The organism is Streptomyces sp. NPDC052682, assembly GCF_040678435.1.
Classification (GTDB): Bacteria; Actinomycetota; Actinomycetes; order Streptomycetales; family Streptomycetaceae; genus Streptomyces.
The window spans coordinates 1-55,177 of sequence record NZ_JBFATS010000026.1 but is presented as its reverse complement, the minus strand read 5'-3'; the positions used below and the strand labels follow the sequence as shown (position 1 = coordinate 55,177).

Below are 55,177 nucleotides of genomic sequence, written 5' to 3'. Positions count from 1 at the left end.
CACGGACCTTGCCGAATGGGTGGCCATGAAGGCCCGGAGGGGTGATCATGAGGAGACCAGAGCGCACTTCCCATGAGGAGGCACGGGTGGCCGAGACTCTGAAGAAGGGCAGCCGGGTGACCGGCGCCGCGCGCGACAAGCTCGCGGCAGACCTGAAGAAGAAGTACGACGCCGGTGCGAGCATCCGGGCGTTGGCCGAGGAGACCGGCCGCTCGTATGGCTTTGTGCACCGCATGCTCAGCGAGTCGGGCGTCACGCTGCGAGGGCGTGGCGGGGCGACCCGGGGCAAGAAGGCCCAGTCGGCCTGATCCCGGGTGGCCCCTCGGCTTCGATGGTGGCCACCCGGTCGGCCGACTGACCGGCCGGGTGGTTACTGTGCAGTCACTTAGCTGTGCCGTGGTACGGGACGTTCCTGCGGGCCGCCCCGCGGCATGGAAGACGACCGCACCCATCGGAGGCGCCCCATGGCTTCGCCCGCCCAGGACCTCGGTCCGGTACTCGACAAGGACGGCGTACGGCTCACCGTCGACGACGCGATCGCCACGGTGACGCTGACCAACCCGGCCAAGCGCAACGCGCAGAGCCCGGCTCTGTGGCGGGCGCTGACCGAGGCCGGCCGGCTGCTGCCGGGCTCCGTCCGGGTCGTGGTGCTGCGGGCCGAGGGCAAGTCCTTCTCGGCCGGGCTCGACCGGCAGGCGTTCACGCCCGAGGGCTTCGACGGCGAACCGTCGTTCATCGACCTCGCACGCGGCAGCGACGCCGAGCTGGACGCGACCATCGCCGGGTACCAGGAGGCGTTCACCTGGTGGCGGCGCAGCGACCTCGTGTCGATCGCCGCTGTCCAGGGACACGCCATCGGGGCGGGATTCCAGCTCGCGCTCGCCTGTGACCTGCGCGTCGTCGCCGACGACCTGCAGTTCGCCATGCGCGAGACCAGCCTCGGGCTGGTGCCCGACCTGACCGGCACCCACCCCCTCGTGAGCCTGGTCGGGTACGCCCGTGCGCTGGAGATCTGCGTGACCGGGCGGTTCGTCACGGCCGAGGAGGCCGTCAGCACGGGCCTCGCGAACATCGCCGTGCCCCTGGACCAGCTCGAGAGCACCGTCGCCGACCTCACCTCGGCGATCCTCGCCGCACCCCGGGACGCCGTCATCGAGACCAAGGCCCTGCTGCGCGGCGCCCAGGACCGCACCTACGAGGACCAGCGAGCGGCCGAACGCGCCGCCCAGGCCCGCAGACTGCGCGACCTGGCGGGCCTCGGCGAGTGAGAGACACCCGGCCGGGCGACCGCATCCACGGGTGAACCGACCCGCCCCCGGCGGCCCGCCCGGGCGTCACCCGCCCCGCGCCGGGGCCGACCACGTCCGGCGAGAAAACCGACCGAACCCGTCCGCACCCGCCGGACACCCAGCCATCACCCGGCCGGGCCAAAAGGCGGGCCCTCACTCGTCTGCACCCGTCGAGGGCCGGTTCATGGTCCGGCCGGGTCAGGAGGGAAGACGCCTCGTCCGACTCGTGTCCGTGCGATGGCGGGCGTCACCCGTCTGCAGCCCGGTTATCGTCCGACCGGGTCGGGTGGGAAGGCCTCGTCGTCCGACCCGCGGCCGCGCAAAGGCGGGCCCTCACTCGTCTGCACCCGCCGGGGGCCGGTTCATGGTCCGGCCGGGGTAGGCGGGTAAGCCCGCCGTCCGACCCGTGGTCGTGCGACGGCGGGCCATCACCCGACTGCACCCGCCGCAAACCCCCGGCCCTCACCCGTCCGGCTCCGCCGGAGCGCCCCGCCACTCCGCCACCCCAACGGCCGCACCCGGCGGAGGAGACAGCCGCGTTCGGTCTCCGGTCGGTCGGCCACCGGCCGTCACGTCACCGGTGCCTGACCCGCCGTCAGGCGACCGTGCTGATCAGGATGGCTGCTGTCGGGTGGTCGGGCAGTGACTCCGTTGCCGCCGCCCGGGCCTCCCGGGCCACGTCAAGGGCCCGGTGGTCCGCGCCTACCGCGAGTTCCACCAGGACGTGACGGTGCGGCAGGGCGGCGGCCTGCGGCCCCTGCGCGCGGTCGTCGATCCGGACGGGGCGGCCCAGCGTGCCCGTCAGGTGCAGGACGCCGGGGACCGTCAGCACGGCAGTCGCCACACGGCCCTCCTCGGCCTCACCGGCCAGAGCGGCCCGCACCGGCTCCTGCAAGGCCGCCGGGGCCTGTTCCGGCTCGGCGTCCAGCAGGCCCGTCACCCGCAGGTCCACCTCCGCGACCGTCAGGCCGAGCCGCTCCGCTGCGGCGGTCGCCAGCGCCCGGCGCAGCAGGGCCGCCGCCGTCGGCAGCGGCTGTGCCGCCGTCGCGGCGAACTCCGCCGTCACCCGCAGCGGGCCGGGCGGCAACGCGCTCGGCGGCGCAGGCACGGCCGGTTCCTGCACGTCCTCCGGGTCGGCGAGCGCGATCCGGAGCGTGTCGAGGCGTACCCCCGGCACGTCCCGCGCCGCGCTCCGCAACACCGCCCCGGCCGCCCGCTCCGCGATCCACGCGCCGTCGCGCGGGCCGCCCAGCGGCAGCAGCCTGCCCAGTCCGAGGCGCTGCCGTACCGTCTGCGTCCACCGGTCAGCCGTCGTCATTCCTCCAGCCTGCCGCATCCCTGGCGCGCCGCCACGCAACCGTGCTTACGGTGGACACAGGACGACGACCGAAAAGGACGTACGGCGATGACTGAGACGACGGAGCAGAACCGGGGCCCGGAGGTCGAGACCTCACGCAGGAGCCAGCCGGCCAGGCGCGGCGGCGGAGACCCGGGCAGCCGGGGCCGGACGACCATCGCGGACGGCGTGGTGGAGAAGATCGCCGGCCTCGCCGCACGCGACGTGGAAGGCGTGCACGCCATGGGCAGCGGGCTGTCACGGACCTTCGGCGCCGTGCGCGACCGGGTGCCGGGCGGGGCCAAGTCGGTGACCCGGGGCGTGAAGGCCGAGGTCGGCGAGGTGCAGGCCGCGCTCGACCTGGAGATCGTGGTCGAGTACGGCGCGCCGATCGCCGACGTCGCCCGTGACGTACGGGAGAACGTGATCGCCGCCGTCGAGCGGATGACCGGCCTGGAAGTGGTCGAGGTCAACATCGCGGTGAGCGACGTGAAGCTGCCGGACGAGGAGGAAGAGGAGCCCGAGCGCCGGATCCAGTAGGTGTCCGGTACCCATGACGCGGCGGCCGGAGGCTGCCGAGGAGCTGAGGAGAGCGCACCATGAGCATGGCCGTGGCCGGCATGATCGCCGGCATGGCGCTGGGCTTCGCCGGGTACTTCGGCGGATTCGGAGCCTTCCTGCTGGTGGCGGCGCTGGGCGCCGTCGGCCTCGTCGTCGGCCGGTTCGCTGAGGGGGACATGGACCTCGCCGACTTCTTCCGTTCCCGTGACGAACGGCGGCGGTGACACCCGTGAGCACCGTGGCCGGTGAGCTCCGCAGACCCCTCGCCGCCGTCCCGCCGGGCGAGCGCGGCGCCACCCGGATCGCCGACCGGGTGATCGCCAAGATCGCCTCGCAGGCGGCCCGCGAGGCGGTCGGCGCACTGCCGCCGGACGCCGCGCCCCCGCACGCCACCGTCGTCGTCCACCACCACGCGGCCCGTGTCCACGTCCACCTCGAACTGGACTACCCCACCGACGTCGGCGGCCGCTGCGGGCAGGTGCGCCGCCGAGTCGCCGAACGGGTGGGCGCGTTGACGGGAATGGACGTACCGGAGGTCGCCGTCCAGGTCGAACGGCTGCACCTGGCGGCGGCGCACCGCGCGGCCCGGGGGAGGACGCGATGAGCGAACGTCAGGGCAGGGAAGCGGCGCAGGAGACCACCCAGCGCCTGCCCGTCCTGGAGAAGGCCGAGCCGCCGGCCCCACCGTCCGGGGGACCGGCTGCGGACCAGGAGGCCGGCCGCGCCCACCGCTTCTGGTCGGCGCGCCGCGTCCCCGCCGGCCTGGTCGCCCTGCTCCTCCTCGCCGCCGCCGGTCTCTTCCTGTACGACGTCGCCGCCGTGCGCGCCGACCGGCCCGGCATGCGCTGGCGCCGCACACTGGCCCGGCAACTGGCCGAACGCCCCCTCGACGACATCTGGGTGCTGATCGGCGCGGGCGTCGCCACCGCGCTCGGACTCTGGCTGCTCCTGCTCGCCCTCACCCCCGGCCTGCGCCGGCTCCTCCCCATGCGCCGCACCCACCCCGACGTACGCGCCGCACTGCACCGCGACGCGGCGGCCATGGCGCTGCGGGACCGGGCCGTGGAGGTGTCCGGTGTGCAGGCGGTGCGGGTGCGGGTGCGCCGCCGCAAGGCCGACGTCCGCGCCCTGTCGCACTTCCGCGAACTGGACGACGTACGGGCCGACCTGGACACCGTGCTCGCCGAGGCGGTGCGCGGACTGGGCCTGGCCCGCCCGCCCGCGCTGTCGGTGCACGTCCGCAGGCCCGGAAGGAAGGGGTGAGCCCGGTGCTCAGGGTCGTCAACCGCGTCCTGCTGGCCCTCGTGGGCCTTGTCCTGCTCGTGCTGGGCGGCTCGGTCCTGGCCGTCGGGCTCGGCGCGCCGGCCCCCTCCTGGTGGATCCACCACGACCGCCACGACGTTCTGCTCGACGACGCCGAACGCACCCGCTGGCGGGACGCCGGCTGGTGGTGGCCGGTGGTCATCGCCGCCCTGGCCGTCCTCGTCCTGCTCGCCCTGTGGTGGCTGATCGCGGTGCTGCGCCGGCACCGCCTCAGCGAGATCCTGGTCGACACCGGCGACGGCGAGGGCGCCACGCTGCGGGGCGGCGCCCTGGAGGACGCCCTCGCCGACGAGGCGGGGGAGGTGGACGGCGTCGACCGTGCCCGCGCCCACCTGACCGGCCGCCGCACCGCGCCCGAGGCGCACGTACGACTGTCGCTGGAGCCGGACGTGGACCCGGGCACGGCCCTGCACGACGTGACGAGCGGCGCGCTGAGCCACGCGCGGGACGCGGCGGGCCTCAGCTCACTCCCGGCGGAGGTCCGGCTGCGGGGCGTCCGGCACCGCCCGGAGAGGGTGAGCTGAACCGCCCTCAGCACTCACCGCTGAACGGCCCTCAGCACCCACCGGCCTTCACAGCCGGTCAGAACCCGTGCCGGGCTCCGCCGTCCACCGGAACCATCACCCCGGTCACATAGGAAGCCGCCGGAGAGAGCAGGAACGCGGCCACCCGCCCGAACTCCTCGGGCGTCCCGTACCGCCGCAGCGGGACACGGGACTCCGCGGCGGCCCGTGTCGCGGCGGGGTCGGCGGACAGCGCGTCCAGCTCCCGCACCCGGTCCGTGTCGATCCGCCCGGGCAGCAACCCGACCACCCGGATCCCCCGCGGACCCAGCTCGTCCGACAGGGACTTGGCGAACCCGGCCAGACCCGGCCGCAGCCCGTTGGAGATCGTCAGCCCCGGGATCGGCTCGTGCACCGACCCCGACAGCACGAACCCGATGACGCCGCCTGCCTCCAACTCGGCCGAGGCGGCACGGGCGAGCCGTACCGCGCCGAGGAACACCGACTCGAACGCCGCCCGCCACTGCTCGTCGGAGTTGTCGGCGACGAACCCCGGCGGCGGCCCGCCGACGCTGACCAGCACCCCGTCCAAGCGGCCGAAGCGTTCCCGCGCGGTGGCGACCAGCCGCGCCGGCGCCTGGGGGTCCGCGTTGTCGACCGCCACCCCGACCGCGTCCGGCCCCAGTTCGGCCGCGGCGGCGGTGACCCGTTCCTCGTCGCGCCCGGTGACGACCACCTTCGCGCCGTCGGCGACGAGTGCGCGCGCCGCGGCGTTGCCCAGTCCGCGGGTCGCCCCGGTGACCACGTACACCCGGTCCTTCAGTCCAAGATCCATGGCCCTATCCTGCCCCGTCCGCCCCGAACAGGGCGAGGGCGGTGTTCACCAGGCCGATGTGGCTGAACGCCTGGGGGAAGTTGCCGAGCTGGCGCCCGGCCACCGGGTCGTACTCCTCGGCCAGCAGCCCCACGTCGTTGGCGAGCCCGGCCAGCCGTTCGAACAGCTCGCGGGCCTCTCGCGTACGGCCCGTCATGTGCAGGGCGTCGGCGAGCCAGAACGAGCAGACGAGGAAGGTGCCCTCGCTGCCCGGCAGGCCGTCGACGGCCTCCTCGTCGGTGCTGTAGCGGCGCACGAGACCACCGAGGTCCAGTTCCTTGCGCACCGCGTCGATGGTGCCGAGCACCCGCGGGTCGTCCGGGGGCAGGAAACCGACCCGCGGGATGAGCAGCAGCGCGGCGTCGAGCTCGCGGGAGCCGTACGCCTGGGTGAAGGTGTTGCGCTCGGGGTCGTAGCCCTTCTCGCACACCTCGCGGTGCACCTCGTCGCGCAACGCGCGCCAGCCCGCCAGGTCGCCGTCCAGTGCGGGGTGGGCCTCCATGGTGCGCACGGCCCGGTCGGCGGCGACCCACACCATCACCTTGGAGTGCACGAACTGCCGCCGTCCGCCGCGCACCTCCCACAGGCCCTCGTCGGGCTGCCGCCAGGCCGTCTTGAGGAAGTCCATCAGGGCGCACTGCACGGCCCACACGTCCGGCTGCGCCGACAGGCCCGCACGGCGCGCCAGCGACAGGGAGTCCATGACCTCGCCGTACACGTCCAGCTGGAGCTGGTTCACGGCGTCGTTGCCGATGCGCACGGGCGTCGAGTCGTCGAAGCCGCCCAGCCACGGCAGCTCGAACTCGGGCAGCCGCCGCTCGCCCGCCAGGCCGTACATGATCTGCAGGTCCGCCGGGTCGCCGGCGACCGCGCGCAGCAGCCAGTTCCGCCAGGACTCGGCCTCCTCCACATAGCCGGCCGACAGCAGCGCGCCCAGGGTCATGGTGGAGTCGCGCAGCCAGCAGTAGCGGTAGTCCCAGTTGCGCACGCCGCCCGGTTCCTCGGGCAGCGAGGTGGTGGGGGCGGCCACGATGCCGCCGGTGGGGGAGTAGGTGAGCGCCTTGAGGGTGATCAGGGAGCGGACGACGGCGTCCCGGTACGGGCCGTCGTAGCGGCAGCGGGACACCCACGTCCGCCAGTCCTCGACGCTGTGGCGCAGCGACTCGAACGGGTCGACCAGCGGCGGGCGCGGCTCGTGGGAGGGATGCCAGGTCAGGACGAACGCGACCTTCTCCCCCTCCCGCACGGTGAACTCCGCGTGGGTGCCGAAGTCCTCGCCCCAGCTGCGCACCTCCGGCTCGCTGCGCAGCCACGCCGAGTCCGGTCCGGCCACGGCCACCCGGTGCCCGTCGGCCCGGCGCACCCACGGCACGACCGAGCCGTAGTCGAAGCGGAGCCTGAGCGCGCTGTGCACGGTCACCTCGCCGCGCAGCCCCTCCACGACGCGCACCACGTCGGGGGCGCGGTCGCGCTGGGGCATCAGGTCGGTGACGCGGACCGCTCCGCCGGGGGTCTCCCAGTAGGTGTCCAGCACGAGGGTGTCGCGGCGGTAGGCGCGCCAGGTGCAGCGGTCCGCGCCCGTGGGGGCGATGCGCCAGTGGCCGTTGTCCTCGTCGCCGAGCAGCTTGGCGAAGCACGCGGCCGAGTCGAAGCGGGGCAGGCACAGCCAGTCGATGGAGCCGTCCGTGCCCACCAAAGCCGCGGTCTGTTCGTCTCCGATGAGTGCGTAGTCCTCGATACGGGGGTGCACGAGGTGCGGGTTCCCTGCTGACCCGGGAAACAATCAGGGGCCCGGCCGGACAGGTGACGTGTCCGCGGCGGATGCGGCCCCCGGGCCCGAGAAGATCACGCCCGGGTCCGACGGGGTCTGGTTGAGCACCCACAGGCCGATGAGGGTGGCCAGGGCGAAGACCACGGCGACCAGCACGGCGAGCACCAGCCTGCGCCGGCGCTCCCGGCGCAGCCACGCGCCGCGTGCCGTGCGGTAGGCGTCGGGCGCGGGGGAGACCCCGCCGGCCAGCGCCGCCAGGGCCGCGCGCAGTTCCCGTTCGGTGCGGGTGTGGTCGTGGTCCGTACGGTCCGCGCTGGTGTCGTTCATCGCCGGGCCTCCATCACCTGGGTCAGGGCGGCGATGCCGCGTGCCGTGTGCGTCTTGACCGAGCCGCAGGAGATCCCCATCGCCGCCGCGATCTCGCTCTCCTTCAGTCCCAGCCAGTGCCGCAGCACCAGCGCCTCGCGCTGCCGGGCGGGCAGCTGCTGCAGGGCGTCGATCAGCACCCGCTGGTCGTCGCGGAGCAGCGCGGCGTTCTCGGCGGAGGCGACCGTCTCGTCCGGCGGCGCCGGCGGGTTCTCCTCGTGGCGGCGGGCCACCTGCAGGTGCCGTATCCGCATCCGGGTCAGGTTGCAGACGGTGGAGCGCAGGTACGCCTCCGCCGCGGCCACGTCCTTCAGCCGCCGCCACCGGCGGTAGATCTGGTAGTACGCCTCCGCCACCACGTTCTCCGGGTCGTCCGCGCCGAGCAGCACGGCCAGCCGCAGCATCGAGGAGTAGTGCAGCTCGAACAGACGGGCGACACCGGCCTCTCGTTCCAGGTCGGCCGGGACGGCGGGGGGTGCGGGGGCGTACGCCTGCGCCGGAGCGGCGGCCTGCGCGGGCACCGGCGGCACGGTGGCGGACGTGTGCGGTCTGGGTCTCACAGGCTTCACGAGGTGGCTCCCGTCTGCGGGCGTCGCCTGAGGGCCAGGCGGTTCGGCAGGTCGGTGGTGTCGGCGCCGCGCGGGACGCCGAGGCATTCGAGGACGGCGGTGCCGGCCACCGCGACCAGCAGGTTCAGCAGCAGGGCCACGAGCCCGGCGTAGATCTCCAGCGGCCCGGAGCCGGTGCCGAGCGGCACGACGGGGGAGAACCCCTCGCGCACCACCAGGTACGTCCCGGCCGTCATGCCCACGGCCCACCCGGCGAGCAGCGCCCGCGGGTGCAGCCGCCCGGTGAACAGCCCGAGCGCCACCGCCGGGAAGACCTGCAGGATCCAGACCCCGCCGAGCAGCTGGAGGTTGACGGCGTCCTGGTCGCGCAGCCCGAACACGAACGCCACGGCCCCCGCCTTCGCGGTCAGCGACACCGCCTTGGCGATGCGCACCTGCCGCTTGGGCGTGGCCGTGGGGTGCACGTACTCGACGTACACGTTGCGTACGAAGCTCGTGGCCGCGGCGATGGACATCACGGCCGCCGGGACGAGGGCGCCGACCGTGATCGCGGCGAACACCAGCCCGGCCAGCGGCGCCGGCATCAGCCGGTCGACCAGCATCGGCACGGCGGCCTCCGCGCCGCCCTCGGGGGCCCGGACGCCCGCGGCGAGCGCGGCGATGCCGAGGAACCCGAACAGTGCCAGCAGCGCGGTCCAGGCGGGCAGTGCCACGGACACCTTGCGCAGGGTGCGCGGCCCGTCGGCGGAGAACCCTGCGGTCAGCACGTGCGGGTACATCAGCAGCGCGAGCGCGGAGCCCAGGGCGAGCGTGGCGTACGCCGGCTGCTGCTCGGGCCTCAGCAGCAGCGCCGGGCCGCCCAGCCGCCGCGCCGCGCCGCCGAAGACCGGGCCCGGGCCGCCGAACCGTGCCAGCACCAGCCAGGTCACGGCGGTCAGCGACCCGAACACGGCCACCGCCTTCAGCGCGGAGATCACCGCGGGCGCCCGCAGCCCGTGCCGGTAGGTGGCCACCGCGAGCCCCGCGAACAGCGCCACCATCACCAGGTCCCCGGCCGCGCCCCGCGGGTAGACGCCGCCGGCCGTGAGCACCGCCCGTATCCCCAGCAGCTGGAGCGCCAGGTACGGCATCGTCGCGAGTATCCCGGTCAGCGCGACCACCAGCGCCAGTGGCGGCGACCCGTAGCGGCCGCGCACGAAGTCGGCGGCGGTGACGTACCCGTGCCGGCGGGCCACCGCCCACAGACGGCCGAGCAGCACGAAGGCGAGCGGCGCGACGACGACGGTGTACGGCACCGCGAAGAAGGCGGGCGCGCCGTTGCCGTACGCCAGTCCCGGCACGGCCGTGAAGGTGTACGCGGTGAAGATCGTGCCGCCGAGCAGCAGCCAGCTCCAGCCAGGACCGAGGCCGCGGTCGGCCAGCGCCCACCCCTCCAGGGACGGCAGCCGGTCGGTGGGCCGCAGCCGCCGCGCGGTGACGGCGAGCAGCGACGCCCCGCCGATCACGGCGAGGAACGTCGCGGTCATCGCGCCGTCAGCCATGGGTCACCGTCCTTGGTGTGCCTGTGCCCTCGGGAGAGAGTTGCGCGGGTGGCCCGTCCGGAGGACAGGGAACCGGCGGGAAATCCCGCGGACATCCGCTGTCAACCACCTGCGGCGGGTGGGCAACTCTTGCACAGACCGACAGCGAGCGGGAGAGGGGCGCAGGTCACCGGCCGCGCCCGGCCATGTCTTTGCCTCCGCGCTGTCATCCACCACCGCCCCGGTGAGGAGCCGCCATGCCTGTGTCAGCCCTGCCCGAAACCGATCGTCCGACGCCCGGAACATCACGCATGCCCGCCCGGTCGATCCTGCTGTGGACCGCCGTCTCCCTGCTCGGCGCCCTCGCCTGGGGCGTGCTCGCGCTGGCCCGCGGGGAGCGGATATCGGCGGTCTGGCTGGTCGTCGCCGCACTCGGTTCGTACGCCATCGCCTACCGCTTCTACTCCCGCTTCCTCGCCCGCCGGGTGCTGCGGCCCGACGACCGCCGGGCCACCCCGGCCGAGCGCCTCGAGGACGGGGTCGACTTCCATCCCACCGACCGCCGGGTGCTGCTCGGCCACCACTTCGCCGCGATCGCCGGTGCCGGGCCGCTGGTCGGGCCGGTGCTCGCGGCCCAGATGGGCTATCTGCCCGGCACCCTGTGGATCGTGGCCGGGGTGATCTTCGCGGGCGCGGTGCAGGACATGGTGGTGCTGTTCCTGTCGATGCGGCGGGACGGCCGCTCGCTCGGGCAGCTGGCCCGGGACGAGATCGGCCGGGTGGGCGGCGCGGCCGCCCTGGTCGCCGTGTTCGCCATCATGATCATCCTGCTGGCGGTGCTGGCCCTGGTGGTCGTCAACGCCCTCGCGCACTCCCCGTGGGGCACCTTTTCCGTGGCCATGACCATCCCGATCGCCGTGTTCATGGGCTTCTGGCTGCACGTGATCCGCCCCGGCCGGGTCGTGGAGACCAGCCTGATCGGCGTGACGCTGCTGCTTCTGGCCATCGCGGGCGGCAGCTGGATCCAGGACTCCTCCCTCGCCGGCGCCTTCACCCTGAGCCCGGCCACGCTCGTGCTCTGCCTGGTCGGCTACGGCTTCGTCGCCTCGGTCCTGCCGGTGTGGATGCTGCTCGCGCCGCGCGACTACCTGTCCACCTTCATGAAGATCGGCACCATCGCCCTGCTCGCGGTCGGGGTGCTGGTCGCCACCCCGGTGCTGCGCGCCGACGCGATCAGCGACTTCGCCTCCTCCGGCGCCGGACCGGTCTTCGCCGGGTCGCTGTTCCCGTTCCTCTTCATCACCATCGCCTGCGGCGCGCTGTCCGGCTTCCACGCCCTGGTCGCCTCCGGCACCACGCCCAAGCTCATCCAGAAGGAGTCGCAGGTCCGGATGATCGGCTACGGCGCCATGCTGATGGAGTCGTTCGTCGCGATCATGGCCCTCATCGCCGCGGCGACCCTGGAGCCGGGCCTGTACTACGCCATGAACGCCCCGGCGGGCCTGCTCGGCACCACCGCCGAGTCGGCCTCCCACGCGGTGGCGAACCTCGGCTTCACCATCACCCCCGAGCAGCTGACCCAGGCCGCACGAGCCGTCGAGGAACAGACCCTGATCGCCCGCACCGGCGGCGCGCCCACCCTGGCCGTCGGCATGTCGGAGATCTTCTCCGGGATCCTCGGCGGCACCGCGATGAAGGCCTTCTGGTACCACTTCGCGATCATGTTCGAGGCGCTGTTCATCCTGACGACGGTGGACGCGGGCACCCGGGTGGGCCGCTTCATGCTCCAGGACATGCTCGGCAACGTGTTCAAGCCGCTGGGCCGCGTCACCTGGAAGCCCGGCATCTGGCTGTGCAGCGCCCTGGTCGTCGGGGCCTGGGGCTACTTCCTCTATGTCGGCGCCACCGACCCGCTCGGCGGGATCAACCAGCTCTTCCCGCTCTTCGGCATCGCCAACCAGCTGCTCGCCGCCATCGCCCTCGCCGTCTGCACCACGGTTTTGATCAAGTCGGGCCGGCTGCGCTGGGCCTGGGTCACCGGTGTCCCGCTGGCCTGGGTGGTCGCGGTCACCTTCACCGCCGGCTGGCAGAAGATCTTCTCCGCCGACCCGAAGGTCGGCTTCTTCGCCCAGCGCGCGCGGTACGCCGACGCCCTCCAGGCAGGCCAGGTCCTGCCGCCCGCCAGGACCGTGGACGACATGCACACCGTCGTCACCAACTCCACCGTCGACGGCGTCCTCATCGCCCTGTTCCTGCTGCTGGTCGCCGTGGTCGTCGGCAACGCGGCGGTGGTGTGCGTACGGGCCGTACGGTCACCCGTGCCGCTCCCGACGTCCGAGGCGCCGTACGTGGAGTCCCGCATCGAGGCCGAGCCGCTGGTGGGGGCCCGGCCGTGAGGGTGGTGCGTGGGGTGCCGGCGGTGCGGTGGGTGCGGGCGGTGCGCTGGTACGTCCGGGAGCTGACGGACGTACTGCACCGGACCCACCGGGAGGACTGCCGGCAGGGGCGCTGCTGCTGACCCGGCCGCGCACAGGCCCGGCGGTGCTACACCGCCGCCGGTTCCGCCTCCGCCGGCTTGCCCCGGCTCGCCGCCCGCGCCCGCTCCCGGGCCTCCCGGCGGGCCAGGACCGCCCAGCCGACCGGGACGGCCGCGGAGAACAGCCACCACTGGATGGCGTACGCGAAGTTCAGCGCGGCGTCCTCCTTGCCGGGGTCGCCGAGCAGCTCGGGGCTGCCGCCCTTCGGTTCGGGCGCCGTCTGGGCGATGTAGCCGCCGAGCACCTCGGCGCCCAGGCGGCGGGCCTCCTGCGCGCTGTTGATCAGCATGATCTGCCGGTCCGGCAGCCCCTTGAGGTCCTTGATGCCGCTGGAGGCGGTCGTCTCGTCGGGCATCAGCCGGCCCTCGACGGTGAGCTCGCCGCGGGGCGGCGCGGGCACCTTGGGGAAGGTGGTCTGGCTCGGGGCGTCCGCGGGGATCCAGCCCCGGTTGACCAGCAGGACCTTGCCGTCGTCGAGGACGAACGGGGTCAGGACGTGGTAGCCGACCTCGTCGTCGGAGTTGGTGCGGCGGCGCACGACGACCTCGTCGCCGGTGTCGAAGTGCCCCTTCGCGGTCACGGTGCGGTACCGCTCGTGCGTGGTGACGGTGTGCCCCGGCGAGGTCAGCGACTCCACGGGCACCGGCTCGGCGGCCAGCGCGTCGGAGACCAGCTGGTTGCGGGCGGTGCGCTCCTCATAGCGGTGCATCTGCCAGATGCCCAGCCTGATCATCGTGGGGATGAGCAGGAGGGCGATCAGCGTGAGGATCACCCACTGGCGGGACAACAGGAAGCGGTACACCCCACGACCGTACAACTCGGCCGTGGGGTGCATTCGGGCGGGTATGGCTCATGCCGCGGCTCACACCCCGGCTCAGACCTTGTCGACGATTCCCACCCTGCCCTCCGCGCGGGCGCAGTGCGCGCCGCAGTACCAGTGGCCGTCGGCCTCCACGCCCTGCCCGATGATCTGCACCCGGCAGTGCTCGCAGATCGGGGCCATGCGGTGGATCGCACAGGCGAAGCAGTCGAAGACGTGCACCGCGCCCTGGGCATGCACCTCGAAGGTCATTCCGTACTGATTTCCGCATACCTCACATGTCGCCATGCGCCACAGGGTGAGCCGTCGTGGCCGCGCGGGCGAGCGGGGGCCGGGCGAGTCGTCCGTCAATCACCCGTCCGTACGGTCACCCCTCCGTGGCCGGTTCCACGTCCCCGAGCAGCTGCCCGAACGCCGCCTCGTCCACGATCGGCGTACCGTACTGCCGGGCCTTGACCACCTTGGAGGTGCCCGAGTCCGGGTCGTTGGTGACCAGCAGGCTGGTCAGCCGGGACAGGCTGGTGGCGACGTGCAGCCCGGCCTCGGTGGCGCGGTCCTCCAGCAGCTCCCGCTCGACCGAGGTGTCACCGGAGAAGGCGACCCGCATGCCCTGCTTGAGGCGTTGGCCCGGCTCGTACCGCCCCGGGTTGGGATACGGGCACGCCGGCCTCTTGCGGGACGGGCGCCAACTGCTCGGCCGGTGACCGCCGTACCCGGCCTGCTGCCCGATCCGGGCCGCCGGGCGGTCGTTCCACTCCGTCAGCGGCCGGCACTCGTGCAGCGGCAGCCGGACACCGCCCGCCGCCGCGGCCCGCAGGCTCGGCCGGAACGCCTCGGCGAGCACGCGCGCGTCGTCCAGCGCGTGGTGCGCCCGCCGCTGGACGACCCCGAAGTGGGCCGCGAGCGTCTCCAGTTTGTGGTTCGGCAGCGGCAGGCCCAGCTGCTTGGACAGCGCGATGGTGCACAGCCGCTGCCGCACGGGCGCCTCGCGCTCGGCGCGCGCGTACTCCCGGGCGATCATCTGCCAGTCGAAGACGGCGTTGTGCGCGACCAGCACCCGCCCGTCGAGCCGGGCCGCGAACTCGTCCGCCACGTCCCGGAACAGGGGGGCGTCCTGGAGCATCTCGCTCGTCAGACCGTGTATCCACACCGGCCCCGGGTCCCGCTCAGGATTGACCATCGTGTACCAGTGGTCCTCGACCTCACCGCGCGCGTCCAGCCGGTAGACGGCCGCGGAGATGATGCGGTCGTCCCGGGCCAGCCCCGTGGTCTCCACGTCGACGACCGCGTATCCCTGCGGATACGCGGCCGGCCACGAGGCGGGGGTGGACACTGCGGTCGTGAGGTCTTCGAGCATGGTCCATGAGGATACGGGCCGGGACTGACACGGCCTCATTCGACCGTCAGGCGGTCGGGGGCGAGGAACTCCAGACCGACGACGTCCCGGCAGCCGTAGAGGTCGATGGTGAGGCGGTCCTTCGCGGCCAGGGGTCTCAAGTCCAGGCCGTCGCACCGCGAGAAGCCGACGCGTCGCAGATCGGGCAGCTCGGTGAGCGCCGCGGTGTTCTCCACCCGGCCGGCGGCCCCCACGTACAGCTCGGTCAGCCCCTGGTGGGGCAGGAGGGCGCGGAGGTCGACGTGGCCGACGTCCAGCACCTGAAGGGTGCGCAGCGGGCAGAACACCCCCGCGGCGAGGAAGTCACACCACTGCTGGTCCTCGTTGACGGTGAGCCAGCGCAGCGACGTCAGGGCCTCCACCCCGCGCAGGTTCATCGTGGCGGCACCGCCGAAGAATCCGATGCCGGTCAGCCGGGGACCGAAGGCGAGTTCACCCACGGCGGTCTCCACGGGCGCGAAGTCAAGGGTGAGGTGCCGCAGATCCGGCAGATCGTCCAGGGGGGCGAGGGAGAGCCGCTGCGTCAGCCGGTACGTGTGCAGCCGTTGCAGAGGCAGGCCCGCGAGCGAGCCGAGGTCCGTCACGTTCCGGCACCGGTTGACGGTCAGGGTGCGCAGGTTCGGCAGACGACGCAGGGCCGACAGGTCCTCGAGCGAGTCGTTGTGGACGAGGCTGAGGAAGGTGAGGGCGGTGTGCGCCAGGACGGTCTCGGGAAGGCCGTGGTCGCCCTCCAGCTGGAGGTCCGTCAGATGCGGCAGCCGCGGCAGCAGGGCGAGCTGTGCGGCGTTGCTCATGATCAGCAGCTGGTCGGGTTCGACCGTGTCCCGCAGAACCGCTTCGAAGTACTCCTCCGTGTCGAACGAGGACCACACCGTGCCCAGTGCCCACCGCACCCGCGCCCGCCGGTCCGTACGGAACCGGGAGACGGCGGCCAGCGCCCTGTGCCCACCGACGAACCCGGCCGTGCGGACCACCGCCTCGGCCTCACGCACCGTCAGCTCTTGGGGCCCCGGCAGCAGCTCCAGCACCAGTTCGCCCGCCTTGGCCAGCGATTCGGCTTCCTCCAGGCTGCGCGGCGGGATCAGCTCCGCCGTGCGCTCCTCCACCTCCCGCCGCACGTCCGGATCCAGCTCGGGCGCGTGCTCCAGACTCGCCGCGGCCAGCAGCACCAGCCGTGCCCGGTAGCGCCGCACCCGGTCCGCCCGGCGCAGCAACTGCCGCAGCAGCCGTCCCCGTTCCGCCACACGCGCGTGCCCCACAGCCATGCGGACCACGTCGTCCCACTGGTCCTCGTGGGCGTTGCGCACCAGCATCCCGAAGTCGCGGGCCTCGACGGCCGCCTTGGCGCCCAGGTAGTCCTGGAAGGTGCGGTGGACGAAGGCGACATAGCCCGGGACGGGCTCGCGCAGCAGTCCGCTCCGGATCAGGAGGTGACTGAAGACTCGCTCGGCGTCCCCCTGGTCCCGCACCTGCGGCATCGCCGCCAGCCACTCGTCCAGCATGGCGACGACGTCCTGCCGGTCCGCCTCGGCCTGGCCGTTGCGGATCATCCAGTACGCGAGCCGCTGCAACAGAGCCGTCTGCTCCTCGCGGGACAGCACGACCCCTTCCACGCAGGAGATCTCCCGCTCGGTGTCCCGCCGCACCAGCAGCATGTCCAGTGCCGCGTCGTACAGCTCCTTGCGGGCCCGGGGGAGCTGCATGCGCCGGTCCCGGTTCAGGGCGCACAGCAGCGCGCACATCAGCGGGTTGGTCGCGAGCCGCCCCAGGTCCCGGCGCCAGGTCACCGCCTCGCTCAGGCCCGCCTCGTACCGGTCCAGCGCCTCCCGCTCCTGCCCCGCCGGACACTCCTGCCGGGCCGCGTCGTGCCAGTGCCGGATGAACGTCCGCACGTCGTCCCGTTCCATCGGCAGCAGGGCGTACGCGGTGAAACCCTGGTCCGTCAGCCAGTTCTCGGACACGGCCGAGGGGCGGGTCGTCACCACGTAACGGGCTCGTGGGAAGGCCGTGAGCAGGGATCTCAGCCACTTCTCCGTGCGGCCGCGCAGCCGCGGCGGCACCTCGTCGACCCCGTCCACCAGCACCAGGGCCCGCCCGTCGTCCAGGAGTCCCTCGACCCACCCCTGAGGCGGGCTCAGCGGTATCCCGCAGGCGGGCAGGAAGTCCTCCGGCATCGGCAGCCCGGCGGGCGTGTTGAAGGACCGCAGGCGCAGGACGAACGGCACGCAGCGGTTCCAGTCCGCCAGCTCCGGCCCGAAGCTCCGGCGTGCCGCGTTCAGCGCCAGCCACTGCACGAGCGTGGACTTGCCCGACCCCGCCGGACCGCGCAGGACGAGCCGGTCGTGGTGCGCCAGCGCCTGTTCCACCTTCAGGGAGGCCTCGGCCGCGCCCGGCAGACCGAGGCCCTCCCGCAGCGCGGAGTCGGGATCCGGCCCGCTCACCGTGAGGCTCAGGTAGGCGGTCTCCAGCTGCCACACGGCCCGGTTGCGCCCGCCGAGGGTCACCCCGAACAGCTCCAGGCGGCCGTGGGTACCGGCGAGGAACTCCGCGTACCGCTGTTCGAATCCGAGGTCCCTCGATGCCTCGACCGCCCGCTCGCGCAACAGCGTCCCGGTCCGCCGCGTCTGCTCCACCGCGGCCCGCGCCGCGAACGACGGCTGGGCGGTGAGCTGGTCGACGAGGTGCGCGCAGCACAGCTCCAGCAGGTCCGCGTACAGCGCGCCGGCCCGCTCGGCCAGGTCGGGGACAGGGCGTCGCAGCTGCGCCGCCAGGGCGGCCGGATCCAGGTCCGCCGCGAACAGCCGTTGCGCGTCCAGTGGGCCGGCTGCCGCGAACGTGTCCTGGACCGCCGCCACCGCCGCGAGCCGCTCGTTCTCCGGCACCGCCGCGTACGCGGACGCGATACGCCCCGACAGGACCCGGGCGAGTCTGTCCGGCCCGGCCGGCTTCGGCAGCGGCCGTAACGGCCCGGTCACCAGGCCCGCGCCCGGTCTCGGCGCGAGAACCGACTTCGCCAGCGTGGCGGCGACCGTCGACGCCAGTCGTGCGAGTACGAGTTCGAGTCCCTGCATCCCCCAGCCTCCCCGGTCCGCCCACGGCATCGTAGGGCGCCGGGCAGGCGGCCGGCCGCACCGTCCTCTAACCGCCCGGCTCACCACCGGATCGGCACCGGCACCGCCGTCAGCACCCCCGACACCGCCACCACCACGCCCAGGGCGACGACCTCCGCGCGGGCGGGAGAGCAGGCCGTCAGGGGGTCGGCCGCCCGGCGCAGCCGGATCCGTGCCCACAGGGCGAGGGCCGCCACGGCGGTCATCAGGAACAGCTTGGCCAGCAGGACGCGTCCGTACGCCGTCGTCGTCAGCTGCTCCAGGACCGTCTGAGGCGGCATGCGGCGCAGCGAGCTGCACACCCCGGTGGCGGTGACGGCGGCGAGCAGAGCCGTCGCCACGCGCGCGTAGCGGCCCAGCAGCGCCACGCCCGGCTCGGTGCCGCCCCACAGCCGCAGGGTGCGCAGCGCGTGCGGCAGGCCGCCCGCCCACAGTGCCGCGCAGCTCAGGTGCACCAGTGTCAGGGCCGAGCCGAGCAGCGGGCTTTGTTCGGTCGGGGGGTGCGCCCGCAGGGCCTCCGCGACGACCACCGCGGCCAGCGGCCACACCTGCCTGCCCGGCCGGCGTGAGACGGCGCACAGGCCCGCCGCCAGGAACGCGTTGACCTCCAGCAGCGCCAGCGTGCCGTCCCGGGACGCGTACAGCCCGCCGAGGTCGATCCGCTCCGGGTCCCGCGGCACCAGGTTGCCGGTGGCCACGACGCAGGCGAGGCCCAGCGCCGCGAGGAAACCGGCCCCGGCCGCGTACCCGGACCACGTGCGCGGCAGCCGCGCGGGAGCGCCGGGCACGGTCCGGGCCAGCCGGCCGACGAACAGTTCGCCGACCGGCACGCACAGGGCCGCGAAGAGCACCGTCCGCAGCAGGGCGACGCCGCCCACGCCGGGCGCCGCGGCCTCCCCGGTGCCGTGCAGGGCGGGGGACGGGCCGAGCAGCGGTATCAGCGCGCCCGACGCCACCAGCAGGACAACGGCCACCGCCCGGACGGCCGCCGAGCGGCGCCGCGGCCCGGGCTCGCCGGCCGCCCCAGGGTTGGATCTCGTCAGGGTCACCCCAGGATCTTCACCAGGCGACCCGGAGCCGGGCAGTCAAGGAAAAGAACCGGGGGCACGGCATCGCGCCGTGTGGTATGTCCCGTGGGTCAGGACTCCCACCGCGGCTCGTCCCCTCCCCAACGGCCCGGCGGCCGGGCCCAGTCGGCCGGTCCGCCCGCGAACACCACCGGCGGCAGGGCGTACCGCAGCCGCCCCAGGTCGCTGTCCCGCTCGGCGAGCCAGGTGTCCGGACCGTCGTACGCCGCCTCCGCCGGGGCGGCCGGCGGCTCCCCGGCCGGCGGCCCCCCGGCCGTCAGCCACGCGGCCGTGCGCGCCAGGGCCAGGCGGACGAACCGGCTGCCGCCCTCGGACAACTGCTCGGTCAGCGCCCGCAGCACGCCCGCCGCCAGCAGATACCCCGTGCCGTGGTCGAGGGCCTGGGCGGGCAGCGCGCCCGGCTGCTCCGCCGTGCCCTCCAGGACGGCGATCCCGGTCGCGGCCTGCACGAGACTGTCGAAGCCGCGCCGCCCGGCCCACGGCCCGTACGTGCCCCACGCCGACAGCTGCGCCACGACCAGCCCGGGCCGGCGCTCGGCCAGGGCCTCGGGCGACAGGCCGAACCGGTCCAGGGCGCCCGGCCGGTACCCGGTGACGACGACGTCGGCCGTCGCCAGCAGCTCCTCGAACACGGCCCGGTCGGCCGCCAGGTCGAGCCGCGCGGAGCGCTTCCCGAAGCCGGTGTCCGCGTGCTGGTCGGCCAGTTCGGGCAGCTGCGGCGCGTCCACGCGCAGCACGTCCGCGCCGAGCAGGGCCAGGGTGCGGGTGGCGACCGGTCCCGCGAGGACCCGGGTGAGGTCCAGGACCCGCAGCCCCGCGGCGGGCAGCAGCGGATCACCGCCGGCCGGGGGGAGCACGCGCGCGCGTGCCGAGTCCAGGCGTCCGCGCTCGACCAGCGGGCGCCCGGCCACGGCCACGGCCTGCTCGTGCGCCGCCCACTCCTGCGGTGTGCGCACCGCCACGGCCAGGCCGTCGGCCGCGTACACGGCCTCCTCGACCTCCAGGGCGGACCGTTCGGCCAGCGCGGCCGCCACCCGGTCCGGGTCCTCGGACAGGTGCAGAGCGGCGAGCAACCGGGCCCGGTGGTGCGGGTAGTTCGCGTGCGTCCGCACCCACCCGTCCGCCGTACGCCAGAACCGCGACAGCGGCGCGAAGGTGACCGGAACCCGGCCGCCGACGAGCAGGTGCCGTTCGCTGGTGAACGCCGTGGCCACGGCCCCGTCGTCCACCCGCACCCCGGGCACCTGGGCGAGCCCGGCCCGCCGCGCGCCGAGCTCGGCGGCGGCCAGCGCGCACGCGCCCACACAGGCGCGCGCCAACTCCCTCACCCCGAGCCGCGCTTCGAGCGCCCCGCGCCGCTCGAGGGTGGACACACGGGTCAGGAGACGGGGATCGCCGCCGAGAGCGGACCAGGCCGTGCCGATGTCAGTCATGACGGCACTATGCAGCACGCCCTTTTTGTCCGGCCGCCTCCACAGCCGTGGCCCTCGGCGGGGCCGGACTGCGCCTGCCTACCGCACCGCGCGCAGGGCGTTGACGATGCCGAACCCGTAGAAGCCGTTGACCCGCTTGCCGCCCTCGCACACCGCGTCCTGCGTCCCGTCGCCGTCCTGGTCGTACGACGCGGGGCAGCCGGGGTTGTCCGCCTGGGCCTTCAGCAGCGCCTGGAGCTGGGCGGGGGAGGCCCAGGGGTGCTTCGACTTCAGCAGCGCGGCGACACCCGAGGCGTGCGGCGCGGCCATCGAGGTGCCCTGGAGGAACCCGTACTCGCCGTTCGGCATAGTGGACAGGATCCGCCCGTTCTGTGACGGAGTGTCTGGTATCTGGTACTTGCGGTCGCCGCCCGGCGCCGCGACGTCGACGACGCCGTAGCCGTACGTGGAGTAGTACGACTTGACGTTCTGGACGCCGGTCGCGCTGACCGTGACGACGCCCGGCAGCTGGGTCGGCACATCGAAGCACTCGTGCGGGTCGATGGTGCGCGGAACCGGGGTGGAGTCGTCGGGGCTCGTGTCGTCGACGATCGCGTCCGCGTCCAGGTCATGGGCCGAGTTGCCCGCCGACGCGACGTTGAGGGTGCCCTTCTTCTGGGCGTAGAGCTGCGCCCGGTTCACCGCGTCGACGATGGCCCGCTGGTCGGGGTCGTCCATGCAGTTGTACAGCCACGGGTCGACGTAGTAGCTGTTGTTCGTGATCTCCACGCCGTGGTCGGCGGCGAACACGAAGGCGCACACGACGCTCTCCGGATAGAAGAGGCCGTTCTTCGGGTCGGTCACGTTGATGCTGGAGACCTTCACCCCGGGCGCGACACCGGCCACGCCGATGCCGTTGCGGGCGGCGGCGATCTCACCGGCCACGTGGGTGCCGTGGTAGTCCTCGGCGGTGTACGGCCGCCAGGCGCCCTCGGTGGTGTCGGCCTTGCCGCCGGCGCAGTTCGCGGACTGGGCGGCGGAGAAGTTCGGGGCGATGTCGGGGTGGGTGTCGTCCACGCCCGTGTCGATCACGGCGACGGTGACCTTCGCGCTGCCCGGGTTGATGCGCGCGGCCTGGTCGGCGCCGATCGCCCGCAGGTCCCACTGGTCCGCCTCGAGGGGCTCGCTCCCCGGCGTCTCGGCCGACGCCGCCGCGGCCTTCGCCGCCTGAGCGCCGGTCAGGTACTCGGCCGCGCCCTCCTCCGTCGTCCCCGCCGGGGTCAGCGGCGCGGTCCGCGTCGCGCCCGCCGACTGCACCCCGGGCACCGCGCGCATCGTCCGGGCGAAGTCCGGGTTGGCGGAGTGGGCGACGATCACACCGATCCGATCGTAGGTGACCACGACCGTGCCGCCGGCCGCCGCAACCGCCTCGCGCACCGCAGCGATCGTGCGCCGGTCCACCTTGGTGTTGACGACGTACGCCAGCTGCGGCGCGTCCGCCGCCGGTGCCGCCGGTGCCTGCGGTGCCCGGGGGGCCGCCGACGCCGCGGCCGGCAGGAAGCCGAGCGAGGCGGTCAGCGACAGCGCGACGGGGACGGCGAGCGTGAGCCGGCGTCTGGAACGCGAATGAGGCATGGGGTCTCCACATCATCCGGAAACGGAACCAGCCCGAACACAGGTGCTGCTCGGGCAGGTACATGACGGGTGGTGCCGGGCTGAAGCTATCTCCCGGAACCGCTGGCCAGCAATGACCTTCCCGCGCGAGTTGGAAAAGAAGCGACGGCAACAAGCGGCGGAAACAAGCGACGGAAAGAAGCGAGGTGTGTTGAACCGCTCCTCACGCACCGCCGTGACGTTGAGCAGGGAGCCCGAGCACACCCGGGCCCTCACGTGAGGTCAGAACCGTCATGTCCGTCGTCCGAGGAGACTCCGTGGCCACCGACGCACCGCCCCCCTCGAAACAGCACCACACACTCCCGTCCGCCGAGGAGTTCACCGAGGTGCAGCACAGCGCGGAGTTCGGTGAGCTGCGCCGCTCCCACCGCTCCTTCGCCTTCCCGCTGACCATCGCCTTCATCGCCTGGTACCTGCTGTACGTCCTGCTGTCCAACTACGCGGGCGGCTTCATGGGCACCAAGCTCTTCGGCAACATCAACATCGCCTTCGTCTTCGGTGTCGCCCAGTTCGTCACCACGTTCCTCATCGCCTGGTGGTACTCCCGGCACGCCGCCGCGAAGCTCGACCCGAAGGCGGAAGCCATCAAGACCCGGATGGAGGGCGGCGCATGAGCCTCGCCATGACCCTCGCGGCCAACGAGGCCAGCGAGCACCGGCCGCTGATCATCTCCCTGTTCGCGGTCTTCGTGGTCGCGACCCTCTTCATCACCGTCTGGGCCGGCCGCCAGACCAAGGACGCCGCCGACTTCTACGCGGGCGGACGCTCCTTCAGCGCCTTCCAGAACGGTCTCGCCGTCTCCGGCGACTACATGTCCGCCGCCTCGTTCCTCGGCATCGCCGGCGCGATCGCCCTCTTCGGCTACGACGGCTTCCTGTACTCCATCGGCTTCCTCGTCGCCTGGCTGGTGGCGCTGCTCCTGGTCGCCGAGCCGCTGCGCAACTCCGGCCGCTACACCATGGGCGACGTCCTCGCGTACCGCATGCGCCAGCGCCCGGTGCGCACCGCCGCCGGCACGTCCACGATCGTCGTGTCGATCTTCTACCTGCTCGCCCAGATGGCCGGCGCCGGCGTGCTCGTCTCGCTGCTGCTCGGCATCACCTCCGACGCGGGCAAGATCCTCATCGTCGCCCTCGTCGGCGTCCTGATGATCGTGTACGTCTCCATCGGCGGCATGAAGGGCACCACCTGGGTCCAGATGGTCAAGGCCGTGCTGCTCATCGGCGGCACCATCCTGATCACCTTCCTGGTGCTGCTGAAGTTCGACTTCAACATCTCCGACCTGCTCGGCAAGGCCGCCGAGAACAGCGGCAAGGGCGCCGCCTTCCTGGAGCCCGGCCTGCAGTACGGCGCCACCGGGACCTCCAAGCTGGACTTCATCTCGCTCGGCATCGCCCTGGTGCTCGGCACCGCCGGCCTGCCGCACATCCTGATCCGCTTCTACACCGTGCCCAACGCCAAGGCCGCCCGGAAGTCCGTGAACTGGGCGATCGGCATCATCGGCGCCTTCTACCTGATGACCATCGCGCTGGGCTTCGGCGCCGCCGCGCTCATCTCGCAGGACGAGATCATCGCGTCCAACCCGTCCGGCAACACCGCGGCACCGCTGCTCGCCCTGCACCTGGGCGGCGTCGACTCGGCCTGGGGCGCCATCCTGCTCGCCACCATCTCGGCGGTGGCCTTCGCGACGATCCTCGCCGTCGTCGCCGGCCTCACCCTCGCCTCGTCCTCCTCGTTCGCCCACGACATCTACGCCAACGTCATAAAGAAGGGCCAGGCCACCGAGAAGCAGGAGGTCAGGGCGGCCCGCCTGGCCACCATCGGCATCGGCGCCGTCTCCATCCTGCTGGGCGCCCTCGCCCGCGACCTGAACGTGGCCGGCCTGGTCGCCCTCGCTTTCGCGGTCGCGGCCTCCGCCAACCTGCCCACGATCCTCTACAGCCTGTTCTGGAAGCGGTTCACCACCCAGGGCGCCCTGTGGTCGATCTACGGCGGCCTGATCGTCGCCGTCGGGCTGGTGCTGTTCTCGCCCGTCGTCTCCGGTGACCCCAAGGCGATGTTCCCCGACGTGGACTTCGCCTGGTTCCCGCTGAAGAACCCGGGCATCATCTCCATCCCGTTCGGCTTCCTGATGGGCTGGCTCGGCACGGTCCTGTCCAAGGAGGAGCCCGACGCCCAGAAGTACGCGGAGCTGGAGGTCCGGTCCCTGACCGGCACCGGCGCCCACTGAGCGGCACCCGGGCGGCACCCGCGCACGGCCCCGTCGCAGCTCCCTGCGACGGGGCCGCGTCCCACGTCGTGGGATCGGGCCTTAGGCGTTGTCAGCCAGGTCGCGTAGTCTCGCAGGTGTCGGAGAGTTGTGCTCCGCGCCGATCCGCATCGAGGGAGGGGGCCCGCGTGCTCATCGACACCTACGGCCGAGTGGCCACCGACCTGAGGGTCTCACTGACCGATCGGTGCAATCTGCGCTGCACGTACTGCATGCCGGAAGAGGGCCTGCAGTGGCTGGCCAAGCCCGACCTGCTCACCGACGACGAGATCGTCCGCCTGGTCGGCATCGCGGTCACCTCCCTCGGCATCGAGGAGGTCCGTTTCACCGGCGGCGAGCCCCTGCTGCGCCCCGGCCTGGCCGGCATCGTCGAGCGCGTCGCGGCCCTCGAGCCGCGCCCCCAGATGTCCCTCACGACCAACGGCATCGGCCTCAAGCGCACCGCGGCCGCCCTGAAGGCGGCGGGCCTGGACCGGGTGAACGTGTCGCTGGACACGCTCCGCCCGGACGTCTTCAAGGCCCTCACCCGCCGCGACCGCCACCACGACGTCATCGAGGGCCTGCACGCCGCCCGCGAGGCCGGCCTGACCCCCGTCAAGGTCAACTCGGTCCTGATGCCGGGCCTCAACGACGACGAGGCCCCGGACCTGCTCGCCTGGGCCGTGGAGCACGACTACGAGCTGCGCTTCATCGAGCAGATGCCCCTGGACGCCCAGCACGGCTGGAAGCGCGAGGGCATGATCACGGCCGGGGACATCCTCGCCTCGCTGCGCACCCGCTTCGAGCTGACCCCGGAGGGCGACGAGAAGCGCGGCTCCGCCCCGGCCGAGCGCTGGCTGGTCGACGGCGGCCCGCACCGCGTGGGTGTCATCGCCTCCGTCACGCGCCCGTTCTGCGCCGCCTGCGACCGCACCCGCCTGACCGCCGACGGCCAGATACGCACCTGCCTGTTCGCCACCGAGGAGACCGATCTGCGCGCCGCCCTGCGCTCCGGCGCCCCCGACGAGGAGATCGCCCGCATCTGGCGCCTGGCGATGTGGGGCAAGAAGGCGGGCGCGGGCCTGGACGACCCGAGCTTCGTCCAGCCGGCCAGGCCGATGTCGGCGATCGGGGGCTAGCCACCCTCCGCGGCCTGCCAGTCGGCCAGCTCGACGACGTCCTTCAGGAAGCCCCGTACGCCGAGGAACTGAGACAGGTGCTCACGATGCTCCTCGCACGCGAGCCAGGTCTTGCGCCGCTCCGGCGTATGGATCTTCGGGTTGTTCCACGCCAGCACCCACACCGCGTCGGCGCGGCAGCCCTTGGCGGAGCAGATCGGGGTCTCGTCACTCACAGGTTTCGTCTCACAGATCCACACAAAAGGCGACGCCGAGCAGCCACGGGGGGAGCTGCCCGGCGTCGGTCCGTCGCTCCGACGGGGGATGCGGAGCGCGTACGAAGTATGTCACGGGTAACCCCCCGCAGGGCACCGGAACAGCATGATTGATCTGAGCTTTTCCTGAGCTTTGGCGGGGTCCTGTCCTCCGTTTGAGGCCCGCCCGCACGGTCACGACCGCTCCCGTGGCTCCGTTCGTGCGCCCGCCACCGGTTCGGACACCACATCTTCCGTCCCGGCTTGCGCCGCGCCGTCGTTCGTCCGCGGCGGCGCCAGCATCGGGCGCATCGGCGTCGTCACGAACGTCGACGGCAAAGACGGCGCGTTCTCGCGCCCGCCGTTGGCGACCACCACCGCGATGTAGGGCAGCACCGCGCCGAGCACCAGCGCCACCACGGCGACATGCCGTTCGACGTTCCACAACGTCGCGGCGAGGATCACGGAGATCGTGCGGATCGTCATCGAGATCACGTACCGGCGCTGCCGGCCGCGCACATCCTCCTGCAGGCCCGCCCGGGCGCCGGTGATCCGGAACACCTGGACGTCGCCACCGCCACGCAGCTTCCGCATCACATCCACCATCCGCCCGTATCGGCCTCTCCCCGCCCCGTACGCGGTCCGTGGCCGGTCGGGGAGAGCACGGCCCGGACAGCTCCACGGTACGCCGCGCCCGCGTCCGCCACGAGACCGGGGCCTTCCTGCCGCGGCGGCCGGCCCGCCGTCCCGCCACGGCCCGGTACGGCGCCCGGCGCACCCGGCATGCGCCGGACGGCGCAGCGTCGGACACTGGTCGTAACGCTCGCGTCGAGCCGTCGAGGAGGCAGCCATGGGCTGGTTGTGGGCGATCATCGTGGGACTCGTACTGGGCCTGATCGCCAAGGCGATCGTCCCGGGCAAGCAGCACATCCCGCTGTGGCTGACCACCATCCTCGGCATACTCGGCGCGATCGGCGGCAACGCCATCGCGCGGGCGGCGGGGGTGGACGCCACGGAGGGCATCGACTGGTGGCGCCATGTCTTCCAGGTGATCGCCGCGGTCATCCTGGTGGCCCTCGGCGACCGGGTCTACACGGCGGTCCGGGGCGGCAGGCGCAGGGCCTGACAGCCCCGCCACGCACCGGGGGCGGCCTCCGGCACCGGAGACCGCCCCCTGCGCCACGCCCGCTCAGGCGCCGGTGACCTCCACCGCGGCCAGGTTCTTCTTGCCGCGGCGCAGCACCAGCCAGCGCCCGTGCAGCAGGTCCTCCGCGGCGGGGACGGCGTCCTCACCGGCGACCTTCACGTTGTTCACGTAGGCGCCGCCCTCCTTGACCGTGCGCCGCGCGGCCGACTTCGAGGGCACCAGGCCGACCTCGGCGAACAGGTCCACGACCGGGCCGAGCTCGGCGACCTGGATGTGCGGCACCTCCGCGAGTGCCGCCGCCAGCGTCCGCTCGTCCAGCTCCGCCAGCTCGCCCTGCCCGAACAGGGCCTTGGACGCGGCGATCACGGCGGCCGTCTGCTCGGCCCCGTGCACCAGCGTCGTCAGCTCCTCGGCCAGCGCGCGCTGCGCGGCCCGGGCCTGCGGACGCTCCGCGGTCTGCTTCTCCAGCTCCTCCAGCTCCTCGCGGGACCTGAAGGACAGGATGCGCATGTACCGGGAGATGTCCCGGTCGTCCACGTTCAGCCAGAACTGGTAGAACGCGTACGGCGTGGTCATCTCCGGGTCGAGCCAGACCGCGCCGCTCTCGGTCTTGCCGAACTTGGTGCCGTCCGCCTTGGTCATCAGCGGCGTCGCCAGCGCGTGCACGGTGGCGTCCGGCTCCAGCCTGTGGATCAGGTCCAGCCCCGCGGTGAGGTTGCCCCACTGGTCGCTGCCGCCCTGCTGGAGCGTGCAGCCGTAGCGCCGGTAGAGCTGGAGGAAGTCCATGCCCTGGAGGATCTGGTAGCTGAACTCCGTGTAGCTGATGCCCTCGGAGGACTCCAGGCGCCGGGCCACGGAGTCCTTGGTGAGCATCTTGTTGACGCGGAAGTGCTTGCCGATGTCACGCAGGAACTCGATCGCGGACAGGCCGGCCGTCCAGTCGAGGTTGTTCACCATGACCGCCGCGTTCTCGCCCTCGAAGGACAGGAACGGCTCGATCTGGCGGCGCAGCTTGTCCACCCAGCCGGCGACCGTCTCCGGGTCGTTCAGGGTGCGCTCGGCGGTCGGGCGCGGGTCGCCGATCAGGCCCGTGGCCCCGCCGACCAGCGCCAGCGGCCGGTGCCCGGCCTGCTGGAGCCGGCGCACGGTGAGCACCTGCACCAGGTGCCCCACGTGCAGCGACGGCGCCGTCGGGTCGAAACCGCAATAGAACGTGACGGGACCGTCCGCGAGCGCCTTGCGCAAAGCGTCCTCGTCAGTGGACAGGGCGAACAGCCCGCGCCACTTCAGCTCGTCGACGATGTCCGTCACGGTTCTCGTGTCTCCTCAAGATGATCTTCGGCCGGTCGGGTGACAGCCGAACGCGAACGCCTACGAGGTTATACGCCCTGGCTGACCGAGCTCATGTTGAAATCGGGGACGCGCAGCGCGGGCATGGCCGCCCTGGTGAACCAGTCGCTCCACTCCCTGGGCAGCGTCTTCTCCGTACGGCCCGCCTCCGTGGCCCGGCCCAGCACGCTCACCGGCGACTCGTTGAACCGGAAGTTGTTCACCTCGCCGGTCACCTCGCCGTTCTCGACCAGGTAGACGCCGTCCCGGGTCAGGCCGGTCAGCAGCAGTGTCGCCGGGTCCACCTCGCGGATGTACCACAGGCAGGTCAGCAGCAGCCCCCGCTCGGTGGTCGCGACCATCTCCTCCAGGGAGCGGTCCTCGCCGCCGTCCAGGATCAGGTTGTCGACCGCCGGGGCGAGCGGCAGCCCGGTCAGGGCGGCACTGTGCCTGCTGGTGGTCAGGTTCCGCAGCTCTCCCTCGCGCACCCAGTCGGTGGCCGCGAGCGGCAGCCCGTTGTCGAACACCGACTGGTCGCCCCCGGAGGAGTGCGCGATCACGAACGGCGCCGACTCCAGACCGGGCTCGTTCGGGTCGCTGCGCAGCGTCAGCGGCAGGTCGGTGAGCTTGTCGCCGATCCGCGTGCCGCCGCCCGGCTTGGAGAACACCGTCCGCCCCTCGGCCGCGTCCCGGCCGGACGCCGACCACATCTGGTAGATCAGCAGGTCCGCCACGGCGGCCGGGGGCAGCAGCGTCTCGTACCGCCCGGCGGGCAGCTCCACGCGCCGCCCGGCCCACCCGAGGCGTACGGCCAGCTCGGCGTCGAGCGCGGCCGGGTCGACGTCCTTGAAGTCCCGGGTGGAGCGACCCGCCCACGCCGAGCGGGTGCGGTCGGGGGACTTGGCGTTGATCTCCAGCGTCCCGTTCGGCTGGTCGTGCCGCAGCCGCAGTCCCGTCGAGGTGCCGACGTACGTCGAGATCAGCTCGTGGTGGGCGAAGCCGTACAGCTCCCGGCCCCCGGCACGCGCGCGTGCGAAGGCCTCGCCGAGCGCCGGGGCGAAGTCGGCGAACACCGCCGAGGAGGTCTCCGCGGGTGCCTCGGTGAACTCCGGGGACTGCGTCACGCCCGTGACCAGCGGCTGGGCGTCCTCCGCCGGCCCGGCGCCGCGCGCGGCGGCCTCGGCGGCCCGCACCAGGGGCTCCAGCTCGTCCACGGTCACGGCGGACCGCGACACCACGCCCGAGGCCGTGCCCTCCTTGCCGTCCACCGTGGCGATGACGGTGAGCGTGCGCCCCCGGGTGACCCCGTTCGTGGTCAGGGCGTTGCCCGCCCAGCGCAGGTTGGCGCTGGACTGCTCGTCGGCGATCACCACGCAGCCGTCCGCGCGGGACATCTCCAGGGCGCGCTCGACGACCTCGTGCGGCTTGTGCGTAGGGGCGCTCATCGGCCGGCCTCCTGGGTGGTGTTCAGAATGTTGACGCCCTTGAACAGGGCGGACGGGCAGCCGTGCGAGACCGCGGCCACCTGCCCCGGCTGTGCCTTGCCGCAGTTGAAGGCGCCGCCCAGGACGTACGTCTGCGGGCCGCCGACGGCCGCCATGGAGCCCCAGAAGTCGGTGGTCGTCGCCTGGTAGGCCACGTCCCGCACCTGCCCGGCGAGCCGCCCGTTCTCGATCCGGAAGAACCGCTGCCCGGTGAACTGGAAGTTGTACCGCTGCATGTCGATCGACCAGGACCGGTCACCGACGACGTAGATGCCCCGGTCGACGCTGCCGATGAGGTCCTCCGTGGACATCCCGGCGGGATCCGGCCGCAGCGACACGTTGGCCATGCGCTGCACCGGCACATGCGCGGGGGAGTCGGCGAACGCGCACCCGTTGGACCGCCCGAACCCGGTCAGCTTCGCGATGCGGCGGTCCAGCTGGTAGCCGACCAGGACCCCGTCCTTCACCAGGTCCCAGGACTGCGCCTCGACGCCCTCGTCGTCGTACCCGACGGTCGCCAGCCCGTGCTCGGCGGTCCGGTCACCGGTCACGTTCATCAGCTCGGAGCCGTACTTCAGCTTGCCGAGCAGGTCGAAGGTGGCGAAGGAGGTCCCGGCGTACGCCGCCTCGTACCCGAGGGCGCGGTCCAGCTCCGTGGCGTGCCCGATGGACTCGTGGATCGTCAGCCACAGGTTGGACGGGTCGACGACCAGGTCGTACAGCCCCGGCTCCACACTCGGCGCGCGCATCTTCTCGGCGAGCAGCTCCGGGATCTGCTCCAGCTCACCCTCCCAGTCCCAGCCGGTGCCCCGCAGGTACTCCCAGCCACGCCCCACGGGCGGCGCGAGGGTGCGCATGGAGTCGAACTCGCCGCTGGACTCGTCGACCGCCACCGCGGTGAACACCGGGTGCAGCCGCACCCGCTGCTGCGTGGTCACGGTCCCGGCCGTGTCCGCGTAGAACTTGTTCTCGTGCACGGTGAGCAGGGAGGCGTCCACGTGGTCGACCCCGTTCGCCGCCAGCAGCCGCGCGCTCCACTCCGCCAGCAGCCCGGCCTTCTCCTCGTCCGGCACGCTGAACGGATCGATCGCGTACGACGAAATCCACGTCCGGTCGGCGTGCACCGGCTCGTCGGCCAGCTCGACCCGCTCGTCCGACCCGGCCGCCCTGATCACCTGCGCGGAGAGCCTGGCCATCGCCACGGCCTGGGACGCCACCTTGGCGGCGGCGTCGAGGGTCAGGTCGACGCCGGACGCGAATCCCCACGTACCGCCGTGCACGACGCGCACCGCGTACCCGAGGTCGGTGGTGTCCGACGAACCGGCGGGCTTGGCGTCCCTGAAGCGCCAGGAGGCGCTGCGCACCCGTTCGAGGCGGAAGTCGGCGTGCTCCGCCCCGAGCGCCCGCGCGCGTGCGAGGGCGGCGTCGGCCAGGGCGCGTAGGGGAAGCGCCGTGAACGCTTCGTCGATCGTATGAGGCACCGAGGTCTCTCCCTGTCGTGTGACCTGTGGTTGCTGCGCATCATGTCGCGTCGGCCGGTGCCCGGACCACACGTTTGCGGGCCGGTGCCGTGCCTTTCTGTAGGGACCCGACAGTGCGGCCGGTGAGCCACTGTGGGCGCCCGAATGTCCCCCGCCCGGCCCGGACCGATAGGTTTTCGGGGAAGCCGCCTGTCATCGCCGCCTGTCGTCCAGGTGCCCGGGCGGGTATCAGACCGCTATCGAAAGGGTGATCCGTTGAGCCGCTCGGTTCTCGTCACCGGAGGCAACCGGGGCATCGGCCTCGCCATCGCCCGCGCGTTCGCCGACGCCGGCGACAAGGTCGCGATCACGTACCGCTCGGGTGAGCCGCCGGCGGCCCTGACGGAATTGGGCTGCCTGGCCGTCAAGTGCGACATCACCGACGCCGAGCAGGTGGAGCAGGCCTACAAGGAGATCGAGGAAGCGCACGGTCCCGTCGAGGTCCTCGTCGCCAACGCCGGCATCACCAAGGACCAGCTCCTGATGCGCATGTCCGAGGAGGACTTCACCTCGGTCATCGACACCAACCTCACCGGCACCTTCCGCGTGGTCAAGCGCGCCAACCGCGGCATGCTGCGCGCCAAGAAGGGCCGCGTCGTGCTCATCTCCTCGGTCGTCGGGCTGTACGGCTCGCCCGGGCAGGCGAACTACGCCGCCTCCAAGGCCGCCCTGGTCGGCTTCGCGCGCTCCCTCGCCCGTGAGCTGGGCTCGCGCAACATCACCTTCAACGTCGTCGCGCCCGGCTTCGTCGACACCGACATGACCAAGGCGCTCACCGACGAGCAGCGCACGAACATCCTGTCGGGAGTGCCGCTCGGCCGGTACGCGCAGCCGGAGGAGATCGCCGCGACGGTGCGGTTCCTCGCCTCGGACGACGCCTCGTACATCACTGGAGCCGTCATCCCCGTTGACGGCGGACTGGGAATGGGTCACTGATCACCATGAGCGGAATTCTCGAGGGCAAGCGCGTCCTGATCACCGGGGTGCTGACGGAGGCCTCGATCGCCTTCCACGCCGCCAGGCTGGCCCAGGAGCAGGGCGCCGAGATCATCCTCACCGCGTTCCCGCGGCCCACCCTGACCGAGCGCATCGCCAGGAAGCTGCCCAAGCCGGCCAAGGTCATCGAGCTCGACGTCACCAACGACGAGCACCTGGGCCGCCTGGCCGACGTCGTCGGCGAGGAGCTCGGGGGCCTCGACGGCGTCGTGCACTCCATCGGCTTCGCCCCGCAGGACGCGCTCGGCGGCAACTTCCTCAACACGCCGTTCGAGTCGGTGGCCACGGCCATGCACGTCTCGGCGTTCTCCCTGAAGTCGCTCACCGTGGCCTGCCTGCCGCTGATGCAGAACGGCGGCTCCGTCGTCGGCCTCACCTTCGACGCCCAGTACGCCTGGCCGCAGTACGACTGGATGGGCCCGGCCAAGGCCGCCCTGGAGGCCGTCAACCGCTACATGGCGCGCGACCTCGGCAAGCAGGACATCCGCTGCAACCTGATCTCCGCCGGCCCCCTCGGCTCGATGGCCGCCAAGTCCATCCCGGGCTTCAGCGAGCTGGCCTCCGTGTGGGACCACCGCTCCCCGCTCGAGTGGGACCTGAACGACCCCGAGCCGGCCGGGCGCGGTGTCGTCGCGCTGCTGAGCGACTGGTTCCCGAAGACCACGGGCGAGATCATCCACGTCGACGGCGGTCTGCACGCCATCGGCGCGTGAGGACGTGAAGCCCCGCCGAGGGCCCGCACCCGTGCCGGGTGCGGGCCCTTGGCATATCACCCGTTCGGCTCATCCGGCCGGGCGGTCAGGGCCACCGAGCGCGCACTCTGGAGAGGCGTTCACCACGTGATTTCCTCCCCAGCACGGCCGAGGAGGTCCCCTTGTGCGCTTGTCCCGGAGCCTGGCCTCAGTGACCCTCGCCGCCCTCGCCGCCGCCGTGGCGCTGACCCTGTGGTACGTGGCGAGGCCCCACGCGCGCGTGCCCGCCGAGGACTCCAAGGCGGCGGAGCCGTTCGGCGCCGCGTGCCGGATCCGTGTCACCGGCTCGCACGCGACCGCGTACTGCCACAACCCCTATCCCGGCACCGACCGCGTGAGCCTGCACCTGGAGTGCGCCCGCTGGTGGGACCTCGACAGCGACGGCGCCCCGGTGGACGCCGGGCCCGCGCAGACCGTACGGCTGACCGGTCGCTGCTGGAAGGAGATCCACTCGGCGTGGGTCAGCCACCGGCGGGCGGACTGAGGCGGCCGGGGCGGCACAGGACCGGGTAGCTCGCGGCCTCGGCCGCCGCCCTGGCCGCGTCGCCCGCGCGGATCGCGTCGACGAGCCCGGTGTGGTCCATGTACGTCTCCGGCGTCAGCTGCGCGCCCACGTCCGCCCGCAGCCAGTCCCGCAGCACCTCGCCCAGGTCCGCGTACACCGCGATCATCGCGTCGTTGTGGGAGGCGGCCACCACGGCCAGGTGGAAGGTGGCGTCGGCCGTCACGAACGCCTCCGCGTCGCCCGATTCCCACGCCTCCTCCCGGCGCAGCAGCAGCGTGTCGAGCTGCTTGAGGTCCTTGTCCGTGCGCCGCTCGGCCGCCAGCCCCGCAGCCCCCGACTCCAGCGTGGCCCGCAGCTCGGCGATGTGCCGCGGATCGGCGTCGGCGAAGCGGCGGTGCATCACGCCCGCCAGCTCGCTGGTGGCCACGACGTACGTGCCGGAGCCCTGGCGGATGTCCAGCAGGCCGTTGTGCGCGAGCGCGCGGACCGCCTCGCGGACCGTGTTGCGGGCGACGCCCAGCTGCTCGACCAGCTCCGGCTCCGTCGGGATGCGGGAGCCCACCGGCCACTCGCCCGAGGTGATCTGGGCGCGCAGCGCGGCGATGACCTGCTCGGACAGCGCCGAGCGACGGGGATGACTCAGAGGCATGGCACGCCATCCTGGCATGGCACATTGTCCATGGCACATCCAATCATCCTATGATTCTATGATGGAGGGCATGGCTAGCGAGGAAACCCGGACCACGTCCACGACCGTTGGCGCCCCGGCCGCGCCCGACGCCCGGGTATCCGGGGAACCCGGCACGCGTGCGTGGACGGCACGCCTGCTCGTCGTCGCCCTCGTGCTGTCCGCCCTGAACCTCCGCCCCGCCATCACCAGCCTCGGCGCCCTCCTGGAGGAGGTCCGTGACGGGCTCGGCATGAGCGGCAGCGTGGCCGGACTGCTCACCTCCGTACCCCCGCTGTGCTTCGCCGTCTTCGGCGTCACCGCGCCGCGCCTGGCCCGCCGCTTCGGACCGGCCACCGTGGTGTGCGCCGGTATGGCGGCCATCGCCGCGGGCCTGCTCATACGCCCGTACACCGGGGGCACGGCCGGCTTCCTGGCCGCCAGCGCCCTCGCCCTCATGGGGATCGCGGTCAGCAACGTCCTCATGCCGGTCATCGTCAAACGCTGGTTCCCCCACCGGGTGGGGTCCATGACCGGCTTGTACTCCATGGCCCTCGCCCTGGGCACCTCCGCCGCGGCCGCCGTGACCGTGCCCATGACCGACGCGCTGGGCGGCCGCTGGGAGACGGGCCTGGCCATGTGGGCGGCGCTCGCCGGGGTGGCCGTGGTGCCGTGGATCCTGTTCGTACGGGACCGGGGGCCCGCCTCCGGCACGCCGTCCGAAGCGGCCCCCGGCACGTCGTCCGAGGCGGCGCCCGGGGGCGCGGACGCTCCCGCGCTGCGGATCACCCGGAGCCGTACCGCCTGGGCGCTGGCGGTCTTCTTCGGGCTGCAGGCCACCGCCGCCTACATCACCATGGGCTGGATGGCGCAGATCTTCCGCGACGCGGGCGTGCCCGCGGGCACCGCCGGTGTGCTGCTCGCCGTCACCATGGTGATGGGCGTGCCCCTGGCCTTCGTCATCCCGCGCCTGGCCACCCGGCTGCCCCACCAGGGCCCGATCGCGCTCGCCCTCGGCGTGTGCGGCCTGGCCGGATACGCCGGGCTCTACCTCGCCCCCGCCGCCGGCGCGTGGGCCTGGGCCCTGCTGCTCGGCGTCTCCAACTGCGCCTTCCCGCTGGCCCTGACCATGGTCGGGATGCGAGCCAGGACCGGCGCGGGCGTCTCCCAGCTGTCCGCCTTCGCGCAGAGCACCGGCTACCTGATCTCCATACCGGGGCCGCTCCTGGTGGGCGTGCTCTACCAGCACAGCGGGGGCTGGGGACTGCCGATCGCGCTCATGGTCGCCCTGATGATCCCGCAGATGCTGGTGGGCGTCCTGGCCGGGCGCGACCGCACGGTGGAGGACGAGGCGGCCCGCTGACCCCACCCCCGGGAACGCGGGTCTCCGGTGGGGTGGGAGACTTGCCGCATGCCCGTGCTCGACCCGAACCCCCAGCACAGCCAGAAGAAGATGCTGCTCGTCTTCGGCGCCTTCTTCGCGATCTTCATCATCATCGGCGTCATCGCCACCCTCGCCTCCCCCTGACCGGGCCCGCGCCCGGCCCTGGTGGGGTCAACCCCCGCATCCCCTAGGGGGTGAGGGTCAGGGTCAAGTGGGTGGGTCTCCGGATGGGTCGGGGTCCGTGCGTTCCGTAGCGTCGAGACGTGACCGCGAGCGGCGCGTCACACGGCACCGCGACGGACCACGATCACGGACCACTCGATGACGAGCGGAGGCACTCATGGCGGCCCCTACGCACCCACGGCCCCACCCGGCGACCCGGGACGGCGCCGGTCACTGCCTGCCCTGGTGGGCCCTCGCCCTGCCCGCGCTCGCCTTCGTCGCGCTGCTCGCCCTGATCCTCGACCCGTCCGACGCCCACGCCGCCGCCGGGGACCCCGTGATCACCCGGCTCCTGCAGCACCTGCAGCAGCTGACGGCCCGCTGAGCGCCGCCGCGCCGCCCGTCAACTCCCTGCGCCAGGTGGCCTGTTTCATGCGAAGCTGGGTTCCATGAGCGTCGCAGAACCCCGCAGGATCGTCCTCTTCCGGCATGCGAAAGCCGACTGGCCACAGGTGCCCGACCATGAGCGTCCGCTCGCTGAGCGGGGCCGCCAGGACGCCCCGGCGGCCGGGCTGAAGCTGGCCGCCACCGGTATCGCCTTCGACCTGGCCCTGTGTTCCACCGCCGTGCGGACCCGCGAGACCTGGAAGCTCGCCGTCCAGGAGTTCCCGCAGCGACCGAAAACCGTCTACGAGGAGCGGATCTACGAGGCTTCGCCCGGCGAGCTGATCGCCGTGCTCAACGAGACCCCCGACGACATCCAGAACGCCCTCCTGGTCGGCCACAACCCGGGCGTGCACGGCCTCGCCGAGATCCTGGCCGGCTCCGCCGAGGGCGACGCCCGGGAGCGGATGAGCCGCCGCGGCTTCCCCGCCGCCGCCTTCGCGGTCCTGTCGTTCAGCGGCCCCTGGAAGTCCCTGGAGCCGGGCGTGGCGACACTGGTCGACTACTGGGCGCCGACGGAGTGACGCACCGCGCGTGAGGCGGGTCCGGCGCCGGTGTGCGGGGCCGGACCTCGTCGCGGGGAAGCCGGGGCGGGGTTGCCGGCCGGGTTCTCCAGGAGGACGGGGTGAGGCTGCCGGCGCCCGGGGTTCAGCTGCCGTCCAGCGTGTCCGCCGCCTCGACCTCTTCCCGGGTGATGCCGAGCAGGTACAGCACGGTGTCGAGGAAGGGGAAGTTCACCGCCGTGTGGGCGGCCTCCCGTACCACCGGCTTGGCGTTGAAGGCGACGCCGAGCCCGGCCGCGTTGAGCATGTCCAGGTCGTTGGCGCCGTCGCCGATCGCGACGGTCTGCGACAGCGGCACACCCGCCTCCGCGGCGAACCGGCGCAGCAGCCGTGCCTTGCCCGCCCGGTCCACGATCTCGCCGGTGACCCGGCCGGTCAGCTTGCCGTCGACGATCTCCAGCGTGTTGGCCTGGGCGAAGTCCAGCCCCAGCCGTTCCTTCAGGTCGTCCGTGACCTGCGTGAACCCACCGGAGACCACCCCCACCTGGTAGCCGAGCCGCTTCAGTGTACGGATCAGCGTCCGGGCACCCGGCGTCAGCCGCACCTCGGTGCGCACCTTGTCGACGACCGAGGCGTCCAGCCCCTCAAGCAGCGCCACGCGCGCGTGCAGCGACTGCTCGAAGTCCAGCTCCCCGCGCATCGCCGCCGCCGTCACCTCGGCGACCTTGTCCTCGCAGCCGGCGTGCGCGGCGAAGAGCTCGATGACCTCGTCCTGGATGAGCGTGGAGTCCACGTCCATGACGACCAGGCGCTGCGCCCGCCGGTGCAGGCCCGCCGCCACGACCGCCACGTCGATGCCGAGTTTCGCCGCGTCGGTCACCAGGGCGGTGCGCAGCGGCTCGGTCGCCACGCCGGACACCGCGAACTCGACCGCGGTCACCGGGTACTTCGCGAGCCGGAAGATACGGTCGATGTTGCCGCCGGCCTTGGCGATCCGGGCGGCGACGGCCGCGGTCGCCTCGGCGGTGAGCGGGTGGCCCAGTACGGTCACCAGGGAGCGGCCGAGGCCGCGCGGGCGGTTGTCGCCGATGCCGGAGATGATCTCCGCCTGCATCTTCATGGACTCAGCCCAGCTGTGGACGGTCGCCCGCAGGTCCCCCTCGAGCCCCCGGGGCGGCTCGGTGACGAGCGCGCACAGCACCATGCGGCCTCGCGTGACGACCTGCTCGATGTCGACCACGTCGACGGAGTAGGCGGCGAGGGTGTCGAAGAGGCCGGCCGTGATGCCCGGCCTGTCCTTGCCGAAGATCTTGACAAGGAGGGTGGGGACGTCAGAGGTCTGCGAAGCGCTCATGGTGGTTCCACCGTATCCGGCAGGCGCCGTCCTGCGCCGCCGAGGTCCGTCTGGCGGACAGCGGACTCCGGGTGCCGCCGCGGCGGCGCACGGGTGGCGAAACGGCCGGCGGACCGCTCCTGTCCGTCGCCGTCAGCCCGGGTGCTTCACCCCGTACCGCCCGGCTTCGGCGAAGGCGGCGGGGGAGGAGGCGGTGGCGGCGGCCCGTCCCCGGGCCTGGTCGGCGGCCCGTCCTCAGGCCTAGGGCGCGGTCGCCGCCCGGCCCTCGGCCCCTGCGGAGCCGGCCCGATCGGCCGCACCACCGTGGGCGCCCCGTACATGTCCACGTCGTCACCCCCACCCCCCGACACCTCCCCGGGCGACCGCGCCTCCTCCGGCCGCCGGGGCCCTGCGGGGCGTGATACGTCCCCGGGCCGACGGGGCTCGCCGGGCGGCGGAGGTGCGTCGGGCCACCGTGGGGTGCCCGCAACCCCGGGCTCGCGAAGTGGTGGAGCTGTCTCGGGCCGCTGCGGCACCCGCAGGTAGGGGTTGGTGTCCGGGTCGGGCGGTCGGTACGGCGTCCCCGGCGTGTAGGGCCCGCCCTCCCGTGCCGAGACATCCCCGAGACCCCAGGCGGCCGCCCCCGCCCCCACGTCCCCCCACCCCGCCGTCACCGCCCGCCGCCCAGCCGCCCCACTCGCCCACGCCGCCGACGCCCCCACGGCCCCTGCTCCGGCCCCCCACACGGCGCCGAGCAGCAGGGCCGTGCCGAGGCGCCCGTGCAGCTCGACGCCCGCGTCGAACGCGTCGAAGCCGAGCACCGACAGCGAGGCGCCCACGGACACCTCCGTCAGCCAGGCCAGCAGCGGCAGGGCCAGCGCGCCGGCGGCCCCCAGCCGCAGCGCGCACCGCCCGGCGAAGCGAAGCGCACCTGCGCCTCGTACGGCTGACTCCGGACCCGGCCCGGGACCGCCCGGCGCCACCGCGGGAGCGGGCGTGCGCACCGCCGTCAGCACGCCCGCCAGCAGCATCAGCAACGCGGCCGCCACCCCCAGCAGCCACACCCGCGCGTCCAGCTCGGCCAGCCGCCCCAAGGTGACGGACCGCCCGGACCCCACGCGCAGCAGGTCGTCCAGCGGATCGGGCAGCAGCCGGGCCGGCTCCCCCGTCGCCTGCCCGTCCCACGGCACGAACAGGCCGATCGGCACCCCCGTCCACACCCCGTTGGGCGCGCCGAGCAGCGCCGCGCCCGCGATCCGCCCCGGGTGGTCGTCGCCGGCCGCCGCGTACGCCGCCGCCGCGAGCCCGGCCGCGACCGCCACCAGCAGCACGGTCACCACCGCGGAGACGGCGGGCCGTACGACCCGGTGCAGGACCTGCCACCCGCGTGGCAGGGGAGTACGGCGCGAGGCCAGCAGGGCGATCAGCAGGATTCCCGCCGACCAGCCGAGCCCGCCGAGCAGGGTCGGCGCCGTGTCGACCGTGAAGCCGACCGTCGCCCGCGCGTCCACGAGGTCACCGACCCGGTCCGGCAGCAGTCCTGAGATGTCGCCGAGCCCCGGCACCTGCAGGCCACCGTCCCCGCCTCCGCCCGGCAGGTCGTCCAGCCCGAGCGAACTCCCGTCGAGGGTGATGACGTCGTGCCCCGCCCAGGCCAGGCCGCCCAGCATCGCCACGAACAGCGCGACCACCGCCCCCGCACGCGCGAGGAGTTCGGCCGGTGCGATCACAACTCCCGCGCCGCGCAAGGACCTCAGGAAGAAGAACGCCAGCAGCAGTGCCCCCACCAGGCTGACACCGAGTGGCGTGATCTCGATGGCGGTGCCGGCCTGCGCACCGGTCAGCCCGAAGGCGGACACGTCTGCGGACGGCGTGACCGAACCACCCGCCCCCAGCGCCACCACAGCCGCGGTCATCGGCCCCAACGACCCCGCCGCGTCCGCCTGGAGCAGGTGCAGCCCCAGGGCCGCCGTCCCCGCCATCCCGATCAACGCCCAGCTCACGGCGGCGACCGCGCACAGCACCACGTCCCCCCACGGCACGCGCGCACGGCCCGCCCCGCTCTCGACGCTCCCGGACGCGTTCATGGCAGACCCCCCGATCCGCGGCGCGGCACCGTCGCCGCGCTTGTCCCCCTCGCGTGGAATACCACTTTCCGGCCCGGTTTCCACCCCGTCAACGGAAACGGGCGAAGCGCCCGTACGCGGTCTTCCCGAGGCCCGACTTTCGGTCAGAGGGCTGAGCCTGAAATAGTTCCCCCCGATGTTCGACATCCCTAGACTCCCCATGTCGGGGGTAACTCGGGGGACAACTCAGTGGGGCATGGAGTGCCTGAACTCGTACTGGAATCAAACGGACGGACCTGGACGCTCGATCCGTCCAGGTCGTACACGCTCGGACGCGACCCGCAGGGTGACGTCGTGTTCGACGACGCCAGGGTCTCCTGGCGGCACGCCACGGTCAGCTTCGACGGCCGCAGTTGGGTCATCGAGGACCACGGCAGCACCAACGGCACGTTCGTGCAGGGCCGGCGCATCCAGCAGTGGGAGATAGGCCCCGGTACCGCCGTGCACCTGGGCAACGCGACCGACGGGCCGCTGGTGAGCCTGTCCGGCTCCGCCGCCGCCGTCGCCGCGCCGCAGGCCCAGCCCCAGCAGCAGCCGTACGCCGCACAGGGCGCGAACCCCGGCTGGGCGCCGCAGGCACCCGCCCAGCCCGCGCCGCAGCAGCAGGCACCGCAGGCCGGCTGGCAGCAGCCCCAGCAGCCTGCCCCGCACATTCCGCAGCAGCAGGGCCCCGGTGGTGGCGCGGGGGCGCCGCCGGTCCACGGCGACCGCAGCCCGACCACGTTCCACCAGTTCTCCCTCGGCCGTGTGATGCGCATCGGCCGTGCCCTGGACAACGAGCTGGTCGTCTCCGACCTCCAGGTCTCCCGCCACCACGCCGAGTTCCACGCGACGCCCGACGGCCGCTTCGAGATCCGCGACCTCGGTTCGCACAACGGCACGTACGTCAACGGCCAGCCGATCGCCAAGGGCGGCTCGGCGGTGCTGGGCCCGACCGACATCGTGGGCGTCGGCCACTCGACGTTCCGGATCGTCGGCGACCGGCTGGAGGAGTTCGTCGACACCGGTGAGGTGTCCTTCTCCGCCCGCCACCTGACCGTCACGGTCGACGGCGGCAAGCAGATCCTCAAGGACGTCTCCTTCGGCGTCCCCGAGAAGTCGCTGATCGCGGTCATCGGCCCGTCCGGCTCCGGCAAGTCGACCCTGCTCAAGGCGCTCACCGGCTACCGCCCGGCCGACCAGGGCGAGGTCCTCTACGACAACCGGAACCTCTACAAGCAGTTCGCCGAGCTGCGCCAGCGCATCGGCCTGGTCCCGCAGGACGACATCCTGCACAAGGAACTGACCGTCAAGAAGGCCCTGAAGTACGCGGCCAAGCTGCGCTTCCCGGCCGACACCACGGCCGCCGAGCGCGACGCCCGCATCGACGAGGTGCTGCGCGAGCTCAAGCTCGACATCCACAAGGACAAGAAGGTCACCTCCCTCTCCGGCGGCCAGCGCAAGCGCGTCTCCGTGGCCCTGGAGCTGCTGACCAAGCCGTCGCTGATCTTCCTCGACGAACCGACCAGCGGCCTCGACCCGGGTATGGACCGCGACGTCATGCAGCTGCTGCGGGGCCTGGCCGACGACGGCCGTACGGTCCTGGTCGTCACCCACTCGGTGGCCGAGCTGGCGCTGTGCGACAAGCTGCTGGTGATGGCGCCGGGCGGCGCGGTCGCCTACTTCGGCCCGCCCGAGGAGGCGCTGAACTTCTTCGGCTACGACACCTGGGCCGACGTCTTCTCCGCCTTCGAGAACTACCGCGACTACGACTGGGCGGGCCGCTGGAAGGGCTCACAGCACTACCAGATGTACGCCGCGGACGTCGACGCGGTGGCGCCGCAGTCCGTACAGGTTCCGCCGATGCAGGCGATGAAGCCGCCGAAGCCGCAGGGCTGGATGTCGCAGTTCGTCACCCTGGTGCGCCGCTATGTCTCCGTCATCGCCTCCGACCGGGGCTTCCTCGCCCTGATGGTGATCCTGCCGGCCGTGCTCGGCGCGGTCAGCCTGCTCATCGACGCGGACCGGGGCCTGCTGCCCAACCCGCCCCATCCGCAGACCGGCCGGATCATCCCCAACGGCACGGCCACGACCGTGCTGCTGATCCTCGCCGTCGGCGCCTGCTTCGCGGGCGCGGCGAACTCCGTCCGTGAGCTGATCAAGGAACGGGTCATCTACGAGCGGGAGCGCGCCACCGGCCTGTCGCGCTCGGCGTACCTGATGTCCAAGGTGTTCGTGCTCGGCGTGATCACCGTGCTGCAGGGCCTGTTGGTCGGCGTCATCGGCTTCGCCAGCCGCGAGATCCCCGACGAGGGGCTGGTCCTGGGCGGCGCCACGCTCATCGAGCTCTCCCTGCCGATCATGGCCCTGGGCTTCACCTCGATGATGTTCGGCCTGATCATCTCGTCGCTGGTCAAGACCGCCGAGAAGACCATGCCGCTGCTGGTCATGTTCGCGATCATCCAGGTCGTGTTCACCGGCTGCCTGTTCACGCTGCACGGCTCGATCGGCGTCAACCAGTTCTCGTTCCTGATGCCGTCGCGCTGGGCGGTGGCCGCCGCGGGCGCCACGCTGGACTTCAACAAGATCAGCCCGCCGGAGACGGCCGGCGACACCGACCCGCTGTGGGACCACACCCTCGGGGCCTGGCTCATGGACATGGGCGCGCTGATCGCCCTCGGTGTGATCTGCGGCTTCTTCGTGGCCCGCTTCCTGCGCCGCCATGAGCCCGAGGTCATGCGCAAGTAGCCGTATCGGCCTCTCTTCCTGACGCCCCGAAGGGCGGCACCCCGTCAGGTGGGTGCCGCCCTTCGGCGTGTGCGATCGCGAGAAGAGGTCCGCGCCGACCTCAGTACGCGCTGTTGACGTTGTCCATGGAGCCGTACCGGTCGGCCGCGTAGTTGCAGGCGGCGGTGATGTTGGCGACCGGGTCGTAGATGTTCCAGGACGTGCCCGGGACGTGGTACGCCTTGAAGGTCGGCGGGATGACCTGGAGCAGGCCCTTGGACGGGATGCCGTTGATGGCGTTGATGTCCCAGTTGTTGATGGCGTTCGGGTTGCCGGACGACTCCCGCATGATGTTGCGGTAGATGCCGTTGTAGGAGCCCGGGATGCCGCGCTTCTTCATGATGTCGAGCGACTCGCGGATCCAGCCGTCGAGGTTGTTCGGGTACGACTTCTTGGCAGCGGCCTTCTTCACGGCGGCCTTCTTGGCGGCGGCCTGCTTCAGCTTGGCGCGCGCGGCGGCGCGGCTGGCGGCCTCCTTGGCCTTGCGCTGCTGCTCGGCCTTCTTCTTCGCGGCCTCGGCGGCGGCCTTCGCGGCGGCGGCCTTCTTGACGGCGGCGGCCTTCTTCGCCGCCTCGGCCTTCTGCTTGGCGGCCTGCTGGGCCTTGAGGGTGGCGGTGAGCTGGTCGGCGACGCTCGCCTCGACACCCTTGATCTGCTGGGAGTTGATCTTCTCGGAGCTGTACGCCACCGCGGCCTTCGGAGCGGCCTCGGCCGTGGTCGTCGACGCCTCGCCCGGCACCGCGGAGAAGCCGAGGGCGGCGGCACCGAGGGCGGCGACACCGGCCATGGCGATCTTGTGGTGACGGGTCAGGGCACGACTGCGGACACGACTGAGCAGGTTCTTGGGCATGGGAAATGGACCTCTTCGAGTAGCGCGGAGGTCGCTCTTCGTCCGGTGGGGACAGGGTGCTTCCGGCACAAACGCCGCGGGACATAACCCACGGCGCTGAGCGACGGAAGCAATTCTTAGCTGGCGCAAAAACGCCAGGCAAAGGTGTGACGTACGAAGCCGGGTAGTGGATCAGGAACTGACAAAACGGGGCAGACAGGACTGTCTGCCCCGCTCAAACCGGGCGTATCCGTCTCCTACGGGCGTTCGTACGTGACCTGCGTCCTATGCGAGGGCTCACATCAGGCCACCCTCGCTCTCACCGGTGGTTGCTGGCGCAATGCGCTCCGTAAGCGACTTCACCCCGGCAGGACGAGATGCACGTCTCCGAACTCGTGCCACAGGTACCGCGCGCGCAGCGCCTCCTCGTAGCCCCGCTCGACCGCCTCCCGCCCGGCGACCGCCTCCAGCATCAGCAGGTGCGAGGCCTCCGGCTCGTGCAGCCCGGTCAGCAGCCCGTCCACCACCCGCACCCCGCGCCGAGGCGTCACCACCAGGTCCGTCCACCCCGCACGCGCCCGTACGACCCCGTCCGGCCCGGCCGCCGACTCCACCGCCCGCACGGCCGTCGTCCCCACGGCGATCACCCGTCCGCCCGCCCGTCTCCCACCGCCACCCTTCCAAGGAAGCGCTTCGCGCCCTCCCTGATCCGCCGTCGCGGCGTTGATCAGCCGCGCCGACGCCTCCGGCACCGCGAACCGCTCCGGATACGGCGGCTCGTGTGCCTCCGCCGAGGACACCCCGGTGTGCAGTGTGACCGGCGCGAACTGCACCCCCCGGCTCACCAGCTCCGCCACGATCCGCGCCGTGAAGGGCCGCGCCGCACTCGGCATCTCCGCGCTGCCCGACCCGTCGGGCGCCGGCAGCGCGAACACCGTCTGGTAGGCCGACAGCGGCTGGTCCCGCTCGGTGTAGGCGTACCGAATGGGCCGCCCGTGCTCCCGCAGCAGCCCCGGCACGTCCGCGCTCCCCGGTACGCCTGCCCACCACAGGCGGCCGCCATGCGCGCTCAGCGGCTCCTCCAGCACCAGCCGCACGCCTCCGGGCAGCCGCACCTCCCTGCCCGCGCGCCCTCCCGCACGCGCGCGCGTGGTGCCCCGCCCGTCGGGTTCCCGCAGCTCGACCGCCCAGCGGCCGTCGTCCCCCCGGGTGGAGAAGTGCACCACCACGCGCGCGTGCCCGATCCGCCCGTCCACGGCGGCCGCCAGCGTCGGCGAGGTGTTGACCACGAGCAGATCCCCGGCCCGCAGCAGCCGCGGCAGCTCCGTGAACGCGTGATGCGTGACACGTGTGCCGTGTGACACCAACATCCGCACGGCGTCCCGGTCCAGCCCGGGTCCCCGCTGCTCGACCGGCACCCGAGCGGACAGCTCGCGCGGAATCCGTACGGCCAGGCTCATCGCCGCCCCTCCAGCAGCGCGGGAGCCCCATAGCGGCCGCTCGCCGGACGCTCGTCCAGCAGCCGCAGGAACGCCGGCACCACACTCACCGGGTCCGGCCGCGGCCCTTCATCGTCCGGTACGGCCGCCGCGTACAGGTCCGTCGCCATGTCCCCGGGGTCCACCGCCCAGACCCGCAGCCCCGGCTCCTCCACACCGAGCACCGCCACCAGCTGGTCCAGCGCCGCCTTGGACGCCCCGTAACCGCCCCAGGTCTCGTACGCCTCGGCCGCCGCGTCCGAGCTGACGGCGATCACCGTGCCCTGCCGCGCGGCCCGCAGCAGCGGCAGCGCCTCCTGCACCAGCCCCAGCGCCGCCACCAGGTTCACCTCCAGCGCCCGCCGCAGCCCCTCCAGGGGCAGCTGCTCCAGCCGCACCAGCGGCTCGGCGCCCAGCGCGCTGGCGTTGTGCACCAGCAGGTCCACACCGCCGAGCCGCCAGGCCGCCGCCACCAGCTCGGACCGGTGCCCGGGGTCCGTGACGTCCCCCGGCAGGGGCGTCACGCGCGTGCCGTACGCCGTGAGCTCCGCGGCCGCCTCCCGCAGGACGCCGGTCCCCCTGGCGTCGAGGACCAGGTCCCAGCCCCGCGCGGCCAGCGCCTCGGCCAGCGCCCGCCCCAGTCCCTTCGAGGCCCCCGTGATGATCGCAACCGGCATGGCATCCGTCCCCTCGTCCTCGCTGCCGCCTGATCGGCATGTCCTCAACCTAGGAACCGGGCTCCCGGCGCCGCCTCGGGCGCCGGGAGCACCGCACCGGGTCCCTTCGGCCTACGCCCTCGCACCGCGTTCCTTCGGCCTACGCCCCCGCGCCGGGGCCCGGGTCCTAGGCCGCTCGCCCTAGGCGCACCGGCCCAGCCACCGCCGTCACAGGCCCGATCCGCACGGTCACACCCCGCCGGTACGGTGAGGACATGAGCCACGGTCCCCGGTCCGGCCTCGCCGCGGTGAGCTCCGCGCTGCTGGCCATGAGCAGGCATCTGGAGGTGCGCGACGTCCTGAAGACGATCGTCGCCTCGGCCCGCGAGCTGCTCGACGCCCAGTACGCCGCCCTCGGCGTCCCCGACGATCACGGCGGCTTCGCCCAGTTCGTCGTCGACGGCGTCAGCGACGAGCAGTGGAAGGCCATCGGCCCCCTGCCGCGCCAGCACGGCATCCTGGCGGCGATGCTCCAGGAGGCCAAGGTCGAGCGCCTCGCCGACGTCCGCAAGGACCCCCGCTTCGAGGGCTGGCCCAGCGCGCACCCCGACCTGGCCGACTTCCTGGGCCTGCCGATCCGCGACGGCGACGAGGTCCTCGGCGCCCTGTTCCTGGCCAACAAGCGGCGCCCCGGGGAGGGATACTCCCCGTGCGCGCAACAGGACGGCACGTGCGGCTTCACCGCCGAGGACGAGGAACTGCTCGGCATCCTCGCCCAGCACGCGGCCATCGCCCTGACCAACGCCCGCCTCTACGAACGCAGCCGCGAGCTGACCATCGCGGAGGAACGCTCCCGCCTCGCCCACGAACTGCACGACGCCGTCAGCCAGAAGCTGTTCTCCCTGCGCCTGACGGCCCAGGCCGCCGCCCGCCTGGTGGACCGCGACCCCTCCCGCGCCAAGGGCGAACTGCAGCAGGTCGCCGCCCTGGCCGCCGAGGCCGCCGACGAACTGCGCGCCGCCGTCGTCGAGTTGCGCCCCGCCGCCCTGGACGAGGACGGCCTGGTCGCCACCCTGCGCACCCAGGTCCAGGTCCTCGACCGGGCCCACACCGCGCGCGTGACCTTCACCGGCCGGGGCGTACGCGCCCTGCCCGCCGCCCAGGAGGAGGCCGTGCTGCGGGTCGCCCAGGAAGCCCTGCACAACGCCCTGCGCCACTCCGGCGCCGGACACGTCGAGGTGACCCTGGAGCGCCGGGGCTCCGGAGCCGTGCTGCGCGTCACCGACGACGGCGTCGGCTTCGACCCCCGGGCGGTCCGCCGCGCGGGACGCCACCTGGGCCTGGTCTCCATGCGGGACCGGGCGAGCGGGGTCGGCGGGAGCCTGACCGTGGAATCGGCGCCCGGCAAGGGCACCACGATCGAGATGGAGGTCCCCGGTGGCTGACGCAATCAAGGTGCTGCTCGTCGACGACCACCAGGTCGTCCGCCGGGGCCTGCGCACGTTCCTCGAGGTGCAGGACGACATAGAGGTCGTCGGCGAGGCGGCCGACGGAGCCGAAGGGGTCGCCCGCGCCGAGGAGCTGAAGCCCGACGTCATCCTCATGGACGTCAAGATGCCGGGCATGGACGGCGTCGACGCCCTGCGCAGACTCCGCGAACTCGGCAACCCCGCGCGCGTGCTGGTCGTCACCAGCTTCACCGAACAGCGCACGGTGGTCCCGGCCCTGCGCGCGGGCGCCGCCGGGTACGTCTACAAGGACGTCGACCCCGACGCCCTGGCCGGAGCCATCCGCTCGGTCCACGCCGGCCACATCCTCCTCCAGCCGGAGGTGGCCGGCGCCCTGCTCTCCCAGGACGAGGCCAACTCCGGCCAGGGCCGGGCAGGTTCGCTGACGGAGCGGGAGCGCGAGGTGCTCGGCCTGATAGCGGACGGCCGCTCCAACCGCGAGATCGCCCGCGCCCTGGTGCTCTCCGAGAAGACGGTCAAGACCCACGTCTCGAACATCCTGATGAAACTCGACCTGGCGGACCGCACCCAGGCGGCCCTGTGGGCCGTACGGCACGGACTGACCAGCTGAAAACCCCTTCGTACGGCAATACGGAGGGTTCCGCTCCGGGCAGAGATTCATACCGTCGTGGGAATGTCCCTCATATGGCGCAACCTTCGTGGATCCCCGCCGTTCTCCAGTGCGTGCTGCGGCGCCTGCCGCAGCCATCGCAAGGAGGGCTCAGAAAGTGAAGAACCTGAAGAAGGCAGCGGCCGTGACGATGGTGGCCGGTGGCCTGCTGGCCGCCGGGGCCGGGATGGCCTCCGCCACCGACGGTGCCCACGCCGGCGGCTCGACCGCGGGCTCGCCGGGCGTCGCCTCCGGCAACCTCGTCCAGATTCCGGTGGACGTCCCGGTCAACGTGTCCGGCAACAGCGTCAACGTCATCGGCGTGCTGAACCCGGCCTTCGGCAACTACGCCGTCAACCACTGACACCCACCTCCGAACCCGAGCCGGAGGTGACCACCGGCCTCCCGGGCTTCCCGGGAGGCCGGTCAGGCCGATCGCGGGGCCGGGGGCGAAGTCCCCAGGTACCTCGGCGCCCGAGTACGTATCAGGCCGGGGTCAGCGAACTCCCCGCTCCCGCTCCTCCACCACGGAGTTGTACGCCGCGACCTGCGCCCGCCGAGCCGTCCGCTCCACCGGCCGCAGCGCCTCCCGCCGCGCCGCCATCTCGGACGCGCTCACCGCACCCCCCGGCCCGGGTCCTCGCCCGTCCCGCGTCGCCAGCGAGATCAGCGTTCCCACCCGCTGCGCCAGCTCCAGCACACGCACGGCCCGCGCCGGATACCCCGGCGCCAGGACGTCCCGCCGCTGCTCCGCCCGGGCCCGGTACGCGTCGATCGCCGCCTCCGCCACCGGCCCCGACCCGGCCACGTCCAGCCGCGTCAGCACCTCGGTCGCCTCCCGCAGCGCCTCCGCCAGCTCCCGCTCGGCCTCGCCCAGCGACGGCACATCGGCCGGCGGCGCCTCCCGCACCGGCAGGCAGTGCCACACCACCTCGACGTGCACATCGCCCTCGGGCCCGGCCTCGTACACCTCCGGCACCAGCCCGAACGCGGCGCCGTAGCAGATCACCGCCTCCTCGGCGTCCAGCGCCCGCGCGTTGAACTCCGGCGGCCCGCTCAACCCCAGCGGATGCCCCGGCGCGGGCAGCGCCACCCGCAGCCCCCTCGCCCCGAGCGTCCGCAGCCGCCCCAGCGCGAGCGTCAGACCGACCGGCCCCGACTCCCCGGGCAGCCCCTCCACCCGGTGCGCGGCGTCCTCCCCGACGATCGCGGTCACCGCGTCATCAGGTGAGACAAGTCCGGCCAAAAGGGCGTTCCCCCAAGCGGTGAGAAGCCCTGCGCGTGGTTCCGTGAGCATGCCCCCACCCTAAGGACCGGACCGAAGGAATGGAGAAGCCGACCGGTGGCGTAGATTTCCTTGGGGGCTGCGCACCACCGGCGCGGACCGAGCCACAGGCGTACGCGACAGCCGAGACCGGCCACACTGCAAGGGGAGACAACGCGCTCATGAGCGATGTTCTGGAACTTCAGGACGTATCCGTCATCCGTGAGGGACGAGCGCTGGTGGACCAGGTCTCCTGGTCGGTCAAGGAGGGCGAACGCTGGGTCATCCTCGGCCCCAACGGCGCCGGCAAGACCACCCTGCTGAACCTCGCGTCCACCTACCTCTTCCCCAGCAAGGGCACCGCCTCCATCCTCGGCGAGACCCTCGGCAAGCCCGGCAGCGACGTCTTCGAGCTGCGCCCGCGCATCGGCATGGCCGGCATCGCCATGGCCGACAAGCTCCCCAAGCGCCAGACCGTCCTGGAGACCGTGCTGACCGCCGCGTACGGCATGACCGCCACCTGGCACGAGGACTACGAGGAGATCGACGAGCAGCGCGCCCGCGCCTTCCTCGACCGCCTCGGGATGAGCGAGTACCTGGACCGCAGGTTCGGCACCCTGTCCGAGGGCGAGCGCAAGCGCACCCTGATCGCCCGCGCCCTGATGACCGACCCCGAGCTGCTGCTCCTCGACGAGCCCGCCGCCGGCCTGGACCTCGGCGGCCGCGAGGACCTCGTCCGCCGCCTCGGCCGCCTCGCGCGCGACCCCATCGCCCCCTCGATGATCATGGTCACCCATCACGTCGAGGAGATCCCGCCGGGCTTCACCCACGTGCTCATGATCCGCCAGGGCAAGGTCCTCACGGCAGGCCCGCTGGAGCTCGAGCTCACCTCCCGCAACCTCTCCCTCTGCTTCGGTCTCCCGCTCGTCGTCGAACAGATGGGCGACCGCTGGACGGCCCAGGGCCTCCCGCTGTCCTGACCTGGCCCGACACCCTCAACACCTCGGGGAAGAAGGCCATTTCAACCTGATCGGCGCCCTGTCCGCGACAGGGCCCGCACCCCTACCATGACCATGTGGACATCGATGCATGGGTGTGGTGGCTGATCGGCGCGGCAGCGCTGGGCATCGGGCTCGTGATCACGGCCATGCCCGAACTGGGCATGCTCGCGGTGGGCGCCGTCGCCGCCGCGGTGGTCTCCGGCATCTTCGGCGGCGGTGCCGTCCTGCAGGTGGTGACCTTCGTCGTCATCTCGACCGCCCTCATCGCCGTCGTACGGCCCATCGCCAACCGGCACCGCGCACAACGCCCCCAACTCGCCACCGGCGTGGAGGCGTTGAAGGGCAAGCAAGCCGTCGTCCTGGAGCGCGTCGACGGCTCCGGCGGCCGCATCAAACTCGCCGGAGAGGTCTGGTCGGCCCGCGCCCTCGACGCCGACCGCGCCTACGACGTGGGCCAGCAGGTGGACGTCGTGGACATCGAGGGAGCCACGGCGATCGTCATATGACCCCAGGCGACGCAACTGGGCGGAACACCTCACGACGTTCACGACCGTCTGTCACACTCGACCAGCAAGATCTTCAACAGCAAGATCTTCAACAGACATAAGATCTCCCGAAGGCGCCGAGGCGGAGAAGGGTACGGGGAGCCGACGATGGAACCGGTCATCATCGTCCTGATCATTCTGGTGGTGTTGGTCTTCATCGCCCTGATCAAGACGATCCAAGTCATCCCACAGGCCAGCGCGGCCATCGTCGAGCGCTTCGGCCGCTACACGCGGACGCTGAACGCGGGCCTCAACATCGTCGTCCCGTTCATCGACACCATCCGCAACCGCATCGACCTGCGCGAACAGGTCGTCCCGTTCCCGCCGCAGCCGGTGATCACCCAGGACAACCTGGTCGTCAACATCGACACCGTCATCTACTACCAGGTGACCGACGCCCGGGCCGCGACGTACGAGGTCGCCAGCTACATCCAGGCCATCGAGCAGCTCACCGTCACCACGCTCCGCAACATCATCGGCGGCATGGACCTCGAGCGGACCCTGACCTCCCGCGAGGAGATCAACGCGGCCCTGCGCGGCGTGCTCGACGAGGCCACCGGCAAGTGGGGCATCCGCGTCAACCGCGTCGAGCTCAAGGCCATCGAGCCGCCCACCTCCATCCAGGACTCGATGGAGAAGCAGATGCGCGCCGACCGCGACAAGCGCGCCGCGATCCTCCAGGCCGAAGGTGTCCGGCAGTCCGAGATCCTGCGCGCCGAGGGTGAGAAGCAGTCCCAGATCCTGCGCGCCGAAGGTGAGGCCAAGGCAGCGGCCCTGCGCGCCGAGGGCGAGGCCCAGGCCGTCCGCACGGTCTTCGAGGCCATCCACGCCGGCGACCCCGACCAGAAGCTCCTCAGCTACCAGTACCTCCAGATGCTCCCGAAGATCGCCGAGGGCGACGCCAACAAGCTCTGGATCGTCCCCAGCGAAATCGGCGACGCCCTCAAGGGCCTGTCCGGCGCGGTGGGCAACTTCGGCGCCATGGGCGGCGGTTCCGGCAACACCGGGACCTCGGGCTCGTCCGGCAACGGCGGCTCCGACCGCCGAGAGAAGCCCTCGATCGACTGACCCGACCCCGACAACACACGTTCCCCGCACCCACCCCCAAAGGGCGCGGGGAACGGCGCGACAAGCCACAGACAACCGCCCGCCACAAGACAACGTGGACCCGGCAGACGCCCCCTACGCAGCGCCCAGGGCCAACCACTCCGGCAGCGCCTCAAACTCCTCCTGGGCCAGCGCCAGCAACATCGCGTTGGCCGGCGTCGGCTCGAACGGCTCCCGCAGCAATGTCATCCCGGCCTCCTCCGGAGTCCGGTTCGCCTTGCGGTGATTGTCCTCCGCGCACGCGGCCACGGTGTTCAGCCACGTGTCCTGCCCGCCCTTCGACCGCGGCACCACGTGGTCCACGGTCGTGGCCCGCCGGCCGCAGTATGCGCACCGGTGCCGGTCCCGGACCAGCACACCCCGCCTCGACCACGGCGCTTGTCTTCGAAACGGCACCCGTACGTACTGGCAGAGCCTGATCACACGGGGCGCCGGTATGTCGACCGCGGCTCCTCGCATCCGCAGTTCGGGATGGGCCTGCTCGACGACGGCCTTGTCCTGCAGCACCAGAACGACGGCTCGGTTCAGCGTCACCGTCGACAGCGGCTCGAAGCTCGCGTTCAGCACCAGCGTGTCCCGCATTCCAGCCCACCTCCCGTGTGCCCTGGCCCACCCCTCGGCGGGCTGGGATCAACTCTGGCCGGGCACGCCGGGATGGACAACGCAATATCTGCTGCTCCACGAGGGGTGACCTCCGCGACCCCCGGCAACAAAAATGCCCGCCTCTGATCACTTCCAAGACCAGAGGCGGGCAAACGTTCCGTGAACGTCAGGCTTCGGCGGGCACCTCGTACTCACCGATCAGCTGGGCGCGCGCGAGCGTGTGGAACCGCAGGTTGAAGCCCACGACGGCGGGTGTCGCGTCCGCGTCCACACCGAGCTTCTCCTGGTCCACGGCGTACACCGTGAACACGTACCGGTGCGGCCCGTCCCCGGGCGGCGGCGCGGCACCGCCGAAGTCCCGGGTGCCGTAGTCGTTGCGCACCTGGACGGCACCTTCCGGCAGCCCCTCGAAGGCACCGCTGCCCGCACCCGCCGGCAGCTCCGTCACCGAGGCCGGGATGTCGAACACCACCCAGTGCCAGAACCCGCTGCCCGTCGGGGCGTCCGGGTCGTAGCAGGTCACCGCGAAGCTCTTGGTCTCGGCCGGGAAGCCCTCCCACCGCAGGTGCGGCGAGGTGTTGCCCTTCGCGTGGACCTGGGCGTCCTTGAGCGTCGCGCCCTCCTGGACGTCCTCGCTGGTCACCGTGAACGACGGCACGGGCGGATGGAAGTCGTGGGGGAGCGGCCGCCGCTTGAGCTCGGTCACCTCGGTACCTCCTGATCGGTTCCTTGCGTAGGACTCCGAGCCTAGAACCAGTTCCGCTTGCTGCCGACTTCGGCCAGCCACTGGTTGAGGTACGCCGCCCAGTCCGTCCCGTGATAGTCGTTCAGCCCCACCTGGAACGACCGGAAGGTGTCACTGCCCTCGCTGAACAGGCCCGGCTTCTTGTCCATCTCCAGCACCACGTCCATCGCGTGCTCGTCGGCCACGAAGCTCAGCTCGACCTGGTTCAGCCCGCGGTACTGCTGCGGCGGGAAGAACTCGATCTCCTGGTAGAACGGCAGCTTCTGCCGCGTACCCCGGATGAGACCGCGCTCCATGTCCGCGTTCTTGAACCGGAAACCCAGCTGGATGAACGCGTCCAGGATCGCCTTCTGCGCCGGCAGCGGATGCACGTTCACCGGGTCCAGGTCGGAGGAGTCCACGGCCCGCGCGATCGCCAGCTCGGTCGTCACCCCGATGTGCATCCCGCGCAGCGCCTGCCCGTCGATCATCGTGATCGGCGTCTCCCACGGGATGTCCAGCGTGAACGGCACCGCGTGCACCGCGTTCGGCTGCAGCTGGAAGGCACCACCGAGCTGCACCTTGGTGAACTCGATGTCCTGCTTGTACTCCTCGTCGCCGCTCTCGACCTCCACCTTGGCCTGCAGCCCGACCGACAGCCCCTGGATGTCCTGCTCCACGGAGCCGCCCTGGATCCGCACCTCGCCCTGGACGACACCCCCCGGCACGACGTTGCTCTCCGTCAGCACCGTCTCGACCGAAGCCCCGCCGGCCCCCAGACTCGCGAGCAGCTTCTTGAACGCCATGACTCTCCCTATGTGTGGACCCGTACGTCGGAACCCTTGATCCCTACAAACGCCATCCGGCCGTGGCCGGTTCCGCGCCCTCCCACCCTGGCAAGGCGAGCGCTGTGCGGCCACCCCGCCACACCATCGGTCTCCAGTACCCTCGGACGGCATGATCGCGACCCCCGACCGTACGCCCCTGCCCAGGGAGTTCTTCGACCGGCCCGTCCTGGAAGTCGCCCCCGACCTCCTGGGCCGCGTCCTCGTACGCACCACTCCGGACGGTCCGATCGCCCTGCGCCTGACGGAGGTCGAGGCCTACGACGGCCCGAACGACCCCGGCTCCCACGCCTATCGCGGCCGCACGGCGCGCAACGGCGTGATGTTCGGTCCGCCCGGACACGTCTACGTCTACTTCACCTACGGCATGTGGTTCTGCATGAACCTGGTGTGCGGCCCGGAGGGCAGGGCGAGCGCGGTGCTGCTGCGCGCCGGAGAGATCATCGAGGGCGCCGAACTGGCCCGCACCCGTCGGCTCTCGGCCCGGAACGACAAGGAACTGGCCAAAGGTCCGGCCCGTCTGGCAACGGCCCTCGGCGTGGACCGCTCCCTCGACGGAACGGACGCGTGCGCCTCCGGCGACACCCCCCTGCGGATGCTCACCGGCACCCCCGTGCCCCGTGACCAGGTACGCAACGGCCCCCGCACCGGAGTGGCCGGCGAGGGCGGCAACGGAGACGCCCACCCCTGGCGCTACTGGATCGCCAACGACCCGACGGTGAGCCCGTACCGGGCCCATGTCCCCAGGCGCCGCCGAAGTTGACGTGGTCGCGGGAGGTGCGTAATGTGGCCCGAGCCGCTGAACCGGGTACTGCGATCGTCAGCAGCCGGAGCGGCCAACCCACTACCTACGAGCACCCCTCAGCGGGGTCGATTCCGGCGTGCCCGCATGCCTGAATTCGAACCCGCGGAACCCGATTATGAATCGGGCGGGGGAATCGGTTAACGTAGTGAATGTCGAAAGGCCAGCGGCGAAAGCCAAAGCCAGCCGACAAATCCCGCCGACCGGGAATCGGGTCCGAAAGGATCTGATAGAGTCGGAAACACCGAAGGGAAGCGCCCGGAGGAAAGCCGCGAGAGAGTCTCTCGGGTGAGTACGAAGGAAGCGTCCGTTCCTTGA

Annotated in this window: 55 protein-coding genes; 27 read left to right on the top strand and 28 right to left on the bottom strand. The window is 72.4% G+C overall.

What is annotated here, in order from left to right:
- Window positions 1-86 precede the first annotated feature (86 nt).
- Together AB0K80_RS30915 and AB0K80_RS30910 are read left to right on the top strand one after the other, a co-directional pair.
- The gene (locus AB0K80_RS30915) at window positions 87-308 is read left to right on the top strand and encodes a helix-turn-helix domain-containing protein (protein WP_043499642.1); all 222 of its coding nucleotides are present in this window, start codon (window positions 87-89) and stop codon (window positions 306-308) included.
- A gap of 156 nt (window positions 309-464) precedes the next feature.
- Entirely contained in the window at window positions 465-1,268 is an 804-nt protein-coding gene (locus tag AB0K80_RS30910) for an enoyl-CoA hydratase/isomerase family protein (protein WP_365675368.1), read from the top strand.
- 616 nt (window positions 1,269-1,884) lie between these two features.
- Here AB0K80_RS30910 and AB0K80_RS30905 read toward each other — a convergent pair.
- Window positions 1,885-2,607: a nucleopolyhedrovirus P10 family protein gene (locus AB0K80_RS30905; RefSeq protein ID WP_365675366.1), complete on the bottom strand. Its 723-nt coding sequence runs from the start codon at window positions 2,605-2,607 to the stop codon at window positions 1,885-1,887.
- Window positions 2,608-2,694: 87 nt separating this feature from the next.
- Between AB0K80_RS30905 and AB0K80_RS30900 the strand changes: the two genes are divergently transcribed.
- From AB0K80_RS30900 to amaP, 5 genes are read left to right on the top strand one after another with little or no spacing between them, the layout of a single operon-like run.
- Window positions 2,695-3,165 (top strand): Asp23/Gls24 family envelope stress response protein, encoded by a 471-nt coding sequence (locus AB0K80_RS30900; protein WP_365675364.1) that lies wholly within the window; start codon window positions 2,695-2,697, stop codon window positions 3,163-3,165.
- A 59-nt stretch (window positions 3,166-3,224) separates the two neighbouring features.
- Window positions 3,225-3,410 (top strand): hypothetical protein, encoded by a 186-nt coding sequence (locus AB0K80_RS30895; RefSeq protein ID WP_365675362.1) that lies wholly within the window; start codon window positions 3,225-3,227, stop codon window positions 3,408-3,410.
- Window positions 3,407-3,790 (top strand): hypothetical protein, encoded by a 384-nt coding sequence (locus AB0K80_RS30890; protein WP_365675361.1) that lies wholly within the window; start codon window positions 3,407-3,409, stop codon window positions 3,788-3,790. The genes AB0K80_RS30895 and AB0K80_RS30890 overlap by 4 nt, the downstream gene beginning before the upstream one ends.
- Window positions 3,787-4,449 (top strand): DUF6286 domain-containing protein, encoded by a 663-nt coding sequence (locus AB0K80_RS30885; RefSeq protein WP_365675359.1) that lies wholly within the window; start codon window positions 3,787-3,789, stop codon window positions 4,447-4,449. Before AB0K80_RS30890 ends, AB0K80_RS30885 begins: the two co-directional genes overlap by 4 nt.
- On the top strand, window positions 4,446-5,033 hold the full coding sequence (gene amaP / locus AB0K80_RS30880; protein ID WP_365675357.1) for an alkaline shock response membrane anchor protein AmaP: 588 nt from the start codon (window positions 4,446-4,448) through the stop codon (window positions 5,031-5,033). Before AB0K80_RS30885 ends, amaP begins: the two co-directional genes overlap by 4 nt.
- Window positions 5,034-5,091: 58 nt before the next feature.
- On the opposite strand, the gene AB0K80_RS30875 is transcribed toward amaP, so the two are convergent.
- The 5 genes from AB0K80_RS30875 to AB0K80_RS30855 are packed head-to-tail and all read right to left on the bottom strand — an operon-like array spanning window position 5,092 to window position 10,133.
- Window positions 5,092-5,847: an SDR family oxidoreductase gene (locus tag AB0K80_RS30875; protein WP_365675355.1), complete on the bottom strand. Its 756-nt coding sequence runs from the start codon at window positions 5,845-5,847 to the stop codon at window positions 5,092-5,094.
- Window positions 5,848-5,851: 4 nt separating this feature from the next.
- Window positions 5,852-7,636, bottom strand: a complete 1,785-nt coding sequence (locus AB0K80_RS30870) for a glycoside hydrolase family 15 protein (RefSeq protein ID WP_365675354.1) — start codon at window positions 7,634-7,636, stop codon at window positions 5,852-5,854.
- Between the two features lie 33 nt (window positions 7,637-7,669).
- Window positions 7,670-7,984, bottom strand: coding sequence for a hypothetical protein (locus AB0K80_RS30865; RefSeq protein ID WP_365675352.1), 315 nt, complete (start codon window positions 7,982-7,984; stop codon window positions 7,670-7,672).
- Entirely contained in the window at window positions 7,981-8,544 is a 564-nt protein-coding gene (locus AB0K80_RS30860) for a sigma-70 family RNA polymerase sigma factor (RefSeq protein ID WP_365675394.1), read from the bottom strand. Before AB0K80_RS30860 ends, AB0K80_RS30865 begins: the two co-directional genes overlap by 4 nt.
- A 44-nt stretch (window positions 8,545-8,588) precedes the next feature.
- Window positions 8,589-10,133, bottom strand: coding sequence for a sodium:solute symporter (locus AB0K80_RS30855; protein WP_365675351.1), 1,545 nt, complete (start codon window positions 10,131-10,133; stop codon window positions 8,589-8,591).
- Window positions 10,134-10,423: 290 nt separating this feature from the next.
- On the opposite strand from AB0K80_RS30855, the gene AB0K80_RS30850 reads away from it, so the two are divergent.
- Window positions 10,424-12,508 carry a carbon starvation CstA family protein gene (locus AB0K80_RS30850; protein WP_365675349.1) on the top strand — a complete coding sequence of 695 codons (2,085 nt, stop codon included), beginning with the start codon at window positions 10,424-10,426 and terminating at the stop codon, window positions 12,506-12,508.
- 148 nt (window positions 12,509-12,656) lie between these two features.
- On the opposite strand, the gene AB0K80_RS30845 is transcribed toward AB0K80_RS30850, so the two are convergent.
- The 7 genes from AB0K80_RS30845 to AB0K80_RS30815 all read right to left on the bottom strand — a co-directional run bounded on the left by AB0K80_RS30845 (window position 12,657) and on the right by AB0K80_RS30815 (window position 22,110).
- On the bottom strand, window positions 12,657-13,451 hold the full coding sequence (locus tag AB0K80_RS30845; RefSeq protein WP_365675347.1) for an SURF1 family protein: 795 nt from the start codon (window positions 13,449-13,451) through the stop codon (window positions 12,657-12,659).
- A 72-nt stretch (window positions 13,452-13,523) separates the two neighbouring features.
- Window positions 13,524-13,757 carry a hypothetical protein gene (locus AB0K80_RS30840; protein WP_365675345.1) on the bottom strand — a complete coding sequence of 78 codons (234 nt, stop codon included), beginning with the start codon at window positions 13,755-13,757 and terminating at the stop codon, window positions 13,524-13,526.
- A 79-nt stretch (window positions 13,758-13,836) separates the two neighbouring features.
- A complete protein-coding gene (locus AB0K80_RS30835; protein ID WP_365675343.1) occupies window positions 13,837-14,826 on the bottom strand; it encodes a DEDDh family exonuclease in 990 nt (329 codons plus the stop codon).
- A gap of 35 nt (window positions 14,827-14,861) precedes the next feature.
- On the bottom strand, window positions 14,862-17,936 hold the full coding sequence (locus AB0K80_RS30830; RefSeq protein WP_365675341.1) for an NACHT domain-containing protein: 3,075 nt from the start codon (window positions 17,934-17,936) through the stop codon (window positions 14,862-14,864).
- Window positions 17,937-18,016: 80 nt separating this feature from the next.
- Window positions 18,017-19,024 (bottom strand): CopD family protein, encoded by a 1,008-nt coding sequence (locus tag AB0K80_RS30825; RefSeq protein ID WP_365675339.1) that lies wholly within the window; start codon window positions 19,022-19,024, stop codon window positions 18,017-18,019.
- Between the two features lie 89 nt (window positions 19,025-19,113).
- Complete coding sequence (locus tag AB0K80_RS30820; RefSeq protein WP_365675337.1) at window positions 19,114-20,496, bottom strand: CoA transferase; 1,383 nt, start codon at window positions 20,494-20,496, stop codon at window positions 19,114-19,116.
- Between the two features lie 78 nt (window positions 20,497-20,574).
- Window positions 20,575-22,110, bottom strand: a complete 1,536-nt coding sequence (locus AB0K80_RS30815; RefSeq protein WP_365675335.1) for a S8 family serine peptidase — start codon at window positions 22,108-22,110, stop codon at window positions 20,575-20,577.
- Window positions 22,111-22,406: 296 nt separating this feature from the next.
- Between AB0K80_RS30815 and AB0K80_RS30810 the strand changes: the two genes are divergently transcribed.
- The 3 genes from AB0K80_RS30810 (at window position 22,407) to moaA (ending at window position 25,536) form a co-directional block, all read left to right on the top strand.
- Window positions 22,407-22,763 (top strand): DUF485 domain-containing protein, encoded by a 357-nt coding sequence (locus tag AB0K80_RS30810; protein ID WP_365675333.1) that lies wholly within the window; start codon window positions 22,407-22,409, stop codon window positions 22,761-22,763.
- Window positions 22,760-24,379: a cation acetate symporter gene (locus AB0K80_RS30805; protein WP_365675332.1), complete on the top strand. Its 1,620-nt coding sequence runs from the start codon at window positions 22,760-22,762 to the stop codon at window positions 24,377-24,379. Before AB0K80_RS30810 ends, AB0K80_RS30805 begins: the two co-directional genes overlap by 4 nt.
- Window positions 24,380-24,546: 167 nt before the next feature.
- Window positions 24,547-25,536, top strand: a complete 990-nt coding sequence (gene moaA, locus AB0K80_RS30800) for a GTP 3',8-cyclase MoaA (protein WP_365675330.1) — start codon at window positions 24,547-24,549, stop codon at window positions 25,534-25,536.
- On the opposite strand, the gene AB0K80_RS30795 is transcribed toward moaA, so the two are convergent.
- Together AB0K80_RS30795 and AB0K80_RS30790 are read right to left on the bottom strand one after the other, a co-directional pair.
- Entirely contained in the window at window positions 25,533-25,751 is a 219-nt protein-coding gene (locus AB0K80_RS30795) for a hypothetical protein (protein WP_365675328.1), read from the bottom strand. The two genes, moaA and AB0K80_RS30795, sit on opposite strands and share 4 nt — an antisense overlap.
- Window positions 25,752-25,964: 213 nt before the next feature.
- Window positions 25,965-26,363, bottom strand: coding sequence for a DUF3099 domain-containing protein (locus tag AB0K80_RS30790; protein WP_365675327.1), 399 nt, complete (start codon window positions 26,361-26,363; stop codon window positions 25,965-25,967).
- Window positions 26,364-26,619: 256 nt separating this feature from the next.
- Here AB0K80_RS30790 and AB0K80_RS30785 point away from each other — a divergent pair, with 256 nt between their 5' ends.
- Window positions 26,620-26,895, top strand: a complete 276-nt coding sequence (locus AB0K80_RS30785) for a GlsB/YeaQ/YmgE family stress response membrane protein (protein WP_365675326.1) — start codon at window positions 26,620-26,622, stop codon at window positions 26,893-26,895.
- A gap of 63 nt (window positions 26,896-26,958) precedes the next feature.
- On the opposite strand, the gene tyrS is transcribed toward AB0K80_RS30785, so the two are convergent.
- The 3 genes from tyrS to AB0K80_RS30770 form a co-directional block, all read right to left on the bottom strand.
- Entirely contained in the window at window positions 26,959-28,227 is a 1,269-nt protein-coding gene (tyrS, locus tag AB0K80_RS30780) for a tyrosine--tRNA ligase (RefSeq protein ID WP_365675324.1), read from the bottom strand.
- A gap of 68 nt (window positions 28,228-28,295) precedes the next feature.
- On the bottom strand, window positions 28,296-29,690 hold the full coding sequence (locus tag AB0K80_RS30775; protein ID WP_365675322.1) for a metallopeptidase TldD-related protein: 1,395 nt from the start codon (window positions 29,688-29,690) through the stop codon (window positions 28,296-28,298).
- Complete coding sequence (locus AB0K80_RS30770) at window positions 29,687-31,210, bottom strand: TldD/PmbA family protein (RefSeq protein ID WP_365675320.1); 1,524 nt, start codon at window positions 31,208-31,210, stop codon at window positions 29,687-29,689. The genes AB0K80_RS30775 and AB0K80_RS30770 overlap by 4 nt, the downstream gene beginning before the upstream one ends.
- 255 nt (window positions 31,211-31,465) lie before the next feature.
- Here AB0K80_RS30770 and fabG point away from each other — a divergent pair, with 255 nt between their 5' ends.
- From fabG to AB0K80_RS30755, 3 genes are all read left to right on the top strand, one after another.
- Window positions 31,466-32,185 (top strand): 3-oxoacyl-[acyl-carrier-protein] reductase, encoded by a 720-nt coding sequence (gene fabG / locus AB0K80_RS30765; RefSeq protein ID WP_365675319.1) that lies wholly within the window; start codon window positions 31,466-31,468, stop codon window positions 32,183-32,185.
- A gap of 5 nt (window positions 32,186-32,190) precedes the next feature.
- Entirely contained in the window at window positions 32,191-32,958 is a 768-nt protein-coding gene (gene fabI, locus AB0K80_RS30760) for an enoyl-ACP reductase FabI (protein ID WP_365675317.1), read from the top strand.
- A 163-nt stretch (window positions 32,959-33,121) separates the two neighbouring features.
- Window positions 33,122-33,481: a hypothetical protein gene (locus tag AB0K80_RS30755; RefSeq protein WP_365675315.1), complete on the top strand. Its 360-nt coding sequence runs from the start codon at window positions 33,122-33,124 to the stop codon at window positions 33,479-33,481.
- Here AB0K80_RS30755 and AB0K80_RS30750 read toward each other — a convergent pair.
- Entirely contained in the window at window positions 33,459-34,151 is a 693-nt protein-coding gene (locus AB0K80_RS30750) for a FadR/GntR family transcriptional regulator (protein ID WP_365675313.1), read from the bottom strand. The genes AB0K80_RS30755 and AB0K80_RS30750 overlap by 23 nt on opposite strands.
- Before the next feature lie 58 nt (window positions 34,152-34,209).
- Here AB0K80_RS30750 and AB0K80_RS30745 point away from each other — a divergent pair, with 58 nt between their 5' ends.
- From AB0K80_RS30745 to AB0K80_RS30730, 4 genes are all read left to right on the top strand, one after another.
- Window positions 34,210-35,532, top strand: coding sequence for a CynX/NimT family MFS transporter (locus AB0K80_RS30745; protein WP_365675311.1), 1,323 nt, complete (start codon window positions 34,210-34,212; stop codon window positions 35,530-35,532).
- A 48-nt stretch (window positions 35,533-35,580) separates the two neighbouring features.
- Window positions 35,581-35,697, top strand: a complete 117-nt coding sequence (locus AB0K80_RS30740; protein WP_365675309.1) for an SGM_5486 family transporter-associated protein — start codon at window positions 35,581-35,583, stop codon at window positions 35,695-35,697.
- A gap of 196 nt (window positions 35,698-35,893) precedes the next feature.
- Window positions 35,894-36,100, top strand: a complete 207-nt coding sequence (locus AB0K80_RS30735) for a hypothetical protein (RefSeq protein WP_365675307.1) — start codon at window positions 35,894-35,896, stop codon at window positions 36,098-36,100.
- A gap of 64 nt (window positions 36,101-36,164) precedes the next feature.
- Entirely contained in the window at window positions 36,165-36,683 is a 519-nt protein-coding gene (locus AB0K80_RS30730) for a histidine phosphatase family protein (RefSeq protein WP_365675305.1), read from the top strand.
- Window positions 36,684-36,807: 124 nt separating this feature from the next.
- Here the strand turns inward: AB0K80_RS30730 and serB are convergent, their stop codons facing one another.
- Both serB and AB0K80_RS30720 read right to left on the bottom strand, forming a co-directional pair.
- A complete protein-coding gene (gene serB, locus AB0K80_RS30725) occupies window positions 36,808-38,016 on the bottom strand; it encodes a phosphoserine phosphatase SerB (RefSeq protein ID WP_365675303.1) in 1,209 nt (402 codons plus the stop codon).
- A 146-nt stretch (window positions 38,017-38,162) separates the two neighbouring features.
- On the bottom strand, window positions 38,163-40,082 hold the full coding sequence (locus AB0K80_RS30720) for a streptophobe family protein (protein WP_365675301.1): 1,920 nt from the start codon (window positions 40,080-40,082) through the stop codon (window positions 38,163-38,165).
- A 240-nt stretch (window positions 40,083-40,322) separates the two neighbouring features.
- On the opposite strand from AB0K80_RS30720, the gene AB0K80_RS30715 reads away from it, so the two are divergent.
- Window positions 40,323-42,848 carry an FHA domain-containing protein gene (locus AB0K80_RS30715; RefSeq protein WP_365675300.1) on the top strand — a complete coding sequence of 842 codons (2,526 nt, stop codon included), beginning with the start codon at window positions 40,323-40,325 and terminating at the stop codon, window positions 42,846-42,848.
- A 100-nt stretch (window positions 42,849-42,948) separates the two neighbouring features.
- On the opposite strand, the gene AB0K80_RS30710 is transcribed toward AB0K80_RS30715, so the two are convergent.
- The 3 genes from AB0K80_RS30710 to AB0K80_RS30700 all read right to left on the bottom strand — a co-directional run bounded on the left by AB0K80_RS30710 (window position 42,949) and on the right by AB0K80_RS30700 (window position 45,871).
- The gene (locus AB0K80_RS30710; RefSeq protein WP_365675298.1) at window positions 42,949-43,737 is read right to left on the bottom strand and encodes a transglycosylase SLT domain-containing protein; all 789 of its coding nucleotides are present in this window, start codon (window positions 43,735-43,737) and stop codon (window positions 42,949-42,951) included.
- Window positions 43,738-44,075: 338 nt separating this feature from the next.
- Window positions 44,076-45,176: an S-adenosylmethionine:tRNA ribosyltransferase-isomerase gene (locus tag AB0K80_RS30705; protein ID WP_365675296.1), complete on the bottom strand. Its 1,101-nt coding sequence runs from the start codon at window positions 45,174-45,176 to the stop codon at window positions 44,076-44,078.
- Window positions 45,173-45,871, bottom strand: a complete 699-nt coding sequence (locus tag AB0K80_RS30700) for an SDR family NAD(P)-dependent oxidoreductase (RefSeq protein WP_365675294.1) — start codon at window positions 45,869-45,871, stop codon at window positions 45,173-45,175. The genes AB0K80_RS30705 and AB0K80_RS30700 overlap by 4 nt, the downstream gene beginning before the upstream one ends.
- A gap of 254 nt (window positions 45,872-46,125) precedes the next feature.
- Here AB0K80_RS30700 and AB0K80_RS30695 point away from each other — a divergent pair, with 254 nt between their 5' ends.
- The 3 genes from AB0K80_RS30695 to AB0K80_RS30685 all read left to right on the top strand — a co-directional run bounded on the left by AB0K80_RS30695 (window position 46,126) and on the right by AB0K80_RS30685 (window position 48,332).
- Entirely contained in the window at window positions 46,126-47,295 is a 1,170-nt protein-coding gene (locus tag AB0K80_RS30695; RefSeq protein WP_365675292.1) for a GAF domain-containing sensor histidine kinase, read from the top strand.
- Window positions 47,288-47,929: a response regulator transcription factor gene (locus AB0K80_RS30690; RefSeq protein ID WP_365675290.1), complete on the top strand. Its 642-nt coding sequence runs from the start codon at window positions 47,288-47,290 to the stop codon at window positions 47,927-47,929. Before AB0K80_RS30695 ends, AB0K80_RS30690 begins: the two co-directional genes overlap by 8 nt.
- 157 nt (window positions 47,930-48,086) lie before the next feature.
- Entirely contained in the window at window positions 48,087-48,332 is a 246-nt protein-coding gene (locus AB0K80_RS30685) for a chaplin (RefSeq protein WP_365675288.1), read from the top strand.
- A gap of 132 nt (window positions 48,333-48,464) precedes the next feature.
- Here AB0K80_RS30685 and AB0K80_RS30680 read toward each other — a convergent pair whose 3' ends face one another.
- Window positions 48,465-49,265: a hypothetical protein gene (locus AB0K80_RS30680; protein ID WP_365675287.1), complete on the bottom strand. Its 801-nt coding sequence runs from the start codon at window positions 49,263-49,265 to the stop codon at window positions 48,465-48,467.
- Between the two features lie 149 nt (window positions 49,266-49,414).
- Between AB0K80_RS30680 and AB0K80_RS30675 the strand changes: the two genes are divergently transcribed.
- The 3 genes from AB0K80_RS30675 (at window position 49,415) to AB0K80_RS30665 (ending at window position 51,846) form a co-directional block, all read left to right on the top strand.
- A complete protein-coding gene (locus AB0K80_RS30675) occupies window positions 49,415-50,212 on the top strand; it encodes an ABC transporter ATP-binding protein (RefSeq protein ID WP_365675285.1) in 798 nt (265 codons plus the stop codon).
- Window positions 50,213-50,307: 95 nt separating this feature from the next.
- The gene (locus AB0K80_RS30670) at window positions 50,308-50,739 is read left to right on the top strand and encodes an NfeD family protein (RefSeq protein ID WP_365675283.1); all 432 of its coding nucleotides are present in this window, start codon (window positions 50,308-50,310) and stop codon (window positions 50,737-50,739) included.
- A gap of 147 nt (window positions 50,740-50,886) precedes the next feature.
- A complete protein-coding gene (locus tag AB0K80_RS30665; RefSeq protein WP_365675282.1) occupies window positions 50,887-51,846 on the top strand; it encodes an SPFH domain-containing protein in 960 nt (319 codons plus the stop codon).
- A 114-nt stretch (window positions 51,847-51,960) separates the two neighbouring features.
- Here AB0K80_RS30665 and AB0K80_RS30660 read toward each other — a convergent pair whose 3' ends face one another.
- From AB0K80_RS30660 to AB0K80_RS30650, 3 genes are all read right to left on the bottom strand, one after another.
- The gene (locus AB0K80_RS30660) at window positions 51,961-52,467 is read right to left on the bottom strand and encodes an HNH endonuclease (RefSeq protein WP_365675280.1); all 507 of its coding nucleotides are present in this window, start codon (window positions 52,465-52,467) and stop codon (window positions 51,961-51,963) included.
- 187 nt (window positions 52,468-52,654) lie between these two features.
- On the bottom strand, window positions 52,655-53,194 hold the full coding sequence (locus AB0K80_RS30655) for a YbhB/YbcL family Raf kinase inhibitor-like protein (RefSeq protein WP_365675279.1): 540 nt from the start codon (window positions 53,192-53,194) through the stop codon (window positions 52,655-52,657).
- Between the two features lie 41 nt (window positions 53,195-53,235).
- Window positions 53,236-54,018: a sporulation protein gene (locus AB0K80_RS30650; RefSeq protein WP_365675278.1), complete on the bottom strand. Its 783-nt coding sequence runs from the start codon at window positions 54,016-54,018 to the stop codon at window positions 53,236-53,238.
- A gap of 151 nt (window positions 54,019-54,169) precedes the next feature.
- Here AB0K80_RS30650 and AB0K80_RS30645 point away from each other — a divergent pair, with 151 nt between their 5' ends.
- Window positions 54,170-54,820, top strand: coding sequence for a DNA-3-methyladenine glycosylase (locus AB0K80_RS30645; RefSeq protein ID WP_365675276.1), 651 nt, complete (start codon window positions 54,170-54,172; stop codon window positions 54,818-54,820).
- Window positions 54,821-55,177: the final 357 nt, after the last annotated feature.

Coding starts and splice junctions, on each gene's coding strand:
- AB0K80_RS30865 (WP_365675352.1), bottom strand. CDS start 7,984: ATGAACGACACCAGCGCGGACCGTACGGACCACGACCACACCCGCACC.
- AB0K80_RS30830 (WP_365675341.1), bottom strand. CDS start 17,936: ATGCAGGGACTCGAACTCGTACTCGCACGACTGGCGTCGACGGTCGCC.
- AB0K80_RS30855 (WP_365675351.1), bottom strand. CDS start 10,133: ATGGCTGACGGCGCGATGACCGCGACGTTCCTCGCCGTGATCGGCGGG.
- AB0K80_RS30875 (WP_365675355.1), bottom strand. CDS start 5,847: ATGGATCTTGGACTGAAGGACCGGGTGTACGTGGTCACCGGGGCGACC.
- AB0K80_RS30805 (WP_365675332.1), top strand. CDS start 22,760: ATGAGCCTCGCCATGACCCTCGCGGCCAACGAGGCCAGCGAGCACCGG.
- AB0K80_RS30900 (WP_365675364.1), top strand. CDS start 2,695: ATGACTGAGACGACGGAGCAGAACCGGGGCCCGGAGGTCGAGACCTCA.
- AB0K80_RS30745 (WP_365675311.1), top strand. CDS start 34,210: ATGATGGAGGGCATGGCTAGCGAGGAAACCCGGACCACGTCCACGACC.
- AB0K80_RS30910 (WP_365675368.1), top strand. CDS start 465: ATGGCTTCGCCCGCCCAGGACCTCGGTCCGGTACTCGACAAGGACGGC.
- AB0K80_RS30720 (WP_365675301.1), bottom strand. CDS start 40,082: ATGAACGCGTCCGGGAGCGTCGAGAGCGGGGCGGGCCGTGCGCGCGTG.
- AB0K80_RS30750 (WP_365675313.1), bottom strand. CDS start 34,151: ATGCCTCTGAGTCATCCCCGTCGCTCGGCGCTGTCCGAGCAGGTCATC.
- AB0K80_RS30700 (WP_365675294.1), bottom strand. CDS start 45,871: ATGCCGGTTGCGATCATCACGGGGGCCTCGAAGGGACTGGGGCGGGCG.
- AB0K80_RS30775 (WP_365675322.1), bottom strand. CDS start 29,690: ATGAGCGCCCCTACGCACAAGCCGCACGAGGTCGTCGAGCGCGCCCTG.
- AB0K80_RS30740 (WP_365675309.1), top strand. CDS start 35,581: ATGCCCGTGCTCGACCCGAACCCCCAGCACAGCCAGAAGAAGATGCTG.
- AB0K80_RS30710 (WP_365675298.1), bottom strand. CDS start 43,737: ATGCCCAAGAACCTGCTCAGTCGTGTCCGCAGTCGTGCCCTGACCCGT.
- AB0K80_RS30665 (WP_365675282.1), top strand. CDS start 50,887: ATGGAACCGGTCATCATCGTCCTGATCATTCTGGTGGTGTTGGTCTTC.
- AB0K80_RS30850 (WP_365675349.1), top strand. CDS start 10,424: ATGCCCGCCCGGTCGATCCTGCTGTGGACCGCCGTCTCCCTGCTCGGC.
- fabI (WP_365675317.1), top strand. CDS start 32,191: ATGAGCGGAATTCTCGAGGGCAAGCGCGTCCTGATCACCGGGGTGCTG.
- AB0K80_RS30840 (WP_365675345.1), bottom strand. CDS start 13,757: ATGGCGACATGTGAGGTATGCGGAAATCAGTACGGAATGACCTTCGAG.
- AB0K80_RS30905 (WP_365675366.1), bottom strand. CDS start 2,607: ATGACGACGGCTGACCGGTGGACGCAGACGGTACGGCAGCGCCTCGGA.
- AB0K80_RS30885 (WP_365675359.1), top strand. CDS start 3,787: ATGAGCGAACGTCAGGGCAGGGAAGCGGCGCAGGAGACCACCCAGCGC.
- AB0K80_RS30695 (WP_365675292.1), top strand. CDS start 46,126: ATGAGCCACGGTCCCCGGTCCGGCCTCGCCGCGGTGAGCTCCGCGCTG.
- AB0K80_RS30790 (WP_365675327.1), bottom strand. CDS start 26,363: ATGCGGAAGCTGCGTGGCGGTGGCGACGTCCAGGTGTTCCGGATCACC.
- AB0K80_RS30820 (WP_365675337.1), bottom strand. CDS start 20,496: ATGACTGACATCGGCACGGCCTGGTCCGCTCTCGGCGGCGATCCCCGT.
- AB0K80_RS30815 (WP_365675335.1), bottom strand. CDS start 22,110: ATGCCTCATTCGCGTTCCAGACGCCGGCTCACGCTCGCCGTCCCCGTC.
- AB0K80_RS30835 (WP_365675343.1), bottom strand. CDS start 14,826: ATGCTCGAAGACCTCACGACCGCAGTGTCCACCCCCGCCTCGTGGCCG.
- AB0K80_RS30660 (WP_365675280.1), bottom strand. CDS start 52,467: ATGCGGGACACGCTGGTGCTGAACGCGAGCTTCGAGCCGCTGTCGACG.
- AB0K80_RS30735 (WP_365675307.1), top strand. CDS start 35,894: ATGGCGGCCCCTACGCACCCACGGCCCCACCCGGCGACCCGGGACGGC.
- AB0K80_RS30705 (WP_365675296.1), bottom strand. CDS start 45,176: ATGAGCCTGGCCGTACGGATTCCGCGCGAGCTGTCCGCTCGGGTGCCG.
- AB0K80_RS30730 (WP_365675305.1), top strand. CDS start 36,165: ATGAGCGTCGCAGAACCCCGCAGGATCGTCCTCTTCCGGCATGCGAAA.
- AB0K80_RS30675 (WP_365675285.1), top strand. CDS start 49,415: ATGAGCGATGTTCTGGAACTTCAGGACGTATCCGTCATCCGTGAGGGA.
- AB0K80_RS30650 (WP_365675278.1), bottom strand. CDS start 54,018: ATGGCGTTCAAGAAGCTGCTCGCGAGTCTGGGGGCCGGCGGGGCTTCG.
- AB0K80_RS30680 (WP_365675287.1), bottom strand. CDS start 49,265: ATGCTCACGGAACCACGCGCAGGGCTTCTCACCGCTTGGGGGAACGCC.
- serB (WP_365675303.1), bottom strand. CDS start 38,016: ATGAGCGCTTCGCAGACCTCTGACGTCCCCACCCTCCTTGTCAAGATC.
- AB0K80_RS30895 (WP_365675362.1), top strand. CDS start 3,225: ATGAGCATGGCCGTGGCCGGCATGATCGCCGGCATGGCGCTGGGCTTC.
- AB0K80_RS30645 (WP_365675276.1), top strand. CDS start 54,170: ATGATCGCGACCCCCGACCGTACGCCCCTGCCCAGGGAGTTCTTCGAC.
- AB0K80_RS30785 (WP_365675326.1), top strand. CDS start 26,620: ATGGGCTGGTTGTGGGCGATCATCGTGGGACTCGTACTGGGCCTGATC.